This is a genomic window from Mesorhizobium sp. ESP-6-4 (assembly GCF_020164735.1).
Classification (GTDB): Bacteria; Pseudomonadota; Alphaproteobacteria; order Rhizobiales; family Rhizobiaceae; genus Mesorhizobium.
This window is the reverse complement of sequence record NZ_JAIUGS010000007.1, coordinates 113,324-170,615: the sequence shown is the minus strand read 5'-3', so window position 1 is coordinate 170,615 and position 57,292 is coordinate 113,324. Positions and strand designations below refer to the sequence as shown.

Here is a 57,292-nt window from a genome sequence, read left to right as displayed (position 1 = left end):
GCTCGGTGCACAAGTGTTCAGCCGAAGCTTTCTTTGCCGAGTCGCACGAGCGCAATATGCTCAACATCGCTGGCAAGGTGATGATGGACCGCAACGCCCCGGACGGCGTGCTCGACACGCCGCAGACCGGCTATGACGATACCAAGGCGCTGATCGCCGAATGGCACGGCAAGGGCCGCCAGCTCTATGCCATCACGCCGCGCTTCGCCATCACGTCGTCGCCCGAGCAGATGGAAATGGCCGGCGTGCTCTGCCGCGAGCATCCCGATCTCCACATGCAGACGCATCTGTCGGAAAACCACGCCGAGATCGCCTTCACCCAGGAGCTCTATCCCTGGTCGCGCGACTACACCGACGTCTATGAGCATTACGGCCTGCTCGGCAAGAAGAGCCTGTTCGGCCACTGCATCCACCTGTCGGAGCGCGAGGCGGACGCGCTGTCGCAATCCGGCTCGGTCGCGGTGTTCTGCCCGACCTCAAATCTCTTCCTGGGCTCCGGCCTGTTCGACTATCAGCGCTATCGCCGGCGCGAGAAGCCGCTCAGGATCGCCGCGGCCACCGATGTCGGCGGCGGCACCAATTATTCGATGCTGCGCACCATGGATGAGGGCTACAAGGTGATCGCGCTGAACGGCGAGAAGCTGAACCCCTTCCAGTCCTTCTGGCAGCTGACGCGCGGCAATGCCGAGGCGCTGTCCGTGGCCGACAAGGTCGGCACGCTGGACGAAGGCACGGACGCCGACATCGTCGTGCTCGACGCCCATGCGACGCCGGGCATGCGGCTCAGGATGGAGACCGTGGAGACGCTGGCGGAAGAGCTCTTCCTGCTGCAGACGCTGGGCGACGATCGTGCCGTGCGCGAGGTCTATGTGGCGGGCCGGCCGGCGAAGAGCGCGATTGTCGCTGGCTGACCCCCTCACCCGGATTGCCAACCGAATTGCGAAGGGCAATTCGGGGCAATCCGACCTCTCCCCGAGGGGAGAGGAGCGAGCCGGCTCTGGCGTCAGCCTCTTCTCCCCACCGGGGAGAAGGTGGCCGCGAAGCGGCCGGATGAGGGGGCGTCCGCGACGGATGCTTGACCAGACAGAGCTTGTCGTACAAACGACGGTGGGATTTCGGAGAAAGAGACATGGCCACCGCCGACGACATCGCTCTGATCAAGAAACAGGAAGCCACGCTGGTCTTTCCGGCCTTCGATGAGGCTGTCGCCTTCAAGATCGGTTCTGACATCAGGGACCGGGCCCTGAAGGAAGACCTGCCTATTATCGTCGACATCAGGACCTTCGACCGGCCGCTCTTCTATGCGGCCATGCCTGGCTCCAATGCCTCCAATCCGGACTGGGCGCGGCGCAAGATCAATGTGGTCAAGCGGTATCTCACAAGCACCTATCGCCTGGTGCTGGAGCAGCAGCGCCCCGACCGCACCTTCAAAATCGGTGAAGGCCTGGACATTGCCGACTATGTGCTGGCCGGTGGTGGCTTCCCCGTCACCGTCAAGGGCGCAGGCGTGATCGGTGTCATCGCCGTTTCGGGCCTGCCCGAGCGCGAGGACCACGGCGTCGTCGTCGAAGCGATCTGCGCCCATCTTGGCATCGATGCGGGCGCGCTCGCGCTGCCGCCGGAAGACAAATGACCGATCCAAAAACCTTCCTCACCTCGATCTTCAACGCCGCCGTCGCCGCCGCCGACCCGGAAAAGACGATCCGCAATCATTTGCCGGCGAAGCCGAAGGGCCGCACCGTCGTCGTCGGCGCGGGAAAAGGCTCGGCGCAGATGGCGGCCGCATTCGAGAAGGTCTGGGATGGTCCCATCGATGGTCTTGTCGTCACCCGCTACGGCTATGGCGCCAGATGCGAGCGCATCGAGATCATCGAAGCGGCGCACCCGGTGCCGGATGCCGCCGGTCTCGAGGCGTCGCGCCGGCTGCTGGAGAAAGTGCGTGGGCTGACTTCGGACGACCTGGTCGTGGCGCTGATTTCCGGCGGCGGCTCGGCCCTGCTGCCGTCGCCGGCTCCGGGGCTGACGCTTGCCGACGAGATCGCCGTCAACGAGGCGCTGCTTGCCTCCGGCGCGCCAATCGCGGCGATGAACACCATCCGCAAGCATGTCTCGACCATCAAGGGCGGACGCCTGGCCGCCGCTGCCCATCCTGCGAGGGTGGTGTCGCTGGTCGTCTCCGATATCCCCGGCGACAATCCGGCGCTGGTTGCCTCGGGACCGACCGTTCCCGACACCGGCAGCCGCGCCGATGCGCTGGCCTCGATCGCCGCCTATGGCATGAAACTGCCGGACGCGGTCATGGCCCACATCAATTCGACCGCCGCCGACGCGCCGCGTCCCGATGATCGGCGCTTTGCCGGCAACGAGGTGCACCTGACCGCCTCGGCCGGCGTCTCTCTGGAAGCCGCCGCCGCCGACGCTGAGCGGCAAGGCATTCAGGCCGTCATCCTGTCGGACGCGATCGAGGGCGAGGCGCGCGAGGTCGGCGGCGTCCACGCCGCGATCGCGCGCGAAGTGGCGACGCGCAACCGTCCCTTCAAGAAGCCGGTGCTGATCCTCTCCGGCGGCGAAACGACCGTGACGTTGCGGGCAAAAGGCAAGGGCGGCCGCAATTCCGAATTCCTGCTCGCTTTCGCCATCGGCATCGACGGCGTGAACGGCATCGATGCCTTGGCCGCCGACACCGACGGCATCGACGGCTCGGAGAACAATGCCGGCGCCTTCGCCAACGGCTCGACCGTGGCGCGCATGCGCGCGGCAGGCGTCGACGCCAAGGCGATGCTTGCCGGCAACAATGCCTGGACGGCGTTCAATGCGGTCGGAGATTTGTTCGTCCCCGGGCCGACCGGCACGAATGTGAATGATCTGAGGGCGATTCTGGTTAGGTAGCGCGATAAGCGCTGACGTCGTCATTCCAGGGCGAAGCAGGAGCGAAGCTCCGTCGCGAAGACCCTGGAATCCATTCCGTGACGTCGGGCAAGGAATGCAGCGGAGCAGAATTCTGAACCGTTGCGGCGCATCGAAGTCAGGGAATGGATCCTCGGGTCTGCGCGCGTCGCTTCGCTCCTTGCTCCGCCCGTGGATGACGAAGCGATAGGCGCTTCGGCTAAATCTCCAACGCCGCAGAGCCGTTCAAAAGCGCACGCCCACCGGTCCCTCGGGTGCGTAGAACGATCACGCCCTCATCAGCCCCTTCACCTTCCGCATATCCTGTAAAAACCGGTCCCTCTCCGCCTCCTTGTCCTCATGATCGCGGATGCGCAGGATGAAGGAGGGGTGGATGGTCACAAACACGCGCAAGCCATCCTCGCGCTCGATCACATCGCCGCGCATCTTGGTGATCGGCACGGCCTTGCCGAGCAGCGACTGCGCCGCCGTCGCGCCGAGCGCCACCACGAGGTTCGGCTTGACGAGGTCGAGCTCCTTGTCCAACCACCAGCGGCAGGCCTGGATTTCGCCGGCATTGGGCTTCGAATGGATGCGCCTTTTGCCGCGCGGCTCGAATTTGAAGTGCTTGACCGCATTGGTCACATAGACCTTGCGGCGATCGATTTCGGCGTCGTCCAGGATGCTGTCGAATATTCTACCGGCCGGGCCGACAAATGGTTTGCCGGCCAGATCCTCCTGATCGCCTGGCTGTTCGCCGACGAAGACCACGTCCGCGCTTTCCGGCCCTTCGCCGAACACGGTCTGCGTTGCGTCATGCCAAAGCGGGCAGCGGCGGCAGCCTTTCGCCTCTTCGCGCAACTCCGGAATATCGTCGGCTTCAGGCGCCACCACATCGGCCGGCTCGGGCGTCGGCCAATGCTTGGCCTTCACCTTGGCATGGCGCGGTACTGGGGCGGTTGGCATCCGGTCGATCATCTCTGACGCGGCTCTGTCTGCTCATGCTGTCAAATCTGGAATGAGCGAGGCCGCGGGAAGGTTCCGCCAATATTTCTTCGGCATCTCCTGCCGTCGGCAAAACGTGATTGCCGTGCCTGTCAGGCCCTGTGCTCAAACCTCATGCAAATAGAGATGATAGTCCAGCTCGCTGACGGTGCGTGCAACGCGCAGATATTCCGCCTGCTTGATCGCCACGAAGGTTCGGTGCAGGTCGGGGCCGAGCGCCGACTTCAGGAAATCGGAGCCTCTGGCCGCTTCGATTGCGGCGCGCCAGTCGGCCGGCATGCTCGATTTCTCCGTTGCCTGTTCATAGCCGTTCCCGGTGGTCTCGAGGCCTGGGTCCAGACCCTCGTCCAGGCCCTTGACGATGCCGGCCAGCACCGTTGCGGCGACAAGGTACGGATTCGCGTCGACGCCCGATGGCCGGTGCTCGATGCGGCGGTTCCTGGCGTCGCCCGCCGGCACGCGCAGCGCCACCGAGCGATTGTTGACGCCCCAACTGGGCGCCACGGGGGCATAGGATTGTGAGACGAAGCGGCGCCATGAATTGGCGTGCGGCGCAAACACCAGCATGGATTCCGCCATGGTGTGGATGAGGCCGCCAAGCGCGTTGAGCAGGCTTAGCGACCACTTCTCGCCGGCTGCCTCGGTGAAGACGTTGTGGCCGCCATCGTCCTGCAGCGAGACATGGAAATGCATGCCCGATCCGGCATAGGCCTCGATGGGCTTGGCCATGAAGCAGGCGGTGACGCCGTGCCGCCGCGCCTGCGCCCGTACCAGCCGCTTCAGCATGACGAGATCGTCGGCCGCCCTCATCACGTCCTTGCGGTAGTTGAGCGTCAGTTCGTACTGGCCGGGCGCGTATTCGGAGATCACCGTCTCGGCTGGAATGCCCTGCGCCCTCGCGGCGGCGTAGATGTCGGAAAATAGTGGCTCCATGCCATGCAGATGGTCGACCGAATAGACTTCGGTCTTGGCCGAGCGGCGGCCGTCGAGCACCGCGCGGGCAGGTTGAACCTTGCCATCCGCGTCGCGCTCATTGGACAGCAGGAAAAACTCGAGCTCGAAGGCGCCCGCCGGATGCAGGCCGCGCGCCGCCAGCAGTTCCACCTGCCTTGCCAGCACTAGCCGCGGGTCGGAGGTCATCGGCTGGCCGTCGAGATGGTGCATCGACATCAGCACCTGACCGCGCGGCGGGTTGGTGCCGAAGAGCGGGACCAGCGTGCCGGGGATCGGCCATGCTCTGAGATCGCCGTCGCCGGTGTCCCACACCAGCCCGGTTTCATGCACATCCTCGCCGGTGATGTCGAGGCCGAGGATCGAGATCGGCAGATGCCGGCCGTTCTCGAAAATGCCCATCAGCTCGTGCCGGCGCACGATCTTGCCGCGGCCGATGCCGTTGGCGTCGGTGAGCACGATGTCGAACGCCTCGATCTCGGGATGCGCGTCGAGAAACGCCTTCGCCTCGGCGGGAGTCGAGCCGGAAGGAGAGGTGGTAGCGGCGTTCAGATTGTCCATCGCCGCTTTTCTCACGCCGCAAGCTTGCCCGCAACCGCGGCGAAGGCGGCGATCAGTCGGCTCACTTGCGCCGAAGTCGTTGCCGGTGAGATCAGCATCATGTTGTGGAACGGCGCGATCAGCACGCCGCGATTGACCAGCGCGACATGGATGGCGGCTTCGAGTTCCGGCGCATGCGCCTTCTCGGCCTCGCCGCCGTTTTGCAGCGGTCCGGGCGCACAGATGAACTCGACGCGGGCGCCGACCCGCGCGACATGCCAGGGCAGCTTGCTTCGCTGAATGACGGCGGAGAGCCCCGCATCGAGGCGGCGCGCCAGCCGGTCCATATGGGCGTAGGCTGCCTCCGTCATCACCTCTTCCAGCGTGGCGCGCATCGCCGCGAATTGCAGCGGGTTCGCCGACAGCGTGGTGCCCATGCCGGAATAGCCGGGCTCCTTGGTCTGGTTGTAGGCGCCATAGCGCGTGGCGACCTCCTCGCTCATGCCCCAGATGCTCGCCGGCACGCCGCCGGCCACCGGCTTGCCGAGCACGAACAGGTCCGGCTCCAGCCCGTGCTTGCGCGTATAGCCGCCCGGGCCGGTCGAAATCGTGTGCGTCTCGTCGATCAGCAGCAGCGTGCCGGCCGCGCGGGTCAGGCGCCGCAGCGCGTCGTGGAAGCCGGGTTGCGGCAGCACCATGCAGGAATTGGTCAGCACCGGCTCGGTGATAACGCAGGCGACGTCGCGGTCAGCCAGCGCTGCTTCCAAGGCTGCAACATCGTTGAATTCGACAATCTTCGTGGCTCGCGTCAGGTCGCGAAACTCGCCGGCCAGCCCAGGCCGGTTGACCGGTTTGCCGTCGATCAGCCGCACCATCGTCTCGTCGACCGAGCCATGATAGCAGCCGTTGAAGACCAGGATCTTCTCGCGCCCGGTCACCGCGCGGGCGACGCGCAGCGCAAAGCGGTTGGCGTCGGTGGCGGTGGTGGCGATCTGCCAGTAGGGCAGGCCGAAGCGCTGCTGCAGCAGTGGGCCGATCGCCAGCGCATCCTCGCTTGGCAGCATATAGGTCAGACCCCGAGCGGCCTGCCGGCGGATCGCCCGGGCGACCGCCGGCGGCGAATGGCCGAGCATCGAGCCGGTATCGCCGAGGCAGAAATCGTCGAGCTTGTTGCCGTCGATGTCGGTGATGGTAGCGCCCTTGGCGCCGTCGACCAGGATCGGGAACGGCGTCGGCCAGTCGCTCATCCAGTGCATCGGCACCCCGCCGAGGAAACCGGCAATGCCGTTGCCGAGCTTCGCCTCGGATTTCGGCCGCGCCTTGCGGAAGGCGGCCGCCTCCGTCTCGCGCAATTCGGCGATGCGGGCGACGTCGATGCCGCCGATTGAAGTCCGGTGGATTGAATGCATGAAGTCCCCTCAGACGGTAGGCAGTAGGCAGTAGGCAGTAGGCAGTAGGCAGTAGGCAGTAGGCAGTAGGCAGTAGGCAGTAGGCAGTAGGCAGTAGGTGCCGTCGTCCCTAAGCCCTACTGCCTATTCCCTACTGCCTACGCGGTGATATCGATCACGCCGCAATCGCCGGCGGCGCTGCCAAACACGACGCGGCGTTCTTCCTTGTCCCACATCATCGACGTGATGGCGCCCTTGCCGGGGCGGCGCAGCAGCACTTCCTTGGCGTCGGCGAAGCGCGCCGCAATCACCATGCCGTCCTGATAGCCGATGGCCGTGACATCTTGGCTGGGATGGCAGGCAACACAGGTCACCATGGTATTGCCGCGCGTGCCGAGCTCCAGCGGCGCCTTGCCCATCGGTCCGTCTTTGCTGGCGAACGGCCACACGATCGCTGCCGGCGCGCCGGAGCTCGCCAGCCATTTGCCCTTCACGCTCCAGGAAAGGCTCTTCACCTTGCCCGGATAGCCCGACATGCGCATGTGCTTGCCGTCGGCAAGCTTCCAGCCATGCAGCGCGTTCTCCTGCATGGTGGTGACGAGGAAGGCGCCGTCCGGTGAAAAGGTGATGCCGGTATGGGCGCCTGCCCATTCGAGCTCCACCGGCTTGCCCTCGGCCGCCGGGAAATGCAGCGTCGCGCCATTGTAGCGGGCGACGCCGAAACGCATGCCCTTGGGCGAGAAGGCCAATCCCTCCACCGAACGCGGATGGGCAAATTCTTTGATCTTGCCGTCGGCGAAACGCACGAAGGCGGTCTTGCCCGAGGCATAGGCGATCGCGCCCTGCGGCCCGGCGCTGACGCTGGTGATCCACTTTTTGCCGGCGCTGGCCAGCTCGCTCACCTCGCCGCCGGCCTTCACGGCAAACACCTTGCCATCCTCGCCGCCGGTGATCAGCCGGTCGTTGGCCGCGTCATGGAAGGCGGCAAGCAGGCCGTCATTGGCCTGAACCGTCTTGTGCCCATTATCGAGCCGGTGGATCGCGCCGTCGGCGAGCGCGAAATGCGGCACGTCGTTCAAGAAGACGGCGGCAACGCAATGGCCTTCGAGATCAAGCGGGGCGACTGTGGGCATGCAAACGGTCCGTTCGAGATTAGCCAGCGCGGCTAGGTGCGGCCTTGCCTTCTCCCCTTGTGGGAGAAGGTGGATCGGCGCGCAGCGCCGAGACGGTTGAGGGGTGGGTGACGGAACGCCGTCATCGCCGAACTGGAGCACCCCTCATCCGACCTCGCTTCGCGAGGCCACCTTCTCCCACAAGGGGAGAAGGAAGAACGGGCAGCGCTAGCGCTTGAAAGTCAGGAAATCAAGCCGCCTGGCAGGCTTCAAAACTCTTCCTGAGCCGCTCGGCGTCGAGATCGCGGCCGATGAAGACCAGCCGGCTTTCGTGTTTTTCGCCATCCTTCCAGGCGCGCTGGTGGTCGCCTTCGAGGATCATGTGCACGCCCTGCAGCACATAGCGGTCCTCGTCGCCCTTCAGCGCGATGATGCCCTTCAGCCGCAGGATGTTCGGTCCTTCCATCTGGGTCACCTTCTCGATCCAGGGAAAGAATTTCTTGGGGTCCATCTCGCCGCCGCGCAGCGACACCGACTTCACCGTCACGTCATGGATGTCGGAAGCATGGTGGTGATGGTGATGATCGTGACCGTCATGATCATGATGATGATCATGGTCATGGTCGTGGTCGTGATCATGCGCGTCGAGGAAATGCGGATCGTTCTCCAGCGCCCGCGACAGGTCGAAGGCGCCGCGGTCGAGCACTTCGTCAAGCGCCACGCCGGAACGCTGGGTGCGATGGATTTTTGCCGCCGGGTTGATGGCGCGGATCGTCGCCTCGACCTTTTCGAGCTCGTCCGGCGTGACGAGGTCGGTCTTGTTCAGCACCACCACGTCGGCGAACGCGATCTGGTCCTCGGCTTCCTTGGAATCCTTCAGGCGCAGCGGCAGGTGCTTGGCGTCGACCAGCGCCACCACCGCGTCGAGCTTGGTCTTGGTGCGCACGTCGTCGTCCATGAAGAAGGTCTGCGCCACCGGCACCGGGTCGGCAAGACCCGTGGTCTCGACGACGATGGCGTCGAAGCGGCCCGGGCGTTTCATCAGGCCTTCGACCACGCGGATCAGGTCGCCGCGCACCGTGCAGCAGACACAGCCATTGTTCATCTCGTAGATTTCCTCGTCGGACTCGACGATCAGGTCGTTGTCGATGCCGATCTCGCCGAACTCGTTGACGATGACGGCGTAACGCTTGCCGTGGCTCTCCGACAGGATGCGGTTGAGCAGCGTCGTCTTGCCCGCGCCGAGATAGCCGGTGAGAACGGTTACGGGGATTTGCGTCTGTGCGTCGCTCATGGTTGCCTCGAAAATCCTGGATTGTCGGCCTGATATAGGATGGGTGTCGAGCTTTTGCACGCGCCAAACCGATGGGCCGGGCCGACCCTCCAAGCGGAGCGGCGCCACGCACGGATCGGCGGCGGCCGAGGCAGGCCAGACGCAGGAGCCGCTCGGGCGCCCAAAGCGCCTTCATCAGCGTCCGCTGTGAATCTCGCCGGTGCAAAAGTCGTTTGTCATCTAACTGAAATAAACATCTGGCATCACCTGCGCGGGCACCGCAATGCTTGCCGGCAAAGCGTTCCGCAAGCCGGACTCTTTAAATCGTCATTTGCCAGCCGTCGGACAGCCTCTATGCTTGTCCGCGCCGGTTCGGCCGAAGAGGGAACGACCATGGCCAAGGCGGACAAGACAGCGACAATGAGCCGGCTGCATTCGGCGGCAAGGCTGGCGCGTACAGCGCTCGCCGCGCGGCTTCTGGCGCACGGCTTCTATGCCGGCCAGGACCAGATCATGCTGGCGCTCGACCGCGAGGACGGCCAGACCCCCGGCAACCTCGCCGGCCGGCTCGGCGTGCGCCCGCCGACCATCACCAAGACCATCAACCGGCTGCAGGCGCAGGGCTTTCTGGAAAAGCGCGCCTCCAACGCCGATGCCCGCCAGGCCCATATCTTCCTCACCGAGTCCGGCCGTGAAACCATCCGCGCCATCGAGAAGTCGGTCAAGAAGACCGAGAAACAGGCGCTGAGAGGCCTCGACAAGAAGGACCAGAAGGCGCTGTTCAAGCTGCTCGCCCGCATCGAGGCGAATCTATCGAACGAAGATCTGGTGCTGATCGACGATGACGCGGAGTTGGATGAAGCGTGACGCGTGAGCGTCATCGCTCAACCGCGAGACGTTCCCATTAACGAGCGACGCAAAGCGTCGTCTCGAGCTAAGCGCGATGCGTAGCATCGTCGCTCCACACGCCATCTAAGCAACGGCTTAGCGGAAAGGCGACGATGCTGCGCATCGCGCCTGAGCGACGACGCTGCGCGTCGCGCTTACGCGTCGCGCACCAGCGCTGCCCAGCGCCCCGGCGTCATGCCGAATGCCTTCTTGAAATGGCGGTTGAAATGGCTCTGGTCGCTGAAGCCGGCGCCGGCGGCGATTTCCGCCAGCGACTCGCCCTCGGCGATCATGCGCCGCGCCTTTTGCAGCCGGCGCATCAACAGGAAGCGGTGCGGGCTGGTCGAAAAGGTCGCGCGAAAATGGCGCGACAGCGCGTAGCGGTCGAGGCCGGTGACGGCCTCCAGCTCATCGGAGCGCACCGGTCGCTCGGCATTCTCCTCGAGATAGTCGCGGGCAAGCGCGGCGGCGCGCCATGCGGTCTTGCCCGTTGACTTTGCCGGCTGCCCGGCATGGCGTTTGAGGTGTTGCGCCAGCTGCGCAACGAAATCCGCCACGAACAGGTCGCCGAGTGCCTCGTCCAGCGGTGCCAGCGCCGACAACAACGTGTCGCGCAAGCGAGGATCGTCGACCACGGCGTCGCGAACGAAAGGCAGCGGCTCGCCATCGAGGCAGTCGAGCAGCAGGGACGGCTCCAGATACAGGATCCTGTAGCGCAGGCCGTCTTCCGTGCCGGCGCCGCCATCGTGCAATTCGTCTGGATGCAGCACGATCGCCTGGCCGGGCAGGCTGTGTTGCAGCGCGCCGCGATAATGGAAGCGCTGCACGCCGTTCAACGTCACGCCGATGGCATAGGTGTCGTGCCGGTGCAGCTCGAAGGCGTTGCCATGAAAGCGCGCCTCGATGCGTTCGAGACCCGAGCCGCCCGGAGCCGAAACGATGCGATCGCCGTTGGCCGCATCCGCGCACGAACGTTCAAGACCTTCCTTCGCTTCTTCGCTTAGAGCCTGCGCCATCGCCTGTCCCGCCCGTCACGGGCCGTCTCGGAGTCTCAATCTTGGTGTTCGACACGAAAATTGCAATTGTTCTCAGAGAGGACCTGCCGGTGTGGCAGAAGCTCAACGTCACCGCGTTCCTGACCAGCGGCATCGTTGCGCAGTTCCCCGAAATCATCGGCGAGGCTTACCGTGATCGTGCCGGCAACCTCTACAACCCGATGTCGATCCAGCCGGTCATTGTCTTGTCGGCCGATGCGGCGACGCTAGGTACGATCCACCGCCGGGCATTGGAACGCGGCGTGACAACATCCGTCTATGTCGAGGAGATGTTTTCGACCGGGCACGACGTCGCCAACCGCGCCGTCTTCGCCGAATTCGCCCCGGACGACGCCAAGGTCGTCGGCATCGCCATGCGCGGCGAGAAAAAGCTCGTCGACAAGATCACCAAGGGCGCCCGCATGCATGGCTGAATGGGTGGCAAGCGCCTTCGCCCGAAGGACCAATTGCGGACGTTTGGGATGGGCCTGAACACTATCACGTCGCGAGGGGCGTTCAAGCCAATCGCCAACCGACAATGCGCTCTAAGCCTGTCCGAAGCGCTTGTTGGGCCAGTCGCTTTTGGCTTGCTGGCAAGGGCCGATTGCCTCAGAAGGGTACCGTCTATCTTCCTTCGGCCCGACCTTGAGCGCTCCCAGAAACAATGACGACAGCGCAACGCCGCCCGCGGCGATGCTTCTGATGCTGTGCGTCTATGTCTGCTTCACCTTTCTCGACACCTCCAGCAAATATCTGGTGCTGGCCGGCGTCTCGGCGCTGATCGTCGCGTGGGCCCGCTTCACCGTGCATGTCCTGCTGGTCGGCATCTTCCTGCGCGGCTGGCGCGAGCCGATTCGCTTCCGCGCCAACAACCTGCCGGCGCACCTCTTGCGCGGCGTCCTTTTGTTCGGCTCGACCATGTTCAATATCCTGGCGCTGCGCACGCTGCAGTTGGCCGAGACAACGTCGATCTATTTCTTCGGCCCGATGGTCATCACCGCGCTTGCCGGCCCGCTGCTCGGCGAATGGGCCGGCTGGCGGCGCTGGCTGGCGATTCTCACCGGCTTTGTCGGCGTGCTCATCATCACCAGGCCTGGCGTCGGCGTGTTCGGCATCGGTCATCTCTTCGCGCTGGGCTCGATGCTGTCGAACAGTTTTTACGTGATCATGACGCGGCGCATGTCGTCGACGGAGACCTCGGAGAGCATGATCCTCTTTTCGGCGCTGGCACCCGCCGTGCTGCTCCTGCCGCTGCTGCCTTTCTCGCTGTCATTGCCGCAGGATGGCTGGCACTGGGTCATCCTGTTGATGCTCGGCGTCTTCGGCGCCGGCGGCCACTATTTGCTGGTCCGGGCCTATCGTCTGGCGACCACGACCCAGCTCGCGCCCTATCCCTATTCGCAGATGGTGTGGATGATCATTTCCGGCTGGCTGATCTTCCACCAGTTCCCCGACCGCTGGACGCTGCTCGGCGCCGCCATCATCGTTGCCAGCGGGCTCTACATCATCCATCGCGAGCACCGGCTTCGCGTCCGCAACTCCGCCTCGCTCGACACCGAGGCCGAGGCGCTGGCGAAAAAACTTTGATTTGCGCCGAATCCGGTGGCATAAGGCCGTTTTAAAAAATTTAAAGACCCTGGGGAGCGAAGGGCACTGGCACAGAAGATCAAGCTTTCGACGATCGCGGATGCGCTCGGCGTGTCCACGGCAACGGTGTCGCTGGCGCTGCGCGACAGCCCGCTGGTCGCCGGCACGACGCGCGAGCGCATCAAGGAGCACGCCCGCGCCATCGGCTATATCTACAACCGTCGCGCCGCCTCGTTGCGCACCTCGCGCTCCGGCATCGTCGGCGTCGTCGTGCACGACATCATGAACCCGTTCTTCGCCGAGATACTGCGCTCGATCGAAAGCGAGCTCGACCGCAGTCGCCAGACCTTCATCCTGTCAAACCACTACGACCAGCTGGAAAAGCAGCGCACCTTCATCGATACGCTGCTGCAGCTCGGCGCCGACGGCGTCATCATGTCGCCGGCCATCGGCACGCCGGCCGAGGACATCATCATGGCCGAGGAAAACGGCCTGCCGGCGGTGCTGATCGCGCGCACCGTCGCCGGCGCCGATGTGCCGGTGTTCCGCGGCGACGATGCCTATGGCACGGCGCTCGCCACCAATCATCTGATCTCGCTCGGCCACAAGCGCATCGCCATGGTCGGCGGCACCGACCAGACCTCGACCGGCCGCGACCGCTACCAGGGCTATCTCAACGCGATGGAGGCGGCCGGCCTGGAGGTGAAGCCGTCCTGGCGCATTCCCGGGCCGCGCACCAAGCAGGCGGGGTTCGAGGCCTCGGGACAGTTTCTGGCGCTGAAGGACAGGCCCACCGCTGCCTGCTGCTGGAACGATCTGGTCGCGATCGGGTTGATGAACGGCATCGCGCGCGCCGGCCTCGTGCCGGGCGTCGATATCTCGGTCACCGGCTATGACGATCTCGAGGAGGCGGCAATCGCGACACCGGCCCTGACCACGGTCTGGAACGGCCAGCGCGAGGTCGGCCGCCGCGCCGCCAGCGCCCTGCTTGACAAATTGAACGGACAGGCAGTGCGGCCCTCGCAGGAGCTGATCAAGCCGGAACTGCATGTGCGGCAGTCGACCGGCAAGCCAGTGGAGCGTGCATGAGCAAGGCCGAAGGAAAATTGCCGGTCGCCATCCTTGTGCCGGGCGATTTCAACGACCATGCCCTCGGCCGCATCGACGAGGCGTTCAACTGTGTGCGGATCGAACGCGCCGATCCGTCTTTGGTTACGGACGAGATGCGCGCCACGGTGCGCGGCATAGCCTCCTATGCAGGCATCGACGCGGCGATGATCGATGCGCTGCCCAATCTTGAGATCATCGCCAGTTTCGGCGTCGGCTATGATTCGGTCGACGCCAATCATGCGGCCAAGCGCGGCGTCATGGTCACCAACACGCCCGATGTCTTGACCGAGGAGGTCGCCGATACTGCCATCGGCCTTCTGATCAACACTGTGCGCGAGCTCTACGCCGCCGAGAAATGGCTGCGCGACGGCGACTGGGCGACCAAGGGCAATTGTCGCCTGAGCCGGCTTACATTGCGTGGCCGCCGCGTCGGTATCTTCGGCATGGGCCGCATCGGCCGGGCCGTCGCCCGTCGCCTTGAAGCCTTCGGCCTGCCGATCGCCTATCACAACCGCCGCAAGGTCGAAGGCCTGGCTTACGAATATCATGCCACTTTGAAGGGGCTTGCCGAAGCCGTCGACACGTTGATCTGCATTGCCCCGGGCGGCACCTCCACCGAGAAAGCGGTCAATGCCGAGGTCCTGTCGGCGCTGGGTTCGAACGGCGTCTTTGTCAATATCGGCCGCGGCTCGACGGTGGACGAGGCAGCCCTTGCTGCCGCCCTCAAGAGCGGCACCATCGCAGCCGTCGGGCTCGACGTCTTTGCCGACGAGCCGAACGTGCCGCAGGCCCTGCTCGATGCTCCCAACGCCTCGCTTCTGCCGCATGTCGGCTCGGCGTCGGTCCACACCCGCCGCGCCATGGCCGATCTGTGCGTCGACAACCTCGTGTCGTGGTTTACCGACCGCCGGCCGCTGACACCGGTGCCGGAGACGCTCAACGTCAAGGCGCGAGCCTGAGGCGTTTCTCGGTCCTCACGAAAACGGCAAACCGCCTGCCTCTTTGTTTTGGTGTAATGCCGGACGGAAAGCCGTCCTGGAAATTGCTCCAATCCGCACCCGTCGCCACATCTATTAACGCCCACTTAACCCTTTGGAATCATTCTGCATACTTGGTTATGTGCGGAGAGACAGGGTGAAGCTGTTCGTTGGCTTGGCAGCATCGGTAGCGTTGTTCGGGGGCGTTCAGTTCCTGCATGGCGGCAACGGCCAGAGCGAGGCCACCGAACTCATCCCGACAAACGCCTATCGGCTGACCGCCAATGGCGATGAAGCGGCCTGCGCCATCCACCGCGGCGCCAAAATCTCAGAGGGCCTGTCGTTGCTTTCCGTCGCCGCGAACTGCCGCAAGCTGATGCCTGGCATCGAGCACGCGAAATTCTGGCGCGAGCAGGCGGATGGTTCGGTCGCTTTCAGTGACGACGGGGTCGATCCGATTGTCACCTTCGGCGTTGCCGATGGCGACGGCTACGAATCCTACGCGCCGGCCGCGCCGCTTCTGGCGCTGAGCACAAGCGAATAGCCGCGGAACTGTCCAGGCCTACTCTGCCGCGGCGCGGGCACCTGTTTTGGCGGCCGCATGCAGGCGCACCGCATCGCCGAAGGCCTTGAAGATCTTGGCGGAATTGCTGTCCGACTTCACCCAGTATTCGGGGTGCCATTGCACGCCGACTGCGAAGGCACGGGCATCCTTGACGGAGACTGCTTCGATCGTGCCGTCGCTGGCCAAAGCCTCGACCTGGAGCCTGGAGCCTAGCAGGTCGATCGCCTGGCGATGCAGCGAATTCACCTTGATTTCGCCGGCGCCGAACACGCCGGCAAGGCAGCTTCCGGGCTTGATCGAGATCGTCTGGTGGATGCCGAAGCGCTCGTCCTGATTGTCGCTCACCGGCGCGCGGTGGTCGAGCGAGCCATCGCGCTCCTGGATTTCGGTGCCCAGCGTGCCGCCGAGCGCGACGTTCAGCTCCTGGATGCCGCGGCAGATGGCAAGCAACGGCACGCCGCGCTCGATCGCCTTGCGGATCAGCGGCAGCGTGGTTGCGTCGCGCGCCGGATCGTAGGGGCCGTTAGCCTCGCTGGGATCGCCGCCATAGAGCGAGGGATGCACGTTGGACTTCGAGCCCGTCACCATGACGCCGTCGACCGACGACAGCAGCTCGTCGAAATCGAGCCGGTCGCCGAAGGACGGCACCAGCAGAGGGAACACGCCGGCGCCCGCGACCGCCGCTTCCAGATACTGCTGGGGTGCCGCGTGCCAGGTGTAGTTGTCGAACTGGCGGACGTCGGACGAGACTGCGACGAGCGGTTGCTGCATTTTGGGTTTGGATTCCTTCGAGAGCTAAGGAGTTAATCTGCCTACAAAATAGGCGATCTGAAGGCAGTTTGCCATGGCAAGTTTCGCTGCCTTGCATGGGCCAGCGGCAGGCTCGTTAGACTATAGTTGCACGCGGCGCCGGAATGGCTGCAACCCTCGCCCGCAACACTGGACTCGACCCTTTGCCTGTGTATGTTTCTTCCCCAACCGATCCGGGCACGAGGATGCCCTGACGTCGGTCAGCTGATCCGCAAGGGAGGAAACTTAATGGATCGTCGTTCTTTCATTCGCAAGGCCGGTGCGTCCGGCGTGGGCGCCGCGGCAGCCGCGGCGGCACTTGCCACGCCGGCCATTGCCCAGTCCAATACCAAGGTGACCTGGCGGCTTGCATCGTCCTTCCCGAAATCGCTCGACACGATCTATGGCGGCGCGGAAGTCTTCTCAAAAATGCTGTCGGAGGCGACCGACGGCAATTTCCAGGTCCAGGTCTTCGCCTCCGGTGAGCTCGTGCCCGGCCTGCAGGCTGCGGACGCCACCACGGCCGGCACGGTCGAGGCCTGCCATACGGTCGCATACTATTACTGGGGCAAGGACCCGACCTGGGCGCTCGGTGCCGCAGTGCCCTTCTCGCTCAACGCGCGCGGTATGAATGCCTGGCACTATCATGGCGGCGGCATCGACCTGTTCAACGAGTTCCTCGCCACGCAAGGGCTGTTCGGCCTGCCGGGCGGCAATACCGGCGTTCAGATGGGCGGCTGGTTCCGCAAGCAGATCAACACGGTGGCCGATCTCTCGGGCCTCAAGATGCGCATCGGCGGCTTTGCCGGCAAAGTTGTGCAGAAGCTCGGCGTCGTGCCGCAGCAGATCGCCGGCGGCGACATCTATCCGGCGCTGGAGAAGGGCACCATCGACGCCGCCGAATGGGTCGGCCCCTATGACGACGAGAAGCTCGGCTTCTATAAAGTCGCGCCCTACTACTACTATCCCGGCTGGTGGGAAGGCGGCCCGACCGTGCATCTGATGTTCAACAAGGCCAAATACGAAGAGCTTTCGCCGGCCTACAAGTCGCTCGTGCATACCGCCGCGCAAGCGGCGGACGCCAACATGCTGCAGAAGTACGACTATCTCAATCCGGCGGCGGTGAAGCGGCTTGTGTCGAACGGTGCCAAGCTGGCGCCGTTTAGCCAGGAGATCATGGCCGCCTGCTTCGAGAAGGCCAACGAGGTCTATGCCGAGATGGAATCCAACAACGCGCCGTTCAAGAAGATCTGGGAATCGATCAAGGCTTTCCGCAAGGAGCACTATCTCTGGGCCCAGGTCGCCGAATACAATTACGACACCTTCATGATGGTGCAGCAGCGCAACGGCAAGCTGTAGACCGCCGCCGCCCTCCTTCTCCCCTTGTGGGAGAAGGTGGATCGGCGCGAAGCGCCGAGACGGATGAGGGGTGTTGGAAGGATCGCCGTCCTTGCCAAGCTGGAGCACCCCTCATCCGTCGCCTTCGGCGACACCTTCTCCCACAAGGGGAGAAGGGAAAACCGCGCCTAGCCAGATGACGGGCAGCGCCAGCGCCTGTACATCAGTGAACTGGAACGCTTTCCCAGGAAGTGGGTCAGCCTCGGCCCGGCACCACCAGCACCTTGACCTCGCCCGGCGCCGGCGGATTGGCGATCACGTTCGGTGCCTCTTCGAGGCTGACCTGCCTCGAGATCAGCCGGTCGATCTCGATCGCGCCGGAGGCAATCAGCTGAGCCGCCCTTCCATGCGTGAACGGGTTGAGGAAGGAGCCGAGCACCTTCAGTTCGCGAAACAAGAGATCGAACGGCTCGATTTCCACCTTCATGCCTTGCGGCACGACGCCGACGATCACCACCGTGCCGCCCGCCTTTGCCATTCGCATCGACTGCTCCACCGTGTCGCGGACGCCGGCGCATTCCAGCACCACGTCGACGCCGCCGGGCGCCAGGCCATTCGGCCCGGCGACGGCCGCGATCGGGTCGCCGGCGCTTGGGTCAATCGTCGCGGTCGCGCCGAGTTCCTCGGCAAGCGCGCGACGCGAAGCCTGCCGGGTCGACAGAATGATGGTCGCCGCGCCCGCGAGCTTGGCCAGCTGCACGACGAGCAGGCCGATGACGCCGCCGCCCAGCACCACGACCGATGCGCCCGGCCGGATCGCGGCCAGGTCGACGCCGTGCAGGCAGCAGGCGAGCGGCTCGCAGAAAGCGCCATGCGTCGGCTTGAGGTTGGCGGGCAGTCGGAAGGCTTGGCTTTGCGGCATCAGCACGTAATCGGCGAAGCCGCCGTCGCGGTGGATGCCGATGGCGCGCAGATTGCTGCAGAGATTGACGCGGCCGGCGTGGCAGTGGGCGCAGCGCCCGCAGGCAATGTTCGGATCGCCGGTGACGCGGTCGCCGACGGCAATGCCCGTCACCGCCGCGCCGACCGCTTCGACGATGCCGCAGAACTCATGGCCGAGCGTCACCGGCGGCGTGCAGGGAAATTCGCCATGGAAGAGGTGGCGGTCGGTGCCGCAGACGCCGCAGGCCTCGATGCGCACCAGAACGTCCTCAGGCCCGGGAACGGGTTTTGCGACCTCGCGCAACCCGATCTTACCTACCGCTTCCAGCCGCACGGCTCTCATGGGTATCCTCAATTGAATTTGGGCGGCTGCGAGAGATCGGGCGCCGGCGCCGCCGGCTTGGCCGGCGCATCGCCGAAGCTCGGCGGCTGCGACAGGTCGGGCGTGCCGGGTGCCGCCGGCGCGCCGCCATTGGACGGCGCAGCTCCATTGTTGTTCGCCGGGGGCGTTCCGAGCGGCGACAGCGAAGGCATGTCGGGCAGCCTGAGGTCGATGGTGCTGGGCTCCACCGCGGCACCCTTGTAGCGCATGACCATCTGCGGGAAGGCGATGGTCAGCCCGATCATGATCACCTGGATCAGGACGAACGGCACGGCACCCCAATAGATCTGCCCCGTGGTGATCGGCGCGATCTGCTTGCCGGTGATCCTGTCGAGGTAGGGCACGCGGGCCGCGACCGAGCGCAGGTAGAACAGCGCGAAGCCGAAGGGCGGGTGCATGAAGCTGGTCTGCATGTTGACGCCGAGCAGCACGCCGAACCAGATCAGGTCGATGCCGAGCTTGTCCGCCGCCGGCGCCAGCAGCGGCACGATGATGAAGGCGAGCTCGAAGAAATCGAGGAAGAAGGCAAGCACGAAGACCAGAATGTTGACGCCGATCAGGAAGCCGGTCTCGCCGCCGGGCAGCGAGGTCAGCAGGTGCTCGACCCAGATATGGCCGTTGACGCCATAGAAGGTCAGCGAAAACACGCGCGCGCCGATCAGGATGAACAGCACGAAGGCGGAAAGCCGGGTCGTCGACGCCAGCGCCTGGTTGATGACGTCCATCGTCAGGCGGCCCTTCATTGCCGCCATGATGAGCGCGCCGACGGCGCCCATGGCGCCGCCTTCCGTCGGGGTGGCGATGCCGAGGAAGATGGTGCCCAGAACCAGGAAGATCAGCGCCAGCGGCGGGATCAGCACGATCACCACCTGCTGCGCCAGCTTCGACATCATGTTGATACGGAGCCGCTGATCGAGGATGGCGACGACATAAATGATGATGACGCCGACGGCGAAGCCGAGGATATCGGCATTGTCGCCGTGGGTCGGCGCAAGATAGCGATAGGCCGCGTATGAAATCGCGCCCGTCACCACAACTGCCACCAGCAGAGATATCACACCGTGGCCGAGCGTACGCGCCTCGAGCGGCAGCGCCGGCATCGAGTTCGGCCGGACGATCGACATGATCAGGATGTAGAGCATGTAGATGCCGGTGAGCACGAGGCCGGGGATCAACGCGCCGGCATACATGTCGCCGACCGAGCGTCCCAGCTGGTCGGCCAGCACGATCAGCACCAGCGACGGCGGGATGATCTGCGCCAGCGTGCCGGAGGCGGCGATGACGCCCGAGGCCACGCGCCGGTCGTAGCCGTAGCGCAACATGATCGGCAGCGAGATCAGGCCCATGGCGATGACCGAAGCGGCCACCACGCCGGTCGTTGCGGCAAGCAGCGCACCGACGAAGATCACCGCATAGGCAAGCCCGCCGCGGATAGGCCCGAACAGCTGCCCGATCGTGTCGAGCAGGTCCTCGGCCATGCCGGAGCGCTCCAGCACGATACCCATGAAGGTGAAGAACGGTATCGCCAAGAGCGTGTCGTTCGACATCACCCTGGTGCCGTAAAAATTGTCGGGAAGCGCATGCAACAGCGGCCAGGCAAGGTTGATCGACCCGCCGGAATAGGGCGACAGCACGACACCGATGAAGAAGAACATCAGCCCGTTCGCGGCGAGCGAGAAGGCTACGGGGTAGCCGATCAACAGGAAGATGACCAGCGAGGCGAACATGATAGGCGCCATGTTCTGCGCGATGAATTCGATCACGAGCGCACCTCGCCCGCGTGCGCCTTGGCTTCCTCGGCCAGCGCCTTGGCCTCGAGCTCGGCCTGCTCATGGGCCGAGATGAAAGGAGTGGGATCGTCCATGTCGCCACGCATGATGGCGATCTTCTTGATGATTTCGGAAATTCCTTGCAGCGCGAGCAGGAAGAAGCCGACCAGCAGGATGGCCTTGGCCGGCCACACGATCAGGCCGCCGGCATTGGTCGACATCTCGCCGCTGCGGAAGGAAAGCGACACGTAGGGCACGAAATAGATCACCATCAGCACCACGAACGGCATCAGGAAAAAGAGATGGCCGAAGAGGTCGATCCAGTGCTGCACACGGCGCGAGAACATGCCGTAGACGATGTCGATGCGGATATGGTCGTTCTGTTTCAGCGTGTAGGCGGCGGCCAGCATGAAGGCGGCGCCGAACAGATACCACTGCAGCTCCAGCCAGGCGTTGGAGGAGATGTCCAACACCTTGCGGATGACGGCGTTGCCGGCGCTCACCAGGATCGCGAGCAGGATCAGCCACGAGACCCAGCGGCCGATGAACTCGTTGATGCGGTCGATCGTCCTGGATAGAGCGAGCAGCCCTGCCATGCATAATCCTCCCTGGTACCGGCAGCGCGCCCGATTCCCCCTCCGGTGTCGCGCCGCTTGGCCCAACGATATGCAGTGCGTGGTCCGGCAGGTCAACATGACAAAGCGACGGCAAACAGATCGGCAAGCCGCGCAGAGGCGGAATGCCGCCGCATGACGCAACGTCATGCAACCAAAGTCTGGGAGCTCAGGCGATCTTGGCCTGGTCGCGCCCGGCGCCGATCAGCACCAGCATGGCGACGAGGAAGAGATAGATCCAGGCGTCGCGCCATTCGAGCGGGAAATAGCCGGCCCAGAGCGATTCCGCCATACCGAAGGCCGCGGCACCAAGCGCCGCCTTGAGCGGCGACAGATAACCGCCGACCGCCGTCACGAACAGGATCTTGAGGCCGTAGACCAGCCCGGTGCCGAAGGAGACATTGCCATAATAGAGACCGGCAAGCACGCCGGCCAGGGCGGCGCAAAAGCCGCTGAACAGCACGGCGCGGCGGAACACGACGGTGACGTCGATGCCGCACATCGCCGCCGCTTTCGGATCGTCGGAGACGGCGCGCCAGGCGCGGCCGAAATGCGAATGCGAGAACAGCCAGGCCGCCAGCGCCACCACCGCGACGATACAAGCGCAATCGAGCAGCTGGATGACGGTGAGCGTCACCTTGAAGCCGTCACCCTGGGCAAAGATGACGGGGTTCGCGAGCATCGGCGGCAGCCACAGGTCATGCGTGTCGGCGGCGATGCGGCTCGCTTCCGACAGGAAGATGAGAATGCCGAGCGTCGTCACCACGATGGCGTTGGGCGAGCGGTCGGCGAGCCTCTCGAAAACGCTGCGCGACAGGACATGACTGATCAGCGCGGCATAAAGCATGGCGGCGGCGACGCCGAGCATTACCGCGGCGGCCAGCGTCAGCCACAGCGCCTGATAGCCGAAGGCGGCGGTCAGGATCATCGTCTGGCCGCAGAAGGCGAACAGCGCGCCGTAAGCCAGGTTGGTGCGATGCAGGATGCCGTTGGTCAGCACATAGCCGAAGGCGAGCAGCGCATAGAGCGCGCCCGAATGCAGCCCGTTCAGCACCTGCTGGAAGAAATAGAGCATGCGATATCCTACAGGTCGTATGACGCGACCCCGCCGGACCGTTGCACTCGGAATCTAACTTGTCAAATGCGTTTTATCGGTTAGATTTCTGTCATGACGGTTTCCTGGACCCCGCACCGCTTCACCGGCGGCATCCTTGCGCTCGACACGGCGAACACCGTCGTGCTGCGCAACGATCCGCAAAAGTCCTTTGACCGTTTTGACGATCCGGCCGAGATCGCCCGCTTCGCCGAGGCGGCGAGCGGCTTTCGCGCAGCCGAGCTCGGCGGCCGAAGGTTGCAGGCGCCGCAGCCGGGCGAGATAAAGCCAGCCGTCGTCTCGATTCGCGAAGCGACCGACCGCCTGTTTCGTCATGCCGTATCGAACGGCGCGATCGCGACCAGCCACTTGCCGGATTTCCTCACGGCCTGCGCCGGCGGGCTGTCCGGCAGCACGACCGAGATCGGGGTGCCGGGCCAGCCTTTCGGCGATCCGCAAACGCCGATCGCCTTCGAGGCGGCTTTGGCCGTCTCGGCGCTGTCGCTGCTGCGCGACGAAACGGTGGCGAGGCTGAGGATCTGTCCCAATTGCAGCTGGCTGTTCGTCGACCGCAGCCGCAACGCCAGTCGCCTCTGGTGCGACATGGCGGTTTGCGGCAACCGCCAGAAGGCAAACCGCTATTACCGCCGCCGCACAGCGGCGAGGGAGGTCAGCAATGCTTAGGAAATTGTCGCGCTCAATCGTTCTCGGCGCCGCCCTGGTAGCCGCTGTCGCGCTCGGCGCGTGCCGCGACACCGGCAACGACCAGCTCTTTGCTATCTCGGGCAAGCTGTTCGAATTCAATTACCGGCTCGCCATCGCCACCTATGTCATCACGCTGAAGCCGCTGCGGCCGATGGTCGACGGCCAGGTCGCGGTGGTGAGCTTCCAGAACCCGGCCGGCGGCGATCCGCTCGTCGTCAACCAGAAGATCTGGCCGAAGCTGCCCCATATCACGCTCACCAGCCCGCCGCTCTCCTGCGTGGTCAAGGACAAGCCTTACAAAGTCTCGATCCGCATCCAGGATGCCGGCGGCACATTGCTGCAAAGCATCGACACCACCATGACCTCGTCGGAGGACCAGACCATGCTGCCGGATCGCCCGCTGGTGATCGGCCCGAAATACGAGCTCAACCCGGACCTTGCCGGCCATCCTGACGGCAGGCTGCCCGATGCGCAGAAGCCGGATTGCTCGAAAGCGACCTGAAACGCCCAGCGCTCACGAAATTTTTGTTCCTCGGGAAGCGGTTAGCGCGGTCTTGCATGCGCCGTCGGCCACTCGCCAGACCGTTTGTTGCGTGTTATCTGGCTGCTGCGATTTTGTTTGACCTCTCCGCCAAGGGAAGAAAGACTGCGGCGTCCCACTCCGACGTTGGCTGCCTGATTTGAGCCGCCTCCGCAGAGGAAATACCTGATGACGCTGTACGACGTCGCGCTCGACGACAAGTTCGACCTTGGCAAGGAGCGCGTCTTCCTGTCCGGCGCGCAGGCGGTCGTGCGCATGCTTCTGATGCAGCGCGAGCGCGACCGCCGGGCCGGCCTCAACACGGCGGGCTTCGTCTCCGGCTATCGCGGCTCGCCGCTGGGCGGCCTCGACATGCAGCTGTGGCGGGCCAAGAAGCAGCTTGCGGCCGCCGACATCGTCTTCCAGCCCGGCCTCAACGAGGAACTCGCCGCCACCGCATGCTGGGGCTCTCAGCAGACCGAATTGCTGGGCGAGGGCACGCATGACGGCGTCTTTTCCGTCTGGTACGGCAAGGGGCCGGGCGTCGACCGTTCCGGCGACGTCTTCCGCCACGCCAATCTTGCCGGCTCGTCGAGAAATGGCGGCGTGCTCGCCCTGATGGGCGACGACCATATGGCCGAATCCTCGACCAATGCGCATGCCACCGAATTCCTCTTTGTCGACACCATGGTGCCAATCCTCAATCCGGCCGGCGTCCAGGAGATCATCGACTACGGCCTTTACGGCTTTGCCATGTCGCGCTTTGCCGGCACCTGGGCGGCGATCAAATGCGTCAAGGACAACATCGAATCGACCGCCTCGGTCGACGCCTCGATCGAGCGTCTCAGCATCCTCATTCCCGAATTCGACATGCCGCCGGGCGGCCTGAACATCCGCCACGAGATCGACATGCTCGGCCAGGAGGAGCGGCTGCATGAGTATAAGCGCGCCGCCGCTTCCGCCTTTATCCAGGCCAATGGTCTGAACCGCATCGTCTATTCCGGCGGGCGCAATCCCAAGCTCGGCGTCATCACCATCGGCAAAAGCTATCTCGATGTCCGCCAGGCCTTGGAGGATATCGGCATCGACGAGGCGGCCGCCAACCGCATCGGCATCCGCCTGTTCAAGGTCGGCTGCCCTTGGCCGCTCGATTTCCAGCACATCGCCGAGTTCGCCCGCGGCCTCGACACCATCGTCGTCGTCGAGGAAAAACGCTCGCTGATCGAGGTGCAGCTGCGCGAGAACCTCTACGGCACCGCCACGCAGCCGGTGATCGTCGGCAAGAAGGACGAGCGCGGCGACTGGCTGTTTCCGGCCAAGGGCGCGCTCGATCCGAACGAGATCGCCATCGCGCTCGGCGAACGGATTCTGCGCACCATCGGCCCGTCGGAAGAAATCGCCGCGCGGCTGGCGAAGCTGCGCCAGTTCCAGGCGATGCTCGCAGACACTGTCGATATCGGCTCGCGCACGCCTTTCTTCTGCTCCGGCTGCCCGCACAATTCCTCGACCAAGGTTCCGGACGGCTCGATCGCCGCCGCCGGCATCGGCTGCCATTTCATGGCGCTGTGGATGGACAGGAATACGGTCGGCTTCACCGCCATGGGCGGCGAGGGCGCGCAATGGGTCGGACAGGCGCCGTTCTCGAAGCGCGACCACATCTTCCAGAATCTGGGCGACGGCACCTATAACCATTCCGGCGTGCTGGCGATCCGCTTCGCGCTGTCCTCCGGCGCCAACATCACTTACAAGATACTCTACAACGACGCCGTCGCCATGACCGGAGGCCAGCCGCATGAGGGCGGCCTGACCGTCGACATGATCGCCAGACAAGTGCGCGCCGAGGGCGTCGAGCGCATCGCCGTCGTCACCGACGAGCCCGACAAATATGCCGGCAAGGCCGATTTCCCGGCCGGCGTCAGCATCCATCACCGTGACGACCTCGATCTCGTCCAGCGCGAGTTGCGTGGGCTCAAAGGCGTTTCCGTTCTCATCTACGACCAGACCTGCGCCGCCGAGAAACGCCGGCGCCGCAAGCGCGGCACCTTCCCCGATCCGGACAAGCGCGTCTTCATCAACGAACTGGTCTGCGAAGGCTGCGGCGATTGCGGCGTCCAGTCGAACTGCGTCTCGATCCAGCCGGTCGAGACCGAATTCGGCCGCAAACGCCGGATCGACCAGTCGAGCTGCAACAAGGACTTCTCCTGCCTCAACGGCTTCTGCCCGTCCTTCGTCACCGTGCATGGCGGCAAGATCAGGAAGGCAGAGGGCATTGCCGGCAAGGCCGATCCTCTCGACGGCGTGCCCGCGCCGGCTGAATTCCGCATGGGCACCCAGGGCTGGGCGGGGATCATCGACGGGGTCGGCGGCACCGGCGTTGTCACCGTCGGTGCGGTGCTCGGCATGGCCGCGCATCTTGAAGGGAAGGGCTGCGGCATGATCGACATGGCCGGCCTCGCCCAGAAGGGCGGCTCGGTCTTCACCCATGTCCGCATCGCCCCGACGCCCGAGGACATCCATGCCATCCGCGTTTCGGCCGGCAAGGCCGACCTTGTGCTCGGCTGCGATCTCGTCGTCTCCGGCGCCAAGAAGGTGCTGGGCGCGGTGCGCGAGGGCCACACGATCTTCCTCGCCAACACCGCCGAGATCATGCCCGGCGAATTCACCCGGTCCGCCGACTTCTCGCTGCCGGTCGAGCGGCTGAAGAAGGCGATCCGGGCGGCGGCCGGCGACGACAAGGCGCATTTCTTCGACGCCACCCGCACGGCGACGGCTTTGTTCGGCAATTCGCTGGGCGCCAACATGTTCATGCTCGGCTTCGCCTTCCAGCATGGCGGACTGCCGCTTTCCGCCGAAGCCGTTGAAAAGGCGATAGAATTGAACGGCGAGGCGGTGCCGATGAACATCGCGGCCTTCCGCTGGGGCCGCCGCGCCGCGCATCAGCCCGATTTCGTGCGCGGCCTGGTCGGCCAGACGGGCAAGCCGGCTTCCCGACCGGCCGAGACGCTGGACGATGTCATCGCCCGCCGTGTCGTCTTCCTTACCGCCTATCAGAACGCCGCCTATGCCAGGCGTTACGCCGACCGCGTGGCGACGTTGCGCGCCGCCGAAGCCAAGGCCGTGCCCGGCTCGACCGCAGTGACCGAGGCCGTCGCCAGGAACCTCTTCAAGCTGATGTCGATCAAGGACGAGTATGAGGTGGCGCGGCTCTACACCGACGGCACTTTCGCCGCCGACCTCGCCAAGCAGTTCCAGAGCTACGAGAAGCTCGAGTTCCATCTCGCGCCGCCGATCCTCGGGCGGCGCGGCAATGACGGCACGCTCCGCAAATCGAGCTTCGGCCCGTGGATGATGAAGGGCTTTCGGCTGCTGGCGGCGATGAAGGGCCTGCGCGGAACCGCCTTCGACCTTTTCGGCTACACGGCCGAGCGGCGCACCGAGCGGCAGTCGCTGAGAGCATACGAGGCCGATCTCGACCTGATCGCCGGCGCGCTGGCGCCGGGCAGGGTGGAAGCTGCGACGGCCCTGGCCTCCGTGCCGGCGCTTATCCGCGGCTACGGCCATGTCCGGCAGGCCAGCGCCGACAAGGCGGCGGGCGAGCGCTCGCGTTTGATCGAGCGTTTGAAGCAAGCCCCCGCGGAGCCTTCGCTTCGGGCGGCGGAATGATCGCGCCGGCGCGTTGACGCCGCGCCAAAATCCCGAATCCCTTATCCGTCCTGCTCACAGCAACCCTCTGCAACCGTCGCCGCGCGCCGTTCTAAGCCTTTCTTAAGGCGGGGTGTGGCATGACAAGGCGTAGTGTTGGGCCGAGTGTATGGGCAGAGCGAAGACCGAGAGCATCCCGGCGGACGTCTATATCCAGTTCGTGCGGGCATTGTTCGACAACGCCGGCATGGTGGCGATCGGCGGCGTATGCTACTGGATTGTCGGTTTCATGGTCTACCTGCGCACGCAGGATCTGCTTTATCTGGCCTTGGCTTTCGTTCTGCTATCGGCCAGCCTCTGGCGGTACTTCAGCATTCAAGGCTTCCATAGAGCGGGCGGCACCATAGCAAGTGTCGCAGAGGCAGAAGCGATAGAGCGCAACTACATTATCAAAGGCAGCGCGCAGGGCCTCGCACTGGGGTCATTCTGCTTCGTGTCGATCTACCTGCGTCCTGACCAGTTTGGTGAACTGGCGTCGGTGTCGTTGTCGTTGACGACCCTGGTAACGGTTGTCGGGCGAAGCTACGGGTCCATGCGCATGGTCCAGATTTTCTCCTTGACCCTCGTCGGGCCGGCGGCTCTTGCGCTCATCCTGCGCATGGATATGGCTTCTGTCGTCCTCGGCTTGATGATCATCCCGCTGACGTTCGTCACGATCAGCAGCGCTGACCATGTCCGCAACGTGCTCTTCTCCGCGGTCATTGGCCACAAGCAGGCGAGGAACCTGACGCGCCGGTTCGACCGCGCGCTCAACACCATGTCGCACGGCCTGGTCATGCTAGGCCCGGACGGCCGCGTCGCGGTGGCCAATGCCGAGGCTGCCCATCTGATGTCGCTGAAATCGTCCGAGGCGCTGCTCGGGCGCTCGATCCACAGCCTGCTGATGCGCGGCGTTGCCGGCGGCATGCTGGCGCCAAAGGACTGCCGCTACATCGAGGCGCAGCTGACGCGCGCCTTGCGCGAAGGCCGCGACCGCAAGGTGCTGGTTTCGCTTGCCAATGGCCAGCACTATGAATTTTCCGCGCGCGAAGGCAGTCAGGAATTGGGCGTCATTACCTTCGAGGACGTGACGGCCCGCGTCGAGGCGGAGGAAAAGATCCGCTTCATGGCGCGCTACGACAATTTGACGGGGCTGCCGAACCGCGCCTATTTCAACGAACTGGTCGGCGAAGCCATGGCGTCCGGCGACCGCGACCGGCTCTGCGGCCTCGCCGTGCTCGACCTCGACGATTTCAAGAGCGTCAACGACACACTCGGCCATCCGGTCGGCGATGGGCTGATCTATGCCTTGGCCGAGCGGCTGGCTGCGGTCGCCGGGCCAGGCATCAATGTCAGCCGTTTCGGCGGCGACGAGTTCATGGTCTTCTTCGACCGCATCGAGGACGAGAGCCATCTCAACGATTTGCTCGACGAGATCTTCGTCAACCTGCAGGGGGAGGTGGATGTCGCCGGTCACAGCCTACGCATCCAGGCCAGCGGCGGCGCCGTGTTGTCCAGGGTCGAAGACACCGATGTCGACGCCATGATCGTCAAGGCCGACCTTGCCCTCTACAAGGCCAAGGAGCTCGGCAAGAACAGCTGGCGGCTGTTCGAGGCATCAATGGATGCCGCGTTCCGCAGTCGCCAGCTGATGAAGGCCGACCTGCGCAATGCCGTGCAGGCCAGGGAGTTGCGCGTCGTCTACCAGCCGATCGTGGCCATCAGCACCATGCGCATCGCCAGTTGCGAGGCGCTCTGCCGCTGGGACCATCCCGATCTCGGCCCGATCTCGCCCAGCGTCTTCATCCCGCTCGCCGAGGAGATGGGCATCATTGCCGACATCAGTACTTTCGTGTTGCAGGCGGCCTGCGCCGAATGCGCCAAATGGCCGACGCAGACCAGCGTATCGGTCAACCTTTCGGCCAAGGATTTCCGCAACCGCGATGTCGTGCAGAAGGTTCGTGACGCGCTGGCGGCGTCAGGCCTTGCGCCGCACAGGCTCGAAATCGAGGTCACCGAGACCGCCTTGCTCGACGACAAATCGCTGACGCGCGAGCTGATCGAAGAGATGAAGACGCTTGGCGTCCGCATTGCGCTCGACGATTTCGGCACCGGCTATTCCAGCCTCAGCTATTTGCACAAGCTGCCGCTCGACAAGATCAAGATCGATCGCTCCTTCCTGATCGATTTGAACCAGAACCGGCAGTCGCTCGATCTTCTGAAGGGCATCGTCGGCCTGTCCCGGACGCTGGGTCTTTCTGTCACCATCGAAGGGGTCGAAACCTTCGAGCAGCTGAAGACGCTGGTCCATCTGGTCAAGCCGGACTTCGTGCAGGGCTTCCTCTTCGGCGCCGCGCTCAGCGCGTCGGGCATCGAGACGATGTCGAGTGTCACGTGGCCGTTTGCAGCGGATCTGTATATCGCCGGCAAACGGACAGCCAGCTGAACGCTATTGCGTTCAAAAAACAGATCGAATGTTCACCCAATGAAAGGATGACAGCTCGGGCGCTGTCTAAATCCGCCACGTCCTGGTGCGCGCAGCACCTGATTTCAGAATCACCGCGGTGATCGCCGCCAGTTCGGATCAGACAACCCGGCTGCACGATCCTGCATTTTTCACATGAGATCGCCGAACGATTCACGGCCGTTAAGGTTAACAACCGGTAAACCAGCGATATCGAATTTTCAGCTTGTGTCTCATTTCAACTCGAATAGCTTATTTATAAGCGGAATTCGAGGACAGACTATGGTTGTTGCTAGAAAGAGCGCGTCGGTCGACGCCAGCGCTAGAATCGACTCGGCGCTCAACCGATCCATGATGCAACTGCTGGATCATGTCGAATATCGTCTCATCACCGGGGGTGAAGATCAGGAGGCGATATACCGGCTCCGCTACAATTCCTATCGGCGCTCAGGTATGTGTGGTCCGATCGCGAGCGGTATGTTCGAGGATCGCTGGGATAATCTGCCCAACGCCTACCGGTTCGGTGTCTATTGCTATGGCCAATTGGTCAGCACACTGCGTTTCCATTATATTACCAGCGAGTGCCCGTTCTCGCCCTCCGTCGATGCCTATCCGGAAATATTGAGGGAGCGGCTTGCGCGCGGAGAAACCTTCATCGATGGAACCCGGTTCGCAGCCGATCCTGCCAGCGCACCGTCGCCCGGAGTGATACCTTTCCTGACACTCAGGATTGCCATGGTCGCCTCCTGTTATTTTGGCCAGGACTCGGTGCTGACGCCGGTCAAGATGGAGCATTCCGCTTTTTACGTTCGTTACTTTCAGGCCGTGCAGAGGACAGAGGCTAAAGTATTTCCGGGCGTTCTTCCCCCGCTCGCACTGTTCGAAATCCCGGCCGGCGAAAACATGCGCCTGACGCTCAAACGATTGCCGTTCTTCAGATCGACGCCGATGGAGCAGCGGATGATGTTCGGCAATCCGGCCATCAACCGGCTGACGCCCCTCACCATTCTGCCGACGGCGAAATACTACCGCGCCGCTGCCTGAAGACAGGCCATGAACCTTTCGCCGGCGGCGGCGTTGTCAGAGCAATTCCAGGAAAAGTGTGAGCGGTTTTCCGTCCGGAATTGCGTCGATACAAGCTCCGCAGCCCGGTCTGCCCAGGCGATCGCGCCTGTCATAAGAAAGGATCCCGCATGACCATCCACTCGCTCGCGCTGACGCCGCTGATCTCGCTGATCGCCGGCGTGCTGATCCTTGTGATGCCTCGGCTCCTCAATTACATCGTCGCGCTTTACCTGATCGTTGTCGGCCTGCTCGGCCTTTTCCCGCACCTCGCGGGCTGAAATCCCGCGCCGGCCGCGTCGACATCGCGCGGCATTCGATTTCAACTTTCGTTTGAGGCTGTTGTCGCGGACTGTGCGGCAATAGCGCCATTGCTCTTGGTTCGGCTTTTCGCTATGTGCCTCGAAGGCATTTTCGAAGGGGTACTTCCATGGCTGATCACACGCCGACCGGTCCTGTCGAGCTGGGCGCGCAGATGGACTATGCCGAGCACGACCGTACCTACAAAGGCTTCCTCGGTCTTGCCAAATACGGCTCGCTGTTCTGTGCCGCCGTCCTTATTGCAATGGCCTTCGGTTTCTTCGTCGGCGGCTTCTTCTCGGCGACCATCCTGTTTATCCTGATCATGGCCGTCGGCACTCTCATTCTGCGGTAGACTTCCCAAGCCCATTGCCCTCGACGTCGCCGGACGTCCGGCCGACGCCTTGCGCAGTCAAGGTTCCAGCCGAAAGGATCATCCGGTGGGACAAATCGTATTCATCCCTCGCGAGATTGACCCGAACGAGCCGCGCGTCGCGGCCTCGCCGGAGACGGTCAAGCGCCTGGCGGGTCTCGGCTTCGACGTGATCGTCGAGAAGGGTGCCGGCCTCGGCTCACGCATTCCCGACCAGGATTTCACTGCTGCCGGCGGCGCGATCGGAACGGCGGCCGACGCCAAAAAGGCCGATGTGGTGCTGAAAGTGCGCCGGCCGACGGATGGCGAGCTCAAGGGCTACAAGCCGGGCGCCGCCGTCATCGCCATCATGGATCCTTACGGCAACGATGCCGCTGTCGCCGCGATGGCCAAGGCCGGCATCACCGCCTTTTCGATGGAATTCATGCCGCGCATCACCCGCGCCCAGTCGATGGATGTGCTTTCCTCGCAGGCCAATCTCGCCGGCTACCAGGCGGTGATCGACGCGGCCGCCGAATATGACCGCGCGCTGCCGATGATGATGACGGCGGCAGGCACAGTGCCGGCGGCGAAAGCCTTCGTCATGGGCGTCGGCGTCGCCGGCCTGCAGGCCATCGCCACCGCGCGGCGGCTAGGCGCCATCGTCACCGCTACAGACGTGCGTCCGGCGGTGAAGGAGCAGGTGCAGTCGCTCGGCGCCAAATTCCTGGCGGTCGAGGACGAGGAGTTCAAGGCGGCCGAGACGGCCGGCGGCTACGCCAAGGAAATGTCGAAGGAATACCAGGCCAAGCAGGCGGCGCTGACTGCCGAGCACATCGCCAAGCAGGACATCGTCATCACCACTGCCCTGATCCCTGGTCGTCCGGCGCCGAAGCTCATCTCGGCGGCCATGGTTGCCTCGATGAAGCCGGGATCGGTGATCGTCGACCTGGCGGTCGAGCGCGGTGGCAATGTCGAGGGCGCGGTGCCCGGCAAGGTCGTGACGACAGAAAACGGCGTCAAGATCGTCGGCCATCTCAACGTGCCCGGTCGTGTTGCTGCATCCGCCTCGCTGCTCTACGCCAAGAATCTCTACGCCTTCCTCGAGACGATGGTCGACAAGGCGGCGAAACAGTTTTCGATCAAGCGCGACGACGAGTTGGTCAAGGCCACCATGTTGACTGACGCTGGCCAAGTCGTGCACCCGAATTTCGCCAAGGCGGCGCAAGAGCCGCGCGTCGAACCGGCCGCCGTTCCTGCCAAGACCATGGTCGCAGATGCCTCCAAGCCTGCTCCGAAGAAGGCGGCGGCGAAGAAACCCGCCGCAGCCAAGTCGCCCTCGTCTAAGTCGAAAGGGACCGCGTGATGGAACAGCTGCAGAAAGCTCTCGATCAGCTCGATCAGGCGACCGCCGCCGTCCGCCTTGCGGTGCAGGACCTTGCCAACGCGCCCGCAGGCGAGGCTGCCGGTAATGCCGCGCACGCGCTTTCGGGTGGCGCCATCGATCCCTTCGTCTTCCGCTTCGCCATCTTCGTGCTGGCGATCTTCGTCGGCTATTATGTCGTCTGGTCGGTGACGCCGGCGCTGCACACGCCGCTGATGGCCGTCACCAACGCCATCTCCTCGGTCATCGTCGTCGGCGCGCTGCTCGCCGTCGGCATCGCCGCTTCGGGCCTGGCCGCGGGCTTCGGCTTTGTCGCGCTGGTGCTGGTCTCGGTCAACATCTTCGGCGGCTTCCTCGTCACCCAGCGCATGCTCGCCATGTACAAGAAGAAGGAAAAGTGACGTGAACGCCAACTTCGCTTCCTTCCTCTATCTTGTCTCCGGCATCCTGTTCATCCTGGCGCTGCGCGGCCTGTCGCACCCGACCACCAGCCGCCAGGGCAATCTTTACGGCATGATCGGCATGGGCATCGCCATCGCCACAACGCTGGCGCTGGCGCTGCCTTCGGCCGGCCGCTTCGGCCTGATCGTGCTGGGTCTCGCCATTGGCGGCGGTATCGGCGCGGTCACCGCGCGTCGCATCGCCATGACCTCGATGCCGCAGCTGGTCGCCGCCTTCCACAGCCTCGTCGGCTTCGCCGCCGTGATGGTGGCGGCTGCCGCCATCTACGCGCCGGAAAGTTTTGGTATCGGCACCGCAGGCGACATCCATGCCCAGGCTCTCGTCGAGATGAGCCTGGGCGTCGCCATCGGCGCCATCACCTTCACCGGCTCGGTCATCGCCTTCCTGAAGCTCGACGGACGCATGTCCGGCAAGCCGATCATGATCGGCGGCCGTCACCTCATCAACATCGCGCTCGGTATCGCGCTGGTGGTGCTGATCGTGCTGCTCGTGACCACCGAGTCCAAGCTCGTCTTCTGGCTGATCGTCGCCGCCTCGCTGGTGCTCGGCGTGCTCTTGATCATCCCGATCGGCGGCGCCGATATGCCGGTCGTGGTGTCGATGCTGAACTCCTATTCCGGCTGGGCGGCGGCGGCACTCGGGTTCACCCTCGGCAACCTGGCGCTGATCATCACCGGCGCGCTGGTCGGCTCGTCGGGCGCGATCCTGTCCTACATCATGTGCAAGGGCATGAACCGGAGCTTCATCTCGGTCATCCTCGGCGGCTTTGGCGGCGAGACCGCTGCCGTGGCCAGCGACGGCATCGAGCGCACCGTCAAGCAGGGCTCGGCCGACGACGCGGCCTATCTGATGATGAACGCGCAGAAGGTCATCATCGTGCCGGGCTACGGCATGGCGGTCGCCCAGGCGCAGCACGCGCTGCGCGAAATGGCCGATAAGCTCAAGGCCAACGGCGTCGAGGTGAAATACGCCATCCACCCGGTCGCCGGACGCATGCCCGGCCACATGAACGTGCTTCTGGCCGAGGCCAACGTGCCTTATGACGAGGTGTTCGAGCTGGAGGACATCAACTCGGAATTCGCGCAGGCCGACGTCGCCTATGTCATCGGCGCCAATGACGTCACCAACCCGTCTGCGCGCGACGACAAGTCCTCGCCGATCTACGGCATGCCGATCCTCGACGTCGACAAGGCCCGCACCTGCCTCTTCGTCAAGCGCTCGCTCGGTTCCGGCTATGCCGGCATCGACAACACGCTGTTCTACAAGGACGGCACCATGATGCTGCTCGGCGACGCCAAGAAGATGACCGAGGAAATCGTCAAGGCGATGGATCACTGAGCGTCATGGCAGGCATCAAAAAGAAAGGCCCGACAGCTGTCGGGCCTTTCTTTTTGAATCTGTAAAGGCGCGCTCAGATATCCAGATTGGCCACCGACAGCGCATTGTCCTGGATGAACTCGCGGCGTGGTTCCACCTCGTCGCCCATCAGCCGCGAGAACAGCGAGTCGGCGTCGGTCGCGTCGTTGACCTTGACCTGCAGCAGAGAGCGCACATTCGGGTCCAGCGTGGTTTCCCAGAGCTGCTCGGCATTCATCTCGCCGAGACCCTTGTAGCGCTGCATGGTGAGGCCCTTGCGGCCTGAAGCGAACACTGCGTTGAGCAGCGCCAGCGGCCCCGAGAGGAGTTCCGAGGTCTCTTTCCGACGCAAGGCAGGCTGCTCGCCATAGACTTCCGCCAGGCGCGCTGCATAGCGGTCGAGCTGGCGCGCATCGGCCGAATTGATCAGCCCGGCGTCGAGCTGGACCACATCCTTCACGCCGCGCACGGTGCGCTCGAACACATAGCCGCCCGAACCGTCATTGGACGTCGACAGCCTGCCGGTCCAGCCGCGCTCGGTCTCCTCGGCGATCATGTCAAGCCGCTTCGCGACGCGCTCGGCCATGGCATTGGCGCGGCCCAGATCGGCAAGCAGGTCGGGATTGAGCGCGCCGGCGATCGCCGCCTGCTCGACGACGCTGCGGTTATAGCGCGTATGCAGCCCGTTGATTAGCTGGCGCACCGAAAGCGCGTCGTCGACCGAGGCGCGCAGGTCCTGTCCTGTCCGTACCTCGCCGGAGGCCAGCACCAGCGAGGCCTCATCCAGTCCGGACCCGATCAGATATTCCTCATAGGCGCTTTCGTCCTTGAGATATTGCGAGCTCTTGCCCCGCGTCACTTTGTAGAGCGGCGGCTGGGCGATGTAGAGATGGCCGCGCTCGATCAGCTCCGGCATCTGCCGGAAGAAGAAGGTGAGCAACAGCGTGCGGATGTGGGCGCCGTCGACGTCGGCGTCCGTCATCAGAATGATCTTGTGGTAGCGCAGCTTGTCGGCATTGAACTCGTCCTTGCCAATTGAGGTGCCGAGCGCGGTGATCAGCGTGCCGATCATGTCCGAAGAGAGCATGCGGTCGAAGCGCGCCCGTTCGACATTGAGGATCTTGCCGCGCAGCGGCAGGATCGCCTGGTTCTGGCGCGAGCGTCCGCCCTTGGCCGAGCCGCCGGCCGAGTCGCCCTCGACGATGAAGATTTCCGACTTCGCCGGATCGCGCTCCTGGCAGTCGGCGAGCTTGCCGGGCAGCGAGGTGACGCCGAGCGAGCTCTTGCGGGTGATGTCGCGCGCCTTGCGCGCGGCCTCGCGCGCGGCCGCCGCCTGGATCACCTTCTCGACCACCACCCTGCCTTCGCTCGGATGCTCTTCCAGCCAGGTGCCCAGCGCCTCGTTGACCAGGCTTTCCACCACCGGGCGGACCTCGGACGAAACCAGCTTGTCCTTGGTCTGCGAGGAGAATTTCGGGTCCGGCACCTTGACCGATAGAACGGCGGTCAGGCCTTCGCGGCAGTCGTCGCCGGTCAGCGAAACCTTTTCCTTCTTGGTCTGGCCGGACGATTCGCCATAGCCGGTGATCTGCCTGGTCAGCGCCGCGCGGAAGCCCGCCAGATGCGTGCCGCCGTCGCGCTGCGGGATGTTGTTGGTGAAAGCCAGCACGTTCTCGTGATAGCTGTCGTTCCACCACATCGCGACTTCCACGGTGATGCCGTCGCGCTCGGCGCGGATGGCGATCGGCGTTTCGATCAGCGGCTTCTTCACCCGGTCGAGATATTTGACGAACTCTTCCAGGCCGCCGTCGTAATGCAGCTCGTGGCGCACCAGGTCGGCATGACGCGCGTCGGTCAGCACGATGCGCACGCCGGAATTGAGGAAGGCGAGCTCGCGCAGCCGGTGTTCCAGCGTGCCATAGTCGAATTCGACCATGGTGAAGGTCTCGGCCGACGGGAAGAAGGTGATCTCGCTGCCGCTGCGGCCCTCATAGGTGCCGGGCTGTTTGTTCTGCTCATATGTGCCCGTCACCTTCAACGGCGCGTCGGCATTGCCATGCGTGAAGCTCATCTCGAAGATTTCGCCGTTGCGGCGGATCTTGAGCTTGAGCCATGCGGAAAGCGCGTTGACCACCGAGACGCCGACGCCGTGCAGGCCGCCGGAAACCTTGTAGGAGTTCTGGTCGAATTTGCCGCCGGCATGCAGCTGCGTCATGATCACTTCGGCCGCCGAAACACCCTCTGAGGAGTGGATATCGGTCGGAATGCCGCGGCCATTATCGATCACAGTGACGGAACCGTCGGGGTTGAGCGTCACCGAGACGAGGTCGGCGTGGCCCGCCAGCGCCTCGTCGATGGCGTTGTCCACCACCTCATAGACCATGTGATGCAGGCCCGAGCCGTCATCGGTATCGCCGATATACATGCCTGGACGCTTGCGAACGGCATCCAACCCCTTCAAAACCTTGATGGAATCGGCGCCGTACTCGGCTTCCACGCCAATGGCGCTTTCGGTCTGGTCGCTCATGAATACCTGTCTGATTGATGTCGATGGTCCGGCACGGGAAAGTCACCCCGAATCGCGCCGTTTTGATGTCCTAGATATAGGCGCAAACGGCTGGTTTTCCAAGGTTTGCGGCCATTTTGCCGGCTTGGCGAGAAGCCTTTCATTCACCCCAGCCGACGGACCGGCAAGCTGGCTGGACGCGAGCCACATTTGGTGACGGTCGCGGACCTGCTCGGCCAGATGGACGCCCGCTTCGTCGGACACTACATTCGGCTGTCAGCGGAGCATGCTTCATGGACACCAAGCCCGCCCCTTTCGTGCCGCCGGCGCCGACGCCGCGCACAACGCCGCCTTCGACGCTGGAGATGATGCGCATCGTCTACCGCAATCCGCTCGAGCTGTGGGGCGAGCATACCTACAACGAGCCCTGGATCTCGGTGACCGGCATCGGCGGCCCTCTGGTCATCGCCAACGATCCCGGCCTCATCCGCCATGTGCTGATCGATAACGCCAGGAATTACAAGATGGCGACTGTGCGCCAGCTGATCCTGCGGCCGATCCTGCGCGACGGGCTGCTCACCGCCGAAGGCGAGGTGTGGAGGCGCTCGCGCAAGGCGATGGCGCCGGTGTTCACACCGCGCCACATCTTCGGCTTCGCCGGGCCGATGCTGAAGCGCACGCTGGATTTCGTCACCCGCTACGAGGCCGGCGGCATGACCGATGTCGCGCATGACATGACGCTGCTCACCTATGACATTCTGGCCGAGACGCTGTTCTCCGGCGAGATCGCCGGCGAGCCCGGCAGCTTCGCCAAGGAGATCGACCGCCTGTTCGAGACCATGGGCCGTGTCGACCCCCTTGACCTTCTGCGCGCGCCGGAATGGCTGCCGCGGCTAACCCGCATCCGCGGCCGCAAGACCATGGCCTATTTCCGCAATATCGTCGCCAACACAGTGAAGATGCGCGAGGAGCGGTTGAAGCGTGATCCCGACGGCGTGCCGCAGGATTTTCTCACGCTTCTGCTGCGCGCCGAGGGGCCGGACGGGCTGACCCGCGCCGAAGTCGAGGACAACATCATCACCTTCATCGGCGCCGGCCATGAGACGACTGCGCGGGCGCTGGGCTGGACGATCTATTGCCTCGCCGGGGCGCCCTGGGAACGCGACAAGATCGAGCAGGAGATCGACGCCGTGCTGGCGCGCGAACCCGATCCGACCAGGTGGCTGGATGCCATGCCGCTCACCCGCGCCGCTTTCGAGGAGGCGCTCAGGCTCTATCCGCCTGCGCCCTCGATCAACCGCGAGCCGATCGAACCGGAGACCTGGAACGGCTTATACATTCCGAAATACGCCGCCGTGCTGGTGATGCCCTGGGTGGTGCATCGCCACCGCAAGCTCTGGGACAGGCCGAACGCCTTCCTGCCGGAGCGTTTCCATCCGGAAAACCGCGACCGGATCGACCGCTTCCAGTACCTGCCCTTCGGCGCCGGGCCGCGCGTCTGCATCGGCGCCAGCTTCGCCATGCAGGAGGCGATCATCGCGCTGGCGATCCTGTTGTCGCGCTTTCGCTTCGATGCTACGTCGCAGACGCGGCCATGGCCGGTGCAGAAGCTCACCACGCAGCCGCAGGGCGGCCTGCCGATGCAGGTCTCCCGCCGGGCTTGAAGCGGCTGGTTACCGATCGGCGATCGGCCGGCGCTGCTGGAATTGGCCGGCGGCGCGGAAGCGCCAGAGATAGCTGGGCAGGATGGTGGCGATCGCCTGCGGCTGGATGCCCAGCCCGGCAAGCGTGCTGGCGGCCTTGGCGGCTTCGTCCGAGACGACATTGTGCTCGCGCAGCTGCAGCACCTGGTCCTTGGTCAGGAGCGGATTGGGTAACAGCTGCAGGATCGACGCCTGGATGTTCGCCACCCACCACGGTACCGGCACCAGCAACCGCCGGCGGTCGATGACCGCGAGCAGCTCTTCCATGCATTCCTTGAAGGTCAGCACCTGCGGGCCGCCGAGCTCGTAGATCTGGCCGCCCTTGACCTTGCCGTCGACCGAGCGCGCGATCGCTTCTGCGACGTCTCCGACATAGACCGGCTGCAGCTTATTCTGCCCGCCGCCGATCAGCGGCAGGACGGGCGACAGGCGCGCCATGCCGGCGAAGCGGTTGAAGAAGCGGTCCTCCGGTCCGAAATTGATCGACGGCCGGAATATGACGGCATCCTGAATCGTCTCGAACACTGCCCTTTCGCCCAGCGCCTTGGTGCGGGCGTAGTTGGACGGCGAATTGGGATCGGCGCCGAGCGCCGAGATCTGGGTGAGGCCGGCGCCGACCGAGCGTGCGGCCTCGGCGACGGCGCGCGCGCCGAACTCGTGCACGGCGCCAAATTTCTGGCGGCCGGTCTCATGCAGGATGGCGACCAAGTTGACGACATGGTCGGCGCCTTGCACGGCGCGGTCGACCGACCAGCGCACGCGCACATTGGCCTGCACGGGCTGAATCTGGCCGACATTGCCGAGCGGCTGCACATGGCCGGCAAGGTCGGGCCGCCGGCAGGCGACCCGAATGCGGTAGCCGCGCTTGGCCAGCGCTCGCACGACGTGGCGACCGACGAAGCCCGAGCCGCCGAAGACGACGACGAGCTTGGGGGTCTGCAGGATTTCGGTCATGACTGGCTCCGCGCGCAAATGCTTGGCTGAAGCCGTTTCTTAATCCGTTTCTCGCCAAAGGCAAAGAGCGACCGGAAGTCGCCGTCGGCTTGTTTTTGAACTTGCCAGGAATGCCTGCCCCGCCGCATTTGGGAGAACAGAAAACCCCGCCGAAGCGGGGTTTTCCGGGCAGTGTCCACACCGAAGCAGAGTCCAACGAGACGGCCTGACCTGAGACGGCATCAAGGTGGCGTGAAGCAAGCACGCCCGCCCCGCCCTGAACGCCCGGCGTGGCGCCGCCAGCCGCGAGCCGGACGAAGCCAATCGGGCGGCTCGCGGCGTGGGGTGCCGGACATGGGTCGTGCAGCGTCTAAAAAGGTTCAATCGCGGAGGGAAAAATCAGGCCGAATAACGCTCGGCGAATTCCGAAATGCGCTGCACCACTGCCCTCGACGTGGTGATGCCGCGCGCCTTTGCCTTCTCGGCGGCGTCAGCGCGCGAGCGGCCGGGGATGTGCACGCCATAGCGCCGCCGCAACCGCTCGAGCTGGTCCTTCATGCGCCGCTCGAAATTCGGGTCGAGCAGCTTTGGCTCGATGGCCAGAACGAAAAGGCCGGTGCCGGGGCTCTCCGCCCCATCGGTGAACCAGGGCGCGTCGAGCGACCAGTTGGCGCCGGAAATGCCCGCGGCCAGCACCTCGACCATTAAAGCGATGTTGGCGCCGCGCTGGCCGCCAAAGGCAAGCATGGCGCCCTTCATCGCCGCCGCCGGATCGGTGGTCGGGTTGCCGCTGGCATCCAGCGCCCAGCCTTCGGGGATCTTCTTGCCGTCCTCGGCCGCCTTGCGGATGTTGACGAAGGCGGTCGCGCTCGACGACTGGTCGATGATCAGCGGTGGCCCGTCGGCGGCGGGCGACGCAAAGGACATCGGATTGGTGCAATAGACCGGCTTGACCGAGCCCGAGCCGGCAAGCACCGCCGGTCCGTTGGTGGCGGCGAAGGAAACCAGCCCCTGGTCGGCCAGCCGACCGGTGAAATAGCCGAGCGCGCCGCATGTGTAGGCGTTCTTCTGCGAGAAGATCGAGACGCCGAACAGTTTTGCCGCCTTGACCAGGTCGTCGATTGTGCGGTCGAAGCCGATATGGGCAAGTCCGCCGCGCGCATCCGAAAGATAGACGGCGAGCGCCGGCCGCGTGATCGCCGGATCGGCGTTGCCGTCGATGCGGCCGGCTTCGAGCGCTTCCAGATAGTCGATGAAATGCGACAGCCCCACCGTCGACAGGCCTTCGGCCTCCGCGGCGATGATCGAGGCTGTCAGCGACTGCGCCGCCTCCTCATTGGCGCCGGCGCCAAGCGCCGCCATCCGGCATAGGCCTGTTGCCTGGGCGAGGGTGAGTTGCATCAGTGTTGCCCTGCAGCGAGTAGCGAATAGGAAATAGCGAGTAGCGAGTAGGGGGAAATAAAGAAACTACTCGCTATTCGCTACTCTCTATTCGCTATCCGATCTTGACCGGAATCCGTGCCTCGATCCGGCTGAAGACGAAGACCAGGATACCGGTGATCGTCATATAGATCAGCGCCAGCAGCAGCAAAGGCTCGTAGGTCAGGTAGGTGTCCTGGCGCACCTTGGAGGAGACGGCGAAGATATCGATGACGCTGATTGTCGCCACCAGCGGTGTCGATTTTAGCTGCAGCACCGTCTCGCCGGTCAGCGTCGGCAGAGCACGGTAGAAGGCCTGCGGCAACCAGATGCGCCGGAAGATTTTCCAGCGGCTCATGCCGAACGCGCGGGCGGCCTCCAACTGTCCGCGCGGCACGCCGGCGAAGGCGCCGCGCATCACTTCACCCTCGTAGCCGGCGAAGGAGAAGGTCAGCGCCACCACGCCATACGGCCAGGCCTGCCTGAGATACGGCCAAAGCCACGATTCGCGGATCCATGGATATTGCGGAAAGATCGAGCCGAGGCCGTAATAGAGCAGCCAGAGCTGCAGGAGCAGCGGCGTTCCCCGGATGATGGTGCAGAAGACCTTCGCCGGTGCAGAGAACCAGATCGGTCCGCCTGCCTGGGCGAGCCCGAGCGGCACGGCCAGCGCAAAGCCCAGCGCGCAGGTGACGGCGAGGATCCAAAGCGTCCGCCAGATGCCTATCAGGCCCATTTCCCAATATTGCGGCAGCCAGTCCCAGCGCATGAAGACGGCGGCGCACAGAACCAGCGCCAGCCCGATCAGGATCAGCACGATGCGGTGCGGCTTGAGCCAGATCGAGGCGCGCGCCGCCATGTGGATCGCGGAGGCTTCGGCGGACATCAGCGCGCCTCCCTGACGGAGGGCATGCCGCGCCGCGACCAGGCCTCGACGCGGCCGATGATCAGGTTGGAGAACAGCGAGAGCGCGAGATAGAGCGCGCCGGCCGCAAGGTAGAAAAGAAGGTAGGCCTTGGTCACGCCGGCCGCCTGGCGCGTCGCCAGCGTCAGTTCGAAGAAGCCGACGACGGCAAGCAGCGCGGTGTCCTTGGTGGCGATGAGCCACAGATTCGCCAGGCCGGGGATGGCGAAGGGCAGCATGGCCGGCACAGTGATGCGTCGCAGCATCAGGCCCGGCGACATGCCGTAGGCTCGGGCGGCCTCGATGTGGCCTTGCGGGATGGCGAGGATGGCGCCGCGGATGACTTCGGTCGAATAGGCGCCCTGGACGAAACCCAGCACGAAAATGCCGGCCGCGAGCCCGCTGATGTCGACACGGCTGTAGCCGATCGCCGTCAGCACTTGGTTGATGAGGTCGGTGCCGGCGTAATAGAGCAGCAGGATCAGCACCAGTTCCGGCACGGCGCGCACGACCGTCGTGTAGACCGCGAGCAGATCGCGCGTCACCGGGCCGCCATAGAGCTTGCCGAACGCGCCGGCGGTGCCGATCATGAGGCCGAGGCACGTCGCGCCTATAGCGATCTCGATCGAATGCAGCAGGCCGACCAGCAGCGTGCCGCCCCAGCCGGGCGCCACGGGCGACAGGAGTTCGATGATGCCGGCCGCGGAGGCCGGAAGAAAGGCGTCGATCAGCTTCGTCCCCGGATTGCTGGCGAGCCGCCGATGGTCAGGTCAGCGGCGGGCACGCGTGGCAAGATCGGGCATGGCGCGGACGCCATGCCCTCACTCATTTCGAGAGGGCTCAGTTCGACTGCGGGGCGCCGCCATAGATGTCGAAGTCGAAATATTTCTTCGAGATCTCGTCGTACTTGCCGTTGGCGCGGATCGCCTTGATGCCGGCGTTGAACTTTTCCTTGAGCGCGGTGTCTTCCTTGCGGATACCGGCGCCGACACCCGGGCCAAGCACTTCGTCGTCGGGCGCCACCATGCCCTTCAGGTCGCAGCAGGCCTTGCCCTGGTCCGACTTCAGGAATTCGCCGAGCGCGATCGAGTCGGCCTGCACCGCGTCGATGCGGCCAGCGGCCAAATCCTGGTTGGCTTCATCTTGGGTCTGGTATTCCTTGATTTCCTGCGCGCCGGTGAAATGCTTCTTGGCGTACACGGCATGCACGGTCGAGACCTGGACGCCGATCACCTTGCCCTTGAGATCGTCCGGCGTGGCGCCGAACTTCTGGTCCTTCGGCCCGATGATCGCTGTCGGGGTGTTGTAGTACTTGTCCGAGAAGTCGATCGTCTTCTTGCGCTCGTCGGTGATCGACATGGAAGAGACGATGGCGTCGATCTTCTTGGTCGTCAGCGCCGGGATGATGCCGTCCCAGGCCACCGGCGTGATCACGCAGTCAAGTTTCTCTTCGGCGCAGACGGCGTCGACGAAGTCGATCTCCCAGCCCACCCATTTGCCGCTGGCGTCGGGCGAGGTGAAGGGCGGGTAGGGTTCGGCGGCGACGCCGATCTTGACCTGCTCGGCCTTGGCCACTCCGCCCATCGCCGCGACGCCGAGAAGCAGCGCGGCGGCAAATGTCTTGAGAACAGTCTTCATGTCAGGACTCCCAGTTTGTTGTTGTTCCCGGTTTTTCGCTCCGCTTGATGCCGGCACCTAGCCGACATTGCGGAGGAATTGCTTGAGCCTTTCGGATTTGGGCGCGCCGAACAGCTGTTCCGGCGGACCTTCCTCCTCGACCAGCCCGTTGTGGAGATAGACGACATGCGTCGCGACCTCGCGGGCGAACTTCATTTCATGCGTCACCAGCACCATGGTCCGCCCCTCGCGCGCCAGGTCGCCGATGACTTTCAGCACTTCGCCGACCAGCTCGGGATCGAGCGCGGAAGTCGGTTCGTCGAACAGCATGACGCGCGGATTGATCGCCAGCGCGCGGGCGATCGCGGCCCGCTGCTGCTGGCCGCCGGACAGGAAAGCCGGATAGACGTCTCGCTTTTCCGCCAGCCCGACGCGGGCGAGCAGCTTCTCGGCCTGGGCGATCGCTTCGCTGCGCTTGACGCCAAGCACATGCACCGGAACCTCGATGACATTCTCGATCAGCGTCATGTGGCTCCACAGGTTGAAATTCTGGAACACCATGCCGAGCCTCGAGCGAATGCGCTCGATCTGCCTGCGGTCGGCCGGAACGGTGTGTCCATGGCTGTCGGCCTTGAGCTTGATCTCCTCGCCATTGACCCGGATGATGCCGCTTGTGGGGTTCTCCAGGCAGTTAATGCAGCGTAAGAGCGTCGACTTGCCGGAACCGGAGCCGCCGATGATGGCGACCACCTCGCCGTCGCGCGCCGACAGCGAAACCCCCTTCAGCACGTGCAGCTGGCCGAACTTCTTGTGCAGGTTTTCGACGTGGATGGCTTCGGCGGCGCCGTTCTGCGCCTCGCCGGATTGGACTGCGGCAGCTGCTGCAGCGCTCACCGGGTGACCTCTATCTGGCCGACGGCAGGTCGTCGAACGTCTATCCGGCTAATCAACATACGCTGCACTGACCCGCTCCAGACTTCAGCATGGACCCGACAGCGCGAGCCCGTCAATCCCGCTCATTACGGCACTTGCGGCCTTGTTGCGCAAGTGTATAAATAGCCTTTCATGAAATTTTCACGATTTTTTTCATCTTAAAAGGGCATCGATGAGCGCTTTCGGGTCACAGTCCATGGCGGCGCCGCTGCGGCGCGTGCTGATGCGGTCGGCGGCCAACGCCATGCGCGACGCCGACAGGGCGGCCTGGCACTATGGCCCGGGATTCAACCCGGCGAAAGCAGCCGTGCAGCATGCGGCCCTTGCCGACATGGTGGCGGCTTCCGGCGCCGAGATCGAATGGATCGAGGACACGGCCGACGGCCTTTCGGATTCGGTGTTCACGCATGACCCGTCGCTGATGACCGACCGCGGCGCGCTGATCCTGTCCATGGGCAAGCCACTGCGCGCCCGGGAGCCCTCGCTGCATGAGGAAACCTATAAGAGACTGGGCATTCCGGTCCTCGGTCGTGTCGAGGCGCCTGGTCAGGTCGAAGGCGGCGACTGCGTATGGGTGGATGCCCGCACGCTGGCGATCGGGCGTGGTGTGCGCTCCAACCAGGAAGGCATCCAGCAGGTTTCCAACCTGCTGACGCCGCTGGGCATTTCCGTCTACGGCTTCGATTTGCCGCTGTGGCAGGGCGAAGAGGCGTGCCTGCATCTGATGTCGGTGATCAGCCCGCTGGCCGACGACCTGGCCCTGGTCCATTCGCCGCTTCTGCCGGCGGCGTTCTATCAGATGCTGAAGGCGCGCGGCATCCGGCTGGTCGAAGGCGACGCCGAAGAGTTCGCCGCTTCCAACGGCCTCAGCCTGAACGTGCTGCCGACCAGCCCGCACAAGGTCATCGCCGTTGCGGGTTTTCCCAAGACCAAGGCCGCGATGGAAACGGCCGGCTGCACGGTCGAGACATTCGAGGCGGATGCGCTCTGCATCGCCTGCGAAGGCGGGCCGACATGCCTGACGCGGCCGATCCTGCGCCAATGAATGCGCGCCGCAAGTTCCGCCGCGAGGGCGAGGAGCGGCGGCGGCAGGATCTGATCGATGCGACGCTGGACAGCGTGGCGGAATATGGCCTTCAGGGCGCCACCTTGCGCACCATCGCCTTGCGCGCCGGCGTCACCGCCGGGCTGATCCGGCACTATTTCCCCGGCAAGGAAGAATTGCTGCAGGAAGCCTATGCGGCGCTGGTCGGCCGCATGACCGAGCAGGCGAAGGCGGCATTGGTCATGGAAGACGCCTCGCCTCGCCAACGCCTCGCGGCTTTCGTCACCGCCAACCTCAACGCGCCGATCGTCGACCGGCGGGTGTTTTCGCTCTGGGCAACCTTCCTTGGCCGCGCCAATGCGGATCCGGCGCTCGCCCGTGCCCATCGCGAAGGCTATCTCGGCTTTCGCGACGAGGTGGAAGCGGTCGTTGCTGAGGTGCTCGCCACCGAGCGGCGCAAGCCGGACGCAGGCGAGCTGCGCCGCCATGCCATCGCGATCAACGCGATCATCGACGGGCTTTGGATCGAAGCCTGCCTGGCAGCAGAGATGTTCTCGCCTGGCGAATTGGCGGCGATTGGCGTCAAAGCCATAGAGGCCGAGCTCGGCTTGGCGCCGGAAAAGGGAGGAAACCAATGACCACCATCGGCGAGGCACTGATCAAATTGCTCGAGGCGCATGGCGTCGACACCGTCTTCGGCATTCCGGGCGTGCATACGGTCGAGCTCTATCGCGGCCTGGCGGGCTCGAAGATCCGCCATGTCACGCCGCGCCACGAGCAGGGCGCCGGTTTCATGGCCGACGGTTACGCGCGCGCCGGCGGCCGTCCCGGCGTCGCCTTCGTCATCACCGGGCCGGGCCTCACCAACACCATCACCGCCATGGGACAGGCGCGCGCCGATTCGGTGCCGATGCTGGTCATCTCCGGCGTCAACGCCACCGACACGCTGGGAAAGGGGCTTGGATTCCTGCACGAGCTGCCCGACCAGCGCGGCATGATGGAGAAGGTGGCGCTGTTTTCCGAGCGCATCACCGAGGCCGGGCAGTTGCACGGCGCGCTCGCCCGCGCCTTCGCCGTTTTCTCCTCCTCACGCCCGGGGCCGGTCCATATCGAGATCCCCACCGACGTCATGGTCAAGCCCGCCGATGGTGTTGCGGCCGTCCTTAGCAATGCCGCGCCGCCCGCTCCGGAGTTGGCGGCGATCGCCGAGGCGGCACGGCTTTGCAGGGCCGCACGCCGTCCGCTGATTCTTTCAGGCGGCGGCGCCAAGAAGGCCGATGCGGCGCTGCGGCGTCTGGCCGAGACGCTCGGCGCCCCCGTGGTCGAGACCGCCAATGCGCGTGGCCTGCTGCATGGCCATCCGCTGTGCGTGCCGGCGAGCCCCAGCCTCAAGGCCGTGCGGGCGTTGATGGCGGACGCCGATCTGGTGATTGCCGCCGGCACCGAATTCGGCCCGACCGATTATGACGGCTATAGCGACGGCGGCTTCGTGCTGCCGCCGAGCCTGATCCGCATCGATATCGGCGCCGACCAGATTGCGCGCCGGCCGGTGACGGTTGGCATCCACGCGGATTGCGCGGAAGCGATCGAGGCGCTGCTTGCAGCGATCGGATCTGGCCATGCCGCGGCAAGCGATGGCGAGGCTCGTGCGGCCGCCGCGCGCGAGGCTGCTCGGGCCGAGCTGAAGCCCGAATATCTGGCGCAGGTGCGCGCCGTGGAGGCAATCCGCGACGCGCTGCCGGGCGCCATCATCGTCGGCGATTCGACCCAGCCGATTTATGCCGCCAACCTCTATTACGACCACGACCGTCCCGGCGGCTGGTTCAACGCCGCGACCGGCTTCGGCGCGTTGGGCTACGGTCCGCCGGCGGCGATCGGCGCAGCACTTGCGGTGCCGGAGGCGCCGGTGGTGTGCCTCACCGGCGATGGCGGCTTCCAGTTCACCTTGCCGGAGATCGGCGCCGCGCTCGACGCCGAAGCGCCGGTAATCTTCGTCGTCTGGAACAATCGCGGCTATCGCGAGATCGAAACCTCGATGCTCGATGTCGGCGTCGAGCCAGTCGGCGTATCGCCGGCAGCGCCCGATTTCTGCAAGCTCGCCGAGGCCTATGGCATCGAGGCCGAGCGGCTGGCCGGGGCCGGCGGCCTTGCCTTGGCGCTGAAGCGCGCGCGGGCGGCCGGCAGGCCGCGCGTCATCGAAATCACCGTCGACTGAAAGATCGGTGCATCTGCCGGTTGGCCCCTTTCGGCGCCGGCAAATCGATGCCGCCCGCCAAGGTCCGACGCATGCAAAGACGCTGCGCCAGCCATGTCGATATTTCAATTGAGTGACAGCGCGAAAGGCGCGACCTTCGAGCCTGGGGCGGCATAACCCAAGATATAATCATAAAAAAATGACAGGAGCGGTCTAGGTATGACGGAAACGCTGAATGGCAGGCATGTCGTGGTGACGGGCGGCACTGGGGCGCTCGGCGGCGCGGTTGTCGGCAGACTGCTGGAGCAAGGCGCGATCTGCCACGTGCCAAATGCCCACGCGGCGGCCCCGCCGCATTTTCCTTACGCAGCCCATGCCAGCGTGCATTTGGCGCATAATGTCGACCTGTCGGATTCGGCCAAGGTCGAGGCCTTCTACCATCAGGTTCCCGAACTCTGGGCCTCGATCCACCTTGCCGGCGGCTTCACCATGGCGCCGGTCGAAAAGATCGAGTCGGCCTCCTTCGCCGAGATGATGGACACCAACGCACGCACGGCTTTCCTGTGCAGCCGCGCCGCGGTGCGCTCGATGCTGGACTCCAACACGGCCGGCCGCATCGTCAACGTCACCGCGCGCGCCGGACTCGATCCGAGGCGCGGCTCCGGCATGGTTGCCTATGCCGCAAGCAAGGCGGCGGTCGCGGCGATGACTGTGGCCATGGCCGAGGAGCTGAAGGGCAAGGGCATCCTCGTCAACGCCGTGGCGCCCTCGACGCTCGACACGCCCGCCAACCGCGCCGACATGCCCGATGCCGATTTCGCCAAATGGGTCAGCCTGGAGGCCGCGGCGGAAGCGATCGCCTACCTCGCCTCGCCCGCCAACCTGGCGATGAGCGGCACGCTTGTTCCGCTTTATGGACGCGCCTGACCCCACAGAATCCAGACAATAGAAAAACCCCGCCGGATCGCTCCGGCGGGGTTTTTGCTGTTCGCCAAAGGGCTTACGCAATTCCGACGGAAAGCCGCAAACGGCTTTCCCGGAAGGCTTTAGTTGCCCTGCTTCTTCAGCGCCGCGCCCAGGATGTCGCCCAGCGACGCGCCGGAGTCGGTCGAGCCGTACTGGGCGACCGCTTCCTTTTCCTCGGCGATTTCCAGCGCCTTGATCGAGACCTGCAGCTTGCGGGTCTTCTTGTCGAAAGCGATGACGCGGGCGTCGACCTTCTGGCCGACGGTGAAGCGCTCGGGGCGCTGCTCGTCGCGGTCGCGCGAAAGGTCGGAACGCTTGATGAAGGTCTCGATGCCGCTGTCGACCAGCCGCACGTCCAGACCGCCATCCTTCACGCCGATGACCTCGCAGGTGACGACGGCGTTCTTGCGCAGCTCGCCGCTGGTGGCCGCTTCGCCGACCGTGTCACGGGCCAACTGCTTGATGCCGAGCGAGATGCGCTCCTTCTCGATGTCGACGTCGAGCACCTGCGCCTTGACCATGTCGCCGCGATTGTACTCTTCGATGACCTGCTCGCCCGGACGGGTCCAGTCGAGGTCGGAGAGATGCACCATGCCGTCCACGTCGCCTTCCAGGCCGATGAACAGGCCGAACTCGGTCTTGTTCTTGACCTCGCCCTCGACCTGGCTGCCGACCGGATGGCTCGAGGCGAAAGCCTGCCACGGGTTTTCCAGCGTCTGCTTGAGGCCGAGCGAGATGCGGCGCTTGGCCGGATCGACCTCGAGCACCACCACGTCGACTTCCTGCGTCGTCGACAGGATCTTGCCGGGATGCACGTTCTTCTTCGTCCACGACATTTCCGAAACGTGGATGAGGCCCTCGATGCCCGGCTCCAGCTCGACGAACGCGCCGTAGTCGGTGATGTTGGTGACGGTGCCCTTGATCTTCTTGCCGATCGGGAACTTGGTGCCGATATCCGACCACGGATCCGACTCGAGCTGCTTCATGCCGAGCGAGATGCGGTGGGTTTCCTGGTTGATGCGGATGATCTGCACCTTGACCGTCTGGCCGATGTTGAGGATCTCGGTCGGATGGTTGACGCGGCGCCAAGCCATGTCGGTGACATGCAGCAGGCCGTCGATGCCGCCGAGGTCGACGAACGCACCGTAGTCGGTGATGTTCTTGACCACGCCTTCGACCACCTGGCCTTCCTCGAGGTTCTGCACGATTTCCGAGCGCTGTTCGGCGCGGCTCTCTTCGAGCACGGTGCGGCGCGACACCACTATGTTGCCGCGGCGGCGATCCATCTTGAGGATCTCGAAGGGCTGCGGGTTGTGCATCAGCGGGGTGACGTCGCGGATCGGCCGGATATCGACCTGGCTGCGCGGCAGGAACGCCACGGCGCCGTCGAGGTCGACGGTGAAGCCGCCCTTGACCTGGTTGAAGATGACGCCTTCGACGCGCTCACCCTTGGTGAACTTCTCTTCGAGACGCACCCAGCTCTCCTCGCGGCGAGCCTTCTCGCGCGACAGCATGGCTTCGCCAAGCGCGTTTTCGATGCGCTCGACATAGACCTCGACGGTGTCGCCGACCTTGAGGGAGGATTCCTTGCCCTTGGCGCCGAATTCCTTCAGCGGCACGCGGCCTTCGACCTTGAGGCCGACATCGATGATGGCCATGTCCTTTTCGATCGCGGTGATCGTGCCCCGGACAACCTGGCCCTCGCCCGAATGGCCGGCGGTGAATGATTCTTCGAGCATGCTCGCGAAATCGTCGCGAGACGGATTAGCTACTGACATTGTTTCTCCTGGAATACCCCGGTCTTCAAGCGGGGTGGGCGCCGTGGGTTAGCGTTGCGTGAACCTGCCGGCGTTCCGGGCTGAAAGCCCTTGGCCGCTGTTCAGGCGGCAAGTCCGGCGCATGAAGAATGCTGGCAGGCTGGTTCGTGCCCGATATGGGTATTTTCGCCGCCAACGGCAATCGAAAAACCTGATCAGGCCTTGTTTCTCTTGGCAAGGACGTCGTCAACGATCGCCATCGCCGCCAGAAACGCGGCTTCTATAGCCATTTCGCTGGTATCAAGCAAGTGCGCGTCTGCCGCCGGCTTCAGCGGCGAGTCGGCGCGGCCCATGTCGCGCTCGTCGCGGCGCTCGATATCGGCAAGGATGGTGGCGAAATCGGCGCTGCCGCCCATGCTCTCGATCTCGGCCAGCCGGCGCCTGGCGCGCACTTCGGCGCTTGCCGTGACATAGAGCTTGATGTCGGCATCGGGGCACACCACCGTGCCGATGTCGCGGCCGTCGAGCACAGCACCGGGCGGCGCCTTGGCGAAGGCCCGCTGCTTCTCCACCAAGATGCGCCGCACGGTCGGAATGACCGCGACCTTGGAGGCCGCCTCGCCTACCGCATGCGCGGCCAGCACGGTGCGATCGAGGTTGGAGAGGTCGACCTGACGAGCAGCGGTTTCCGCCGCCGAGACATTGTCGAGCGGCAGGCCGAGTTCGAGCAGCTTGTGGGCCACAGCGCGATAGGTGAGGCCGGTATCGAGCAGGTTCAGCCGGTAATGGTCGGCGAGCCGGCGCGCGAGTGTGCCCTTGCCGGCACCGGCAGGCCCGTCGATGGCGATGGTGAAGGGGGTGCTCATGGGCGGGTCGACGCGATCGAAGGGCAAGAATAAGACAAATGCCGCGTTCCTTCACACCCCCCTCTGTCCTGCCGGACAGTCCGGCAGGACAGAGGGGGGTGCTGTCCCGCCAGCCTTTCAGTTTGGGCCAGTCTCATCGACCTCACCCAATCTCCGCGCCCAGCCCCTTCATCAGCCCCATGAATTCCGGAAAGCTCGTCGCGATCATATTGGCGTCGTCGATCGTCACCGGCTTCTCGGTGGCCAGCCCCATCACCAGAAAACTCATGGCGATGCGGTGGTCGAGATGCGTCTTCACCGCCGTATCGGGGCCGTTGGGATGAGCGCCCAGGCCCTTGCCGCCGGGCTTGCCGCGTACGGCGAGCGAGGCCTCGCCCTCGGTGCAGTCGACGCCGTTGAGCTCCAGGCCCCGAGCCACCGCCGCCAGACGGTCGGATTCCTTGACCCGAAGTTCCTCCAGTCCCTGCATCAGCGTCTCGCCCTCGGCGAAGCTCGCGGCGACGGCCAGCACCGGATACTCGTCGATCATCGACGGCGCGCGTTCCGGCGGCACGATGACGCCCTTGAGCTCGGAGGAGCGCACGCGCAGGTCCGCCACGTCCTCGCCGCCGGCATTGCGCGGGTTGAGGATGTCGATACGGCCGCCCATTTCCTGCAAGGTCAGCAGCAGCCCGGTGCGCGTCGGGTTCATCAGCACGTTCTCGATGATGATGTCCGAGCCCGGCACGATCAGCGCCGCCACCAGCGGGAAGCCGGCGGAGGAAGGGTCGCCGGGCACCGCGATGGTCTGCCCGGTGAGCTTGCCCTGGCCTTCGATGAAGATGTGGCGCACGCCGCGCTCATCCGTCTCGACGCTCAGGTTGGCGCCGAACCCCTTCAGCATCTTTTCGGTATGATCGCGCGTCATCACGGGTTCGATCACCGTGGTAATGCCGGGCGTGTTCAAGCCGGCAAGCAGCACCGCCGACTTCACCTGGGCGGATGCCATCGGCACGCGATAGGTGATGGGCGCTGCATGCTTCGGGCCGCGCAGCGTGATCGGCATGCGGTCGCCGGGAGCGGCCTTCAGCACCTGCACGCCCATCTGGCGCAGCGGGTCGAGCACGCGGCCCATCGGCCGGCCCGAAAGCGAGGCGTCGCCGATGAAGGTCGTCTCCATGTCATAGGTGCCGACGAGCCCCATGGTGAGGCGCGAGCCGGTGCCGGCATTGCCGAAGTCGAGCGGGCGTTCAGGCTGCAGCAACGCGCCGTTGCCGGTGCCGCGGATCACCCATTCGCCGCCGTTCTTTTGGATATGCGCGCCCATCGCCTTCATGGCGGCGCCCGTGCGCATCACGTCCTCGCCTTCGAGCAGGCCGGTGATGCGGGTTTCGCCGGAGGCAAGGCCGCCGAACATGAACGAGCGGTGTGAGATCGATTTGTCGCCCGGCACGCGCGCGGTGCCGGCAAGGGCAGGGGATTTGCGGGCCGTGGCCGGCTTAGCGGCGGCGGAGTGAGACATCCTTGTCTTCCAAATGAAATGCCGGCTGGCCGGCTCGGTTCGTCATGCTGCGGCGGTCTCGTATCACGGTGCGTTGCAATGGTCATCCCCTAGTGCGAGGCCTTCGAATACCAGCATTTTACAATGCCGGCTTTTGGCTTTGACAGCGCTCAAAACTGCGGTTATGGGGACCACTCTTTTATTGACGAGGCCTGCTGTGGCAAAAGCTGAACTTGGCACCAAGCGTGTCGACCCCGAAACGGGTCGGAAATTCTACGATCTCAACAAAGACCCGATCGTCTCGCCCTATACCGGCAAGAGCTATCCACGCTCCTATTTCGAGGAAGGCAAGATTTCCGCCCTCGAGGAAGATGAGGAAATCGCCGAGAAGGAAGTGGACGCCGAGGAAGAGGAAGGCGCCGAAGTCGTCTCGCTCGAGGAGGCCGATGACGAGGTGAAGGGCGGCGGCGACGACCTTCCAGATCTTGGCGACGATGAAGAGGATGTCGATCTCGGCGACGACGAAGACGACACCTTCCTTGCCGACGAAGAGGAAGAGGACGATGACGTCGCCGATATGATCGGCGTCGGCGACGACGATGACGAAGTCTGAGTTCGTTTGCCGGCCATTTTGCCCTGTGACGAAAAAGCGGCTTTTCAAGGCTTGATCTTGACCGAAGGCGGCGCTAGAAGCCGCCAGCACTAAACGACGGCGCGGTTACCAACCGCGCCGGATCTCTTCGCCGGAAACGGCGCCGGCCGACTGCCGGGAGTGGGGCCATAGCTCAGTTGGGAGAGCGCTTGAATGGCATTCAAGAGGTCGTCGGTTCGATTCCGATTGGCTCCACCAAACAGTCCTTCCTGAACTGCTGCACGAACGGGCAACCGCTCGACCTGAAATTGCTCTAACCGTGCTGGGCGCGGGTTCTGGCTGCTTTTCGCGCTGCCGCCGATCGTCCGGCGGCGCCTTTGGTCTCAGCGGCTTTCCTTGCCGCCGCCGACCGCTCTTCGGCCGTGCGGCCGGATGCGGCGCTCTTGGCCTGCTTCGACAGAGCCTTGTGGGAGGCGGTGCCCTTCGGCTCGCCCTCAAGCACCTTCGATACCGCCTTCGAGACCTTCGGCTGGCGCTTTGGCTTCCGTTCGCCCTGGCCTGCCTCGTAAGCATATTTGGCGCTCTTGCGTGTGGTCTCCTTCACATCTCCTTTTTTGGGGGGCGGCAGGTCGACGCCCGCGCGGCGCGCCTCCGAAAGGCCGATGGCGATCGCCTGTTTGGTGGAGCGGGCGCCGTGCTTGCCTTTGCGGACCTTGTCGATTTCCGCGTGAACGAATTCACCGGCCTGCGTGCTAGCCGACTTGCCTTCGCGCTTGTCCTCGCGCGCCTTTTCGATGGTTTTCTTGTCCGGCATTGTCTTTCTCCTCGTTCGAACGGGGGCATGATCGAATGCCGACAGGATGCGTCGGATCGCGCATCAGCGGCTTTCATATGTGCCGACGAGGTCGGCAGTGGCGATCATATGCGGCTCCGCCTGGGCCAGAAGATTCGCGATTTCCGGTTCTCCGCCGGGTTCCAGCGCCTCAACGTCGAGTGCTGAAAGGCGGAAGTGATAATGGTGAACGCCGTGCCCTTTTGGCGGCTGGGGACCGTCATAATAGGTATTGCCGAAGTCGTTCACGGCTTGGTGGAAAGTTTCCGGTCCGGCGGTGCCTTCCGGCAAGCGGTCTCGCCCGGCGGCAATGTCGTAGACAGCCCAATGGCGAAACATGCCGCGCGGCGCATCGGGATCCTCGACGACGAGCAGGAAGCTTTTGGTCCCGGCCGGTGCGTTCTTCCACCGCACGGGAGGCGACAAATTGCCTCCGTTGCGGACATACGGCTCGGGAATGGTATGGCCGTTTTCAAAGGCTGGACTCTCAAGCGTGAAAGCCATGGCTGGACCTCCGTGTACCTATCGCGTTCTTCTCGAAGAATTCACGAACGATCTTTGCTCGGATCGGCGGAGCGCGCTCGCTACTGGTTTCTTTTGGAACGCGGGGCATTGGCGGGAGTTCCGGCGTCATGCCCGCGACGGAGCGTCGATGGATGCCAGCAAGTCGAGATGTCGGGAAGCTGCTCCAACGGAAGCGAACGCAGCTCGTATCCCGGCGAAACAAGCGCCGGAGGAAATCCCTATGCTGGTGGCCGCAACTAGGCTAAGGGCTTCCTGTCAGAGGGATGCTTATGAGAATTCCGGCTTTGGGTGGAAATCCGGCGCAGGGACGTGTTCGATCCGGGCTGCTAGCGCGACAAAACAATCTCTTGTCGATGCTTTGCATTGCGGTCGCGCTTGCTGCTTGTCAATCGACCCCGGACACACAGCCTGTTGCTGACCCGCAACCCGCTCCGGCCGCCGCTCCCGCTCCGGCCTCACCGAATTCGGCGGTGCTGGATGAGGCGGTCGCGATCGTTCCACCCGGCAAGGGCGTTCCCGCCAGATACGCCGCATTCTCCGGCATATGGGCGGGGCAGCTCAACGGCATGTATGACGGCAAGCTGGCGATCCTGACCGTGTCTTCAGGCGGGCAGGTGACGGCCAGCTACGCATGGGGCGATCTGGCCGACAACAAGCCGGGCGTCGCCGACGGCTCCGGCAGGATTTCCGGCAGCACGTTGAAGCTCGGGCGCCTGCCGAACGGCGCCGACATTACCGCCACGATGCCGTCGCCGGGAACGCTCAACGTCACCTACGCGCTTGCCGGCCAGACCTATACCGGCTCGTTCGCGCGGATCGGCCAGTGAGCAAAGTCAGTCGCTAAGAACTCCACTCGCTAAGATCAGGATTGAAGCCGGTCCTCGATGATCCGCACGCACATCGGCGTTCCGACCTCGTCGATCTCGGCAAGCTTCTGCGCGGCGAGCGTCGCCTCGTCGAAGGCGTAGACGCCGCGCCCTGGAAGTAGGCGCCTCGCGATTGAGGCTGCCAACAAAGGGAAGACAGGCGCTTTGCATCGATCTTCCCTGGCGTCGCCGGCGGCTCCTCCGCTGGTGCCGCCTTGCGAAAATTTCGCCGATCGTCGCTTGCAAGGCAATCCCATATGTGAAAATATTATTCACAAAAGAAAACTGTAGGAGGAAAGCGACCATGCATCTCGCCATCCGGTATCGCCCGGAACCGCCTTGCAGGCCGCTCCGGAAGCTCCCGGAGAGGATCATGAGCGCATTCTCGCCGACCGTCGGTGTCGCCTCGACGCATCCCGCCGACATGCCTGAAGCGCATGCCGAAATCCCTGTCTGGAATTCGGAAAACTGGTTCTACGAGGACTGGCAGGTCGGCCACAAAATCCGCTCGCTTCGCCGCACCATCGCCGAGGGCGAAAGCCATATGTTCAACGCGTTGGTGCTGGACATCCATCCTTACGTGCAGGACCAGATGTTCGCCGAGAAGGAAGGTATCTTCGGCAAGCGGCTGGTGGCGGGCGCCTTCGTCTTTTCGGCCGGGCTCGGCCTGGTCGCCACCAACTGCATCAACGCCTTTTCCTATGGCTACGACAGACTGCGCTTCATCAAGCCGGTCTTCATCGGCGACACCATCTATTCGATCCGCACCAACCTCGACAAAAAGCCGCGCTACCAGGATATGGGCCTGATCCGCGCCAGTTATGAAGTCTTCAAGGGTGAAGGGGAGTTGGTGCTCTACTGCGAGCATCTGCAGACCGTGAAATACAAGAACCCGGCCGATTTTGTCGGCAAGACCGAGAAGTGAACCGTGGCCGCTGACAAAGAACTTCCACTAACCGGCCTCGTCGTCATCGACATGAGCCAGTTCCTGTCGGGCCCCTACTGCTCGCTGCGCCTGCTCGACCTCGGCGCGCGCGTCATCAAGATCGAGCGGCCCGATGGCGGCGACCTGTCGCGCCGGCTCTATCTCAGCGACACCGAGATCGGCGGCGATTCCACCATTTTCCACGCCATCAACCGCGGCAAGGAAAGCCTTGCCATCGATTTGAAGAACGAAGCCGACCTCGCCGCGCTGCGCGGTGTGATCGCCAAGGCCGACGTGCTTATCCAGAACTTCCGGCCGGGCGTCATCGAGCGGCTCGGCCTCGACTATGAGCGTGTCAGCACGATCAATCCCCGGCTCGTCTATGCCTCGATCAGCGGTTATGGCGAGGAAGGGCCATGGGTGAAGCGCCCTGGGCAGGATCTGCTCGCGCAGGCTCGTTCCGGCGTGATGTGGCTGAACGGCGACGAGGAGCAGGGACCGGTGCCGTTCGGCCTGGCGATCGCCGATATGCTGGCGGGCGCCGCCTGCGCCCAAGGCATCCTGGCCAAGCTGGTGCGGCGCGGCATCACGGGCGAGGGCGGCCATGTCGAGACCAGCCTGCTCGAGGCGCTGGTCGATTTCCAGTTCGAGGTGCTGACCACGCATCTCAACGACGGCCGCCGCCTGCCGAAGCGGTCGT

At 64.4% G+C, this 57,292-nt stretch carries 52 protein-coding genes, 1 tRNA gene and 1 pseudogene (2 of these 54 cut by a window edge); 30 read left to right on the top strand and 24 right to left on the bottom strand.

Annotated elements, in window-relative coordinates:
• From guaD to LB523_RS15895, 3 genes are all read left to right on the top strand, one after another.
• A protein-coding gene (gene guaD, locus LB523_RS15905; RefSeq protein ID WP_224604239.1) for a guanine deaminase crosses the window boundary here: on the top strand, positions 1-911 show its 3' portion. It extends 406 nt beyond the left edge of the window; only the last 911 of its 1,317 coding nucleotides appear in the window; its start codon lies off the left edge, out of view; its stop codon occupies positions 909-911.
• 218 nt (positions 912-1,129) lie between these two features.
• Entirely contained in the window at positions 1,130-1,633 is a 504-nt protein-coding gene (locus LB523_RS15900; RefSeq protein WP_224604235.1) for a heme-degrading domain-containing protein, read from the top strand.
• Entirely contained in the window at positions 1,630-2,889 is a 1,260-nt protein-coding gene (locus tag LB523_RS15895; RefSeq protein WP_224604233.1) for a glycerate kinase, read from the top strand. The genes LB523_RS15900 and LB523_RS15895 overlap by 4 nt, the downstream gene beginning before the upstream one ends.
• A 285-nt stretch (positions 2,890-3,174) precedes the next feature.
• On the opposite strand, the pseudogene LB523_RS15890 reads toward LB523_RS15895, so the two are convergent.
• The 5 genes and pseudogenes from LB523_RS15890 to LB523_RS15870 form a co-directional block, all read right to left on the bottom strand.
• Positions 3,175-3,873: pseudogene (locus LB523_RS15890) on the bottom strand (UdgX family uracil-DNA binding protein); the annotation flags it as partial.
• Positions 3,874-3,996: 123 nt separating this feature from the next.
• A complete protein-coding gene (locus LB523_RS15885) occupies positions 3,997-5,403 on the bottom strand; it encodes a glutamine synthetase family protein (RefSeq protein ID WP_224604228.1) in 1,407 nt (468 codons plus the stop codon).
• Positions 5,404-5,414: 11 nt separating this feature from the next.
• Positions 5,415-6,791, bottom strand: coding sequence for an aspartate aminotransferase family protein (locus tag LB523_RS15880; protein ID WP_224604225.1), 1,377 nt, complete (start codon positions 6,789-6,791; stop codon positions 5,415-5,417).
• Between the two features lie 137 nt (positions 6,792-6,928).
• The gene (locus LB523_RS15875) at positions 6,929-7,903 is read right to left on the bottom strand and encodes a WD40 repeat domain-containing protein (RefSeq protein WP_224604222.1); all 975 of its coding nucleotides are present in this window, start codon (positions 7,901-7,903) and stop codon (positions 6,929-6,931) included.
• Positions 7,904-8,132: 229 nt separating this feature from the next.
• A complete protein-coding gene (locus tag LB523_RS15870) occupies positions 8,133-9,176 on the bottom strand; it encodes a CobW family GTP-binding protein (RefSeq protein ID WP_224604219.1) in 1,044 nt (347 codons plus the stop codon).
• Between the two features lie 372 nt (positions 9,177-9,548).
• On the opposite strand from LB523_RS15870, the gene LB523_RS15865 reads away from it, so the two are divergent.
• Positions 9,549-10,022, top strand: coding sequence for a MarR family winged helix-turn-helix transcriptional regulator (locus LB523_RS15865; protein ID WP_027169177.1), 474 nt, complete (start codon positions 9,549-9,551; stop codon positions 10,020-10,022).
• A gap of 176 nt (positions 10,023-10,198) precedes the next feature.
• On the opposite strand, the gene LB523_RS15860 is transcribed toward LB523_RS15865, so the two are convergent.
• Positions 10,199-11,059 carry an AraC family transcriptional regulator gene (locus tag LB523_RS15860; RefSeq protein WP_224604204.1) on the bottom strand — a complete coding sequence of 287 codons (861 nt, stop codon included), beginning with the start codon at positions 11,057-11,059 and terminating at the stop codon, positions 10,199-10,201.
• Positions 11,060-11,103: 44 nt separating this feature from the next.
• On the opposite strand from LB523_RS15860, the gene LB523_RS15855 reads away from it, so the two are divergent.
• The 5 genes from LB523_RS15855 (at position 11,104) to LB523_RS15835 (ending at position 15,295) form a co-directional block, all read left to right on the top strand.
• The gene (locus tag LB523_RS15855) at positions 11,104-11,511 is read left to right on the top strand and encodes a DUF2000 family protein (RefSeq protein WP_224604193.1); all 408 of its coding nucleotides are present in this window, start codon (positions 11,104-11,106) and stop codon (positions 11,509-11,511) included.
• A gap of 268 nt (positions 11,512-11,779) precedes the next feature.
• A complete protein-coding gene (locus tag LB523_RS15850) occupies positions 11,780-12,664 on the top strand; it encodes a DMT family transporter (RefSeq protein ID WP_224604605.1) in 885 nt (294 codons plus the stop codon).
• A 66-nt stretch (positions 12,665-12,730) separates the two neighbouring features.
• A complete protein-coding gene (locus LB523_RS15845; protein WP_095769389.1) occupies positions 12,731-13,753 on the top strand; it encodes a LacI family DNA-binding transcriptional regulator in 1,023 nt (340 codons plus the stop codon).
• Positions 13,750-14,733, top strand: coding sequence for a 2-hydroxyacid dehydrogenase (locus LB523_RS15840; protein ID WP_224604191.1), 984 nt, complete (start codon positions 13,750-13,752; stop codon positions 14,731-14,733). Before LB523_RS15845 ends, LB523_RS15840 begins: the two co-directional genes overlap by 4 nt.
• 175 nt (positions 14,734-14,908) lie before the next feature.
• The gene (locus LB523_RS15835; RefSeq protein ID WP_224604189.1) at positions 14,909-15,295 is read left to right on the top strand and encodes a hypothetical protein; all 387 of its coding nucleotides are present in this window, start codon (positions 14,909-14,911) and stop codon (positions 15,293-15,295) included.
• Between the two features lie 18 nt (positions 15,296-15,313).
• On the opposite strand, the gene LB523_RS15830 is transcribed toward LB523_RS15835, so the two are convergent.
• Entirely contained in the window at positions 15,314-16,087 is a 774-nt protein-coding gene (locus LB523_RS15830) for a gamma-glutamyl-gamma-aminobutyrate hydrolase family protein (RefSeq protein ID WP_095769386.1), read from the bottom strand.
• Between the two features lie 267 nt (positions 16,088-16,354).
• On the opposite strand from LB523_RS15830, the gene LB523_RS15825 reads away from it, so the two are divergent.
• Complete coding sequence (locus LB523_RS15825; protein ID WP_224604186.1) at positions 16,355-17,464, top strand: TRAP transporter substrate-binding protein; 1,110 nt, start codon at positions 16,355-16,357, stop codon at positions 17,462-17,464.
• A 235-nt stretch (positions 17,465-17,699) separates the two neighbouring features.
• On the opposite strand, the gene LB523_RS15820 is transcribed toward LB523_RS15825, so the two are convergent.
• The 4 genes from LB523_RS15820 to LB523_RS15805 form a co-directional block, all read right to left on the bottom strand.
• On the bottom strand, positions 17,700-18,728 hold the full coding sequence (locus LB523_RS15820; protein WP_224604183.1) for a zinc-dependent alcohol dehydrogenase family protein: 1,029 nt from the start codon (positions 18,726-18,728) through the stop codon (positions 17,700-17,702).
• Between the two features lie 8 nt (positions 18,729-18,736).
• Entirely contained in the window at positions 18,737-20,527 is a 1,791-nt protein-coding gene (locus LB523_RS15815; protein ID WP_224604591.1) for a TRAP transporter large permease subunit, read from the bottom strand.
• On the bottom strand, positions 20,527-21,132 hold the full coding sequence (locus LB523_RS15810) for a TRAP transporter small permease subunit (protein WP_224604180.1): 606 nt from the start codon (positions 21,130-21,132) through the stop codon (positions 20,527-20,529). Before LB523_RS15810 ends, LB523_RS15815 begins: the two co-directional genes overlap by 1 nt.
• 187 nt (positions 21,133-21,319) lie before the next feature.
• The gene (locus tag LB523_RS15805; protein ID WP_224604177.1) at positions 21,320-22,225 is read right to left on the bottom strand and encodes a branched-chain amino acid ABC transporter permease; all 906 of its coding nucleotides are present in this window, start codon (positions 22,223-22,225) and stop codon (positions 21,320-21,322) included.
• Between the two features lie 93 nt (positions 22,226-22,318).
• Between LB523_RS15805 and LB523_RS15800 the strand changes: the two genes are divergently transcribed.
• The 10 genes from LB523_RS15800 (at position 22,319) to LB523_RS15755 (ending at position 34,511) form a co-directional block, all read left to right on the top strand.
• The gene (locus LB523_RS15800; RefSeq protein ID WP_224604174.1) at positions 22,319-22,927 is read left to right on the top strand and encodes a CGNR zinc finger domain-containing protein; all 609 of its coding nucleotides are present in this window, start codon (positions 22,319-22,321) and stop codon (positions 22,925-22,927) included.
• The gene (locus LB523_RS15795; protein ID WP_224604170.1) at positions 22,920-23,450 is read left to right on the top strand and encodes a hypothetical protein; all 531 of its coding nucleotides are present in this window, start codon (positions 22,920-22,922) and stop codon (positions 23,448-23,450) included. The genes LB523_RS15800 and LB523_RS15795 overlap by 8 nt, the downstream gene beginning before the upstream one ends.
• A 207-nt stretch (positions 23,451-23,657) precedes the next feature.
• Complete coding sequence (locus tag LB523_RS15790; RefSeq protein WP_224604167.1) at positions 23,658-27,131, top strand: indolepyruvate ferredoxin oxidoreductase family protein; 3,474 nt, start codon at positions 23,658-23,660, stop codon at positions 27,129-27,131.
• A gap of 148 nt (positions 27,132-27,279) precedes the next feature.
• On the top strand, positions 27,280-29,595 hold the full coding sequence (locus tag LB523_RS15785) for a putative bifunctional diguanylate cyclase/phosphodiesterase (protein ID WP_095769378.1): 2,316 nt from the start codon (positions 27,280-27,282) through the stop codon (positions 29,593-29,595).
• Between the two features lie 369 nt (positions 29,596-29,964).
• A complete protein-coding gene (locus LB523_RS15780) occupies positions 29,965-30,657 on the top strand; it encodes an N-acyl amino acid synthase FeeM domain-containing protein (RefSeq protein WP_224545347.1) in 693 nt (230 codons plus the stop codon).
• 149 nt (positions 30,658-30,806) lie between these two features.
• The gene (locus tag LB523_RS15775; protein ID WP_023729728.1) at positions 30,807-30,956 is read left to right on the top strand and encodes a DUF3096 domain-containing protein; all 150 of its coding nucleotides are present in this window, start codon (positions 30,807-30,809) and stop codon (positions 30,954-30,956) included.
• A 149-nt stretch (positions 30,957-31,105) separates the two neighbouring features.
• Complete coding sequence (locus tag LB523_RS15770) at positions 31,106-31,330, top strand: aa3-type cytochrome c oxidase subunit IV (RefSeq protein WP_095769375.1); 225 nt, start codon at positions 31,106-31,108, stop codon at positions 31,328-31,330.
• An 85-nt stretch (positions 31,331-31,415) separates the two neighbouring features.
• Positions 31,416-32,693: a Re/Si-specific NAD(P)(+) transhydrogenase subunit alpha gene (locus tag LB523_RS15765; protein ID WP_224604164.1), complete on the top strand. Its 1,278-nt coding sequence runs from the start codon at positions 31,416-31,418 to the stop codon at positions 32,691-32,693.
• A complete protein-coding gene (locus LB523_RS15760) occupies positions 32,693-33,112 on the top strand; it encodes an NAD(P) transhydrogenase subunit alpha (protein ID WP_140545871.1) in 420 nt (139 codons plus the stop codon). The genes LB523_RS15765 and LB523_RS15760 overlap by 1 nt, the downstream gene beginning before the upstream one ends.
• A 1-nt stretch (position 33,113) precedes the next feature.
• A complete protein-coding gene (locus LB523_RS15755) occupies positions 33,114-34,511 on the top strand; it encodes an NAD(P)(+) transhydrogenase (Re/Si-specific) subunit beta (RefSeq protein WP_095769372.1) in 1,398 nt (465 codons plus the stop codon).
• Positions 34,512-34,584: 73 nt separating this feature from the next.
• Here LB523_RS15755 and gyrB read toward each other — a convergent pair whose 3' ends face one another.
• Complete coding sequence (gene gyrB, locus LB523_RS15750) at positions 34,585-37,056, bottom strand: DNA topoisomerase (ATP-hydrolyzing) subunit B (RefSeq protein ID WP_095769371.1); 2,472 nt, start codon at positions 37,054-37,056, stop codon at positions 34,585-34,587.
• A gap of 272 nt (positions 37,057-37,328) precedes the next feature.
• Here gyrB and LB523_RS15745 point away from each other — a divergent pair, with 272 nt between their 5' ends.
• Positions 37,329-38,699: a cytochrome P450 gene (locus LB523_RS15745; protein WP_224604154.1), complete on the top strand. Its 1,371-nt coding sequence runs from the start codon at positions 37,329-37,331 to the stop codon at positions 38,697-38,699.
• A gap of 9 nt (positions 38,700-38,708) precedes the next feature.
• Here the strand turns inward: LB523_RS15745 and LB523_RS15740 are convergent, their stop codons facing one another.
• From LB523_RS15740 to LB523_RS15715, 6 genes are all read right to left on the bottom strand, one after another.
• Entirely contained in the window at positions 38,709-39,692 is a 984-nt protein-coding gene (locus LB523_RS15740; protein WP_224604152.1) for a complex I NDUFA9 subunit family protein, read from the bottom strand.
• A gap of 378 nt (positions 39,693-40,070) precedes the next feature.
• A complete protein-coding gene (locus LB523_RS15735) occupies positions 40,071-41,072 on the bottom strand; it encodes an Ldh family oxidoreductase (RefSeq protein ID WP_224531539.1) in 1,002 nt (333 codons plus the stop codon).
• A 94-nt stretch (positions 41,073-41,166) separates the two neighbouring features.
• On the bottom strand, positions 41,167-41,976 hold the full coding sequence (locus LB523_RS15730) for an ABC transporter permease (RefSeq protein ID WP_224531536.1): 810 nt from the start codon (positions 41,974-41,976) through the stop codon (positions 41,167-41,169).
• Positions 41,976-42,689: an ABC transporter permease gene (locus tag LB523_RS15725; protein WP_411966468.1), complete on the bottom strand. Its 714-nt coding sequence runs from the start codon at positions 42,687-42,689 to the stop codon at positions 41,976-41,978. The genes LB523_RS15730 and LB523_RS15725 overlap by 1 nt, the downstream gene beginning before the upstream one ends.
• A gap of 145 nt (positions 42,690-42,834) precedes the next feature.
• The gene (locus LB523_RS15720) at positions 42,835-43,632 is read right to left on the bottom strand and encodes a transporter substrate-binding domain-containing protein (RefSeq protein WP_224604150.1); all 798 of its coding nucleotides are present in this window, start codon (positions 43,630-43,632) and stop codon (positions 42,835-42,837) included.
• A gap of 57 nt (positions 43,633-43,689) precedes the next feature.
• Complete coding sequence (locus LB523_RS15715; RefSeq protein WP_318011964.1) at positions 43,690-44,505, bottom strand: ABC transporter ATP-binding protein; 816 nt, start codon at positions 44,503-44,505, stop codon at positions 43,690-43,692.
• 211 nt (positions 44,506-44,716) lie between these two features.
• Here LB523_RS15715 and LB523_RS15710 point away from each other — a divergent pair, with 211 nt between their 5' ends.
• From LB523_RS15710 to LB523_RS15695, 4 genes are all read left to right on the top strand, one after another.
• On the top strand, positions 44,717-45,589 hold the full coding sequence (locus LB523_RS15710) for a dimethylarginine dimethylaminohydrolase family protein (RefSeq protein WP_224604147.1): 873 nt from the start codon (positions 44,717-44,719) through the stop codon (positions 45,587-45,589).
• Complete coding sequence (locus tag LB523_RS15705) at positions 45,559-46,227, top strand: TetR family transcriptional regulator C-terminal domain-containing protein (RefSeq protein ID WP_224604145.1); 669 nt, start codon at positions 45,559-45,561, stop codon at positions 46,225-46,227. The genes LB523_RS15710 and LB523_RS15705 overlap by 31 nt, the downstream gene beginning before the upstream one ends.
• Complete coding sequence (locus LB523_RS15700; RefSeq protein WP_224604142.1) at positions 46,224-47,804, top strand: 5-guanidino-2-oxopentanoate decarboxylase; 1,581 nt, start codon at positions 46,224-46,226, stop codon at positions 47,802-47,804. Before LB523_RS15705 ends, LB523_RS15700 begins: the two co-directional genes overlap by 4 nt.
• A 198-nt stretch (positions 47,805-48,002) precedes the next feature.
• On the top strand, positions 48,003-48,710 hold the full coding sequence (locus tag LB523_RS15695; RefSeq protein WP_095769360.1) for an SDR family NAD(P)-dependent oxidoreductase: 708 nt from the start codon (positions 48,003-48,005) through the stop codon (positions 48,708-48,710).
• Between the two features lie 119 nt (positions 48,711-48,829).
• Here the strand turns inward: LB523_RS15695 and rpsA are convergent, their stop codons facing one another.
• From rpsA to aroA, 3 genes are all read right to left on the bottom strand, one after another.
• Positions 48,830-50,527, bottom strand: coding sequence for a 30S ribosomal protein S1 (rpsA, locus tag LB523_RS15690; protein ID WP_224604140.1), 1,698 nt, complete (start codon positions 50,525-50,527; stop codon positions 48,830-48,832).
• Positions 50,528-50,721: 194 nt separating this feature from the next.
• Positions 50,722-51,372, bottom strand: coding sequence for a (d)CMP kinase (gene cmk / locus LB523_RS15685; RefSeq protein WP_224604137.1), 651 nt, complete (start codon positions 51,370-51,372; stop codon positions 50,722-50,724).
• Positions 51,373-51,514: 142 nt separating this feature from the next.
• A complete protein-coding gene (gene aroA / locus LB523_RS15680; protein WP_224604135.1) occupies positions 51,515-52,873 on the bottom strand; it encodes a 3-phosphoshikimate 1-carboxyvinyltransferase in 1,359 nt (452 codons plus the stop codon).
• A 196-nt stretch (positions 52,874-53,069) separates the two neighbouring features.
• Here aroA and LB523_RS15675 point away from each other — a divergent pair, with 196 nt between their 5' ends.
• Both LB523_RS15675 and LB523_RS15670 read left to right on the top strand, forming a co-directional pair.
• Positions 53,070-53,465: a TIGR02300 family protein gene (locus LB523_RS15675; protein ID WP_224604133.1), complete on the top strand. Its 396-nt coding sequence runs from the start codon at positions 53,070-53,072 to the stop codon at positions 53,463-53,465.
• Positions 53,466-53,626: 161 nt separating this feature from the next.
• A tRNA-Ala gene (locus LB523_RS15670) sits at positions 53,627-53,702 on the top strand.
• Positions 53,703-53,757: 55 nt separating this feature from the next.
• Here the strand turns inward: LB523_RS15670 and LB523_RS15665 are convergent.
• Positions 53,758-54,258: a DUF6496 domain-containing protein gene (locus LB523_RS15665; protein ID WP_224545358.1), complete on the bottom strand. Its 501-nt coding sequence runs from the start codon at positions 54,256-54,258 to the stop codon at positions 53,758-53,760.
• A 63-nt stretch (positions 54,259-54,321) separates the two neighbouring features.
• A complete protein-coding gene (locus LB523_RS15660; protein ID WP_224604130.1) occupies positions 54,322-54,780 on the bottom strand; it encodes a YbhB/YbcL family Raf kinase inhibitor-like protein in 459 nt (152 codons plus the stop codon).
• Positions 54,781-55,271: 491 nt separating this feature from the next.
• Here LB523_RS15660 and LB523_RS15655 point away from each other — a divergent pair, with 491 nt between their 5' ends.
• Positions 55,272-55,628 (top strand): hypothetical protein, encoded by a 357-nt coding sequence (locus tag LB523_RS15655; protein WP_224545360.1) that lies wholly within the window; start codon positions 55,272-55,274, stop codon positions 55,626-55,628.
• Between the two features lie 35 nt (positions 55,629-55,663).
• Here the strand turns inward: LB523_RS15655 and LB523_RS15650 are convergent, their stop codons facing one another.
• Complete coding sequence (locus LB523_RS15650) at positions 55,664-55,813, bottom strand: hypothetical protein (RefSeq protein WP_224604127.1); 150 nt, start codon at positions 55,811-55,813, stop codon at positions 55,664-55,666.
• A gap of 227 nt (positions 55,814-56,040) precedes the next feature.
• On the opposite strand from LB523_RS15650, the gene LB523_RS15645 reads away from it, so the two are divergent.
• Positions 56,041-56,592 carry a MaoC family dehydratase gene (locus LB523_RS15645; protein WP_224604123.1) on the top strand — a complete coding sequence of 184 codons (552 nt, stop codon included), beginning with the start codon at positions 56,041-56,043 and terminating at the stop codon, positions 56,590-56,592.
• Between the two features lie 3 nt (positions 56,593-56,595).
• Positions 56,596-57,292, top strand: the 5' portion of a protein-coding gene (locus tag LB523_RS15640; protein ID WP_224604120.1) for a CaiB/BaiF CoA transferase family protein. 464 nt of this gene lie beyond the right edge of the window; 697 of the gene's 1,161 nt are visible here — the first part of the coding sequence; its start codon is at positions 56,596-56,598; the stop codon falls past the right edge of the window.

Bases quoted from the DNA above. Each gene is read 5' to 3' on its own strand.
- LB523_RS15710 (WP_224604147.1), top strand. From the start codon at position 44,717: ATGAGCGCTTTCGGGTCACAGTCCATGGCGGCGCCGCTGCGGCGCGTG.
- cmk (WP_224604137.1), bottom strand. From the start codon at position 51,372: ATGAGCACCCCCTTCACCATCGCCATCGACGGGCCTGCCGGTGCCGGC.
- rpsA (WP_224604140.1), bottom strand. From the start codon at position 50,527: ATGTCAGTAGCTAATCCGTCTCGCGACGATTTCGCGAGCATGCTCGAA.
- LB523_RS15860 (WP_224604204.1), bottom strand. From the start codon at position 11,059: ATGGCGCAGGCTCTAAGCGAAGAAGCGAAGGAAGGTCTTGAACGTTCG.
- LB523_RS15645 (WP_224604123.1), top strand. From the start codon at position 56,041: ATGAGCGCATTCTCGCCGACCGTCGGTGTCGCCTCGACGCATCCCGCC.
- LB523_RS15800 (WP_224604174.1), top strand. From the start codon at position 22,319: ATGACGGTTTCCTGGACCCCGCACCGCTTCACCGGCGGCATCCTTGCG.
- LB523_RS15730 (WP_224531536.1), bottom strand. From the start codon at position 41,976: ATGTCCGCCGAAGCCTCCGCGATCCACATGGCGGCGCGCGCCTCGATC.
- LB523_RS15780 (WP_224545347.1), top strand. From the start codon at position 29,965: ATGATGCAACTGCTGGATCATGTCGAATATCGTCTCATCACCGGGGGT.
- LB523_RS15840 (WP_224604191.1), top strand. From the start codon at position 13,750: ATGAGCAAGGCCGAAGGAAAATTGCCGGTCGCCATCCTTGTGCCGGGC.
- LB523_RS15865 (WP_027169177.1), top strand. From the start codon at position 9,549: ATGGCCAAGGCGGACAAGACAGCGACAATGAGCCGGCTGCATTCGGCG.
- LB523_RS15770 (WP_095769375.1), top strand. From the start codon at position 31,106: ATGGCTGATCACACGCCGACCGGTCCTGTCGAGCTGGGCGCGCAGATG.
- LB523_RS15790 (WP_224604167.1), top strand. From the start codon at position 23,658: ATGACGCTGTACGACGTCGCGCTCGACGACAAGTTCGACCTTGGCAAG.
- LB523_RS15720 (WP_224604150.1), bottom strand. From the start codon at position 43,632: ATGAAGACTGTTCTCAAGACATTTGCCGCCGCGCTGCTTCTCGGCGTC.
- LB523_RS15810 (WP_224604180.1), bottom strand. From the start codon at position 21,132: ATGGCAGGGCTGCTCGCTCTATCCAGGACGATCGACCGCATCAACGAG.
- LB523_RS15695 (WP_095769360.1), top strand. From the start codon at position 48,003: ATGACGGAAACGCTGAATGGCAGGCATGTCGTGGTGACGGGCGGCACT.
- aroA (WP_224604135.1), bottom strand. From the start codon at position 52,873: ATGTCTCACTCCGCCGCCGCTAAGCCGGCCACGGCCCGCAAATCCCCT.
- LB523_RS15700 (WP_224604142.1), top strand. From the start codon at position 46,224: ATGACCACCATCGGCGAGGCACTGATCAAATTGCTCGAGGCGCATGGC.
- gyrB (WP_095769371.1), bottom strand. From the start codon at position 37,056: ATGAGCGACCAGACCGAAAGCGCCATTGGCGTGGAAGCCGAGTACGGC.
- LB523_RS15900 (WP_224604235.1), top strand. From the start codon at position 1,130: ATGGCCACCGCCGACGACATCGCTCTGATCAAGAAACAGGAAGCCACG.
- LB523_RS15880 (WP_224604225.1), bottom strand. From the start codon at position 6,791: ATGCATTCAATCCACCGGACTTCAATCGGCGGCATCGACGTCGCCCGC.
- LB523_RS15775 (WP_023729728.1), top strand. From the start codon at position 30,807: ATGACCATCCACTCGCTCGCGCTGACGCCGCTGATCTCGCTGATCGCC.
- LB523_RS15660 (WP_224604130.1), bottom strand. From the start codon at position 54,780: ATGGCTTTCACGCTTGAGAGTCCAGCCTTTGAAAACGGCCATACCATT.
- LB523_RS15870 (WP_224604219.1), bottom strand. From the start codon at position 9,176: ATGAGCGACGCACAGACGCAAATCCCCGTAACCGTTCTCACCGGCTAT.
- LB523_RS15850 (WP_224604605.1), top strand. From the start codon at position 11,780: ATGCTGTGCGTCTATGTCTGCTTCACCTTTCTCGACACCTCCAGCAAA.
- LB523_RS15885 (WP_224604228.1), bottom strand. From the start codon at position 5,403: ATGGACAATCTGAACGCCGCTACCACCTCTCCTTCCGGCTCGACTCCC.
- LB523_RS15740 (WP_224604152.1), bottom strand. From the start codon at position 39,692: ATGACCGAAATCCTGCAGACCCCCAAGCTCGTCGTCGTCTTCGGCGGC.
- LB523_RS15805 (WP_224604177.1), bottom strand. From the start codon at position 22,225: ATGCTCTATTTCTTCCAGCAGGTGCTGAACGGGCTGCATTCGGGCGCG.
- LB523_RS15745 (WP_224604154.1), top strand. From the start codon at position 37,329: ATGGACACCAAGCCCGCCCCTTTCGTGCCGCCGGCGCCGACGCCGCGC.
- LB523_RS15825 (WP_224604186.1), top strand. From the start codon at position 16,355: ATGGATCGTCGTTCTTTCATTCGCAAGGCCGGTGCGTCCGGCGTGGGC.
- LB523_RS15735 (WP_224531539.1), bottom strand. From the start codon at position 41,072: ATGCAACTCACCCTCGCCCAGGCAACAGGCCTATGCCGGATGGCGGCG.
- LB523_RS15760 (WP_140545871.1), top strand. From the start codon at position 32,693: ATGGAACAGCTGCAGAAAGCTCTCGATCAGCTCGATCAGGCGACCGCC.
- LB523_RS15705 (WP_224604145.1), top strand. From the start codon at position 45,559: ATGCCTGACGCGGCCGATCCTGCGCCAATGAATGCGCGCCGCAAGTTC.
- LB523_RS15665 (WP_224545358.1), bottom strand. From the start codon at position 54,258: ATGCCGGACAAGAAAACCATCGAAAAGGCGCGCGAGGACAAGCGCGAA.
- LB523_RS15895 (WP_224604233.1), top strand. From the start codon at position 1,630: ATGACCGATCCAAAAACCTTCCTCACCTCGATCTTCAACGCCGCCGTC.
- LB523_RS15785 (WP_095769378.1), top strand. From the start codon at position 27,280: ATGGGCAGAGCGAAGACCGAGAGCATCCCGGCGGACGTCTATATCCAG.
- LB523_RS15795 (WP_224604170.1), top strand. From the start codon at position 22,920: ATGCTTAGGAAATTGTCGCGCTCAATCGTTCTCGGCGCCGCCCTGGTA.
- LB523_RS15830 (WP_095769386.1), bottom strand. From the start codon at position 16,087: ATGCAGCAACCGCTCGTCGCAGTCTCGTCCGACGTCCGCCAGTTCGAC.
- LB523_RS15875 (WP_224604222.1), bottom strand. From the start codon at position 7,903: ATGCCCACAGTCGCCCCGCTTGATCTCGAAGGCCATTGCGTTGCCGCC.
- LB523_RS15820 (WP_224604183.1), bottom strand. From the start codon at position 18,728: ATGAGAGCCGTGCGGCTGGAAGCGGTAGGTAAGATCGGGTTGCGCGAG.